Annotated in this window: 47 protein-coding genes, 2 tRNA genes, 1 pseudogene and 2 riboswitches; of the genes and pseudogenes, 25 read left to right on the top strand and 25 right to left on the bottom strand. The window is 63.1% G+C overall.

Features of this window, described 5'->3' with window-relative positions; all coding sequences use genetic code 11:
- Positions 1-29: 29 nt before the first annotated feature.
- Positions 30-1,559, top strand: coding sequence for an NAD(P)H-hydrate dehydratase (locus PYV55_RS09670; protein ID WP_275850503.1), 1,530 nt, complete (start codon positions 30-32; stop codon positions 1,557-1,559).
- Positions 1,560-1,590: 31 nt separating this feature from the next.
- Here PYV55_RS09670 and rnr read toward each other — a convergent pair whose 3' ends face one another.
- The gene (rnr, locus tag PYV55_RS09665; protein ID WP_407066788.1) at positions 1,591-3,936 is read right to left on the bottom strand and encodes a ribonuclease R; all 2,346 of its coding nucleotides are present in this window, start codon (positions 3,934-3,936) and stop codon (positions 1,591-1,593) included.
- 19 nt (positions 3,937-3,955) lie between these two features.
- Between rnr and PYV55_RS09660 the strand changes: the two genes are divergently transcribed.
- Positions 3,956-4,040 (top strand) — tRNA-Leu (locus PYV55_RS09660).
- A gap of 207 nt (positions 4,041-4,247) precedes the next feature.
- Here the strand turns inward: PYV55_RS09660 and PYV55_RS09655 are convergent.
- Both PYV55_RS09655 and infA read right to left on the bottom strand, forming a co-directional pair.
- Positions 4,248-4,324, bottom strand: a tRNA-Pro gene (locus tag PYV55_RS09655).
- Positions 4,325-4,394: 70 nt separating this feature from the next.
- Positions 4,395-4,658: a translation initiation factor IF-1 gene (infA, locus tag PYV55_RS09650; protein WP_275850501.1), complete on the bottom strand. Its 264-nt coding sequence runs from the start codon at positions 4,656-4,658 to the stop codon at positions 4,395-4,397.
- Between the two features lie 329 nt (positions 4,659-4,987).
- Between infA and asd the strand changes: the two genes are divergently transcribed.
- Positions 4,988-5,848 (top strand): archaetidylserine decarboxylase, encoded by an 861-nt coding sequence (gene asd / locus PYV55_RS09645; RefSeq protein WP_275850500.1) that lies wholly within the window; start codon positions 4,988-4,990, stop codon positions 5,846-5,848.
- 40 nt (positions 5,849-5,888) lie between these two features.
- Here asd and PYV55_RS09640 read toward each other — a convergent pair whose 3' ends face one another.
- Both PYV55_RS09640 and PYV55_RS09635 read right to left on the bottom strand, forming a co-directional pair.
- Complete coding sequence (locus PYV55_RS09640) at positions 5,889-6,530, bottom strand: 3-oxoacid CoA-transferase subunit B (RefSeq protein WP_275850499.1); 642 nt, start codon at positions 6,528-6,530, stop codon at positions 5,889-5,891.
- A gap of 11 nt (positions 6,531-6,541) precedes the next feature.
- A complete protein-coding gene (locus PYV55_RS09635; protein WP_275850498.1) occupies positions 6,542-7,243 on the bottom strand; it encodes a CoA transferase subunit A in 702 nt (233 codons plus the stop codon).
- A 74-nt stretch (positions 7,244-7,317) separates the two neighbouring features.
- Between PYV55_RS09635 and PYV55_RS09630 the strand changes: the two genes are divergently transcribed.
- Positions 7,318-7,872: a LuxR C-terminal-related transcriptional regulator gene (locus tag PYV55_RS09630; protein WP_275850497.1), complete on the top strand. Its 555-nt coding sequence runs from the start codon at positions 7,318-7,320 to the stop codon at positions 7,870-7,872.
- Positions 7,873-8,305: 433 nt separating this feature from the next.
- Here the strand turns inward: PYV55_RS09630 and PYV55_RS09625 are convergent, their stop codons facing one another.
- Positions 8,306-9,580: an OmpP1/FadL family transporter gene (locus PYV55_RS09625; RefSeq protein WP_275850495.1), complete on the bottom strand. Its 1,275-nt coding sequence runs from the start codon at positions 9,578-9,580 to the stop codon at positions 8,306-8,308.
- Between the two features lie 701 nt (positions 9,581-10,281).
- Here PYV55_RS09625 and PYV55_RS09620 point away from each other — a divergent pair.
- Complete coding sequence (locus tag PYV55_RS09620) at positions 10,282-10,806, top strand: superoxide dismutase family protein (RefSeq protein ID WP_275850493.1); 525 nt, start codon at positions 10,282-10,284, stop codon at positions 10,804-10,806.
- On the opposite strand, the gene PYV55_RS09615 is transcribed toward PYV55_RS09620, so the two are convergent.
- From PYV55_RS09615 to alaS, 3 genes are read right to left on the bottom strand one after another with little or no spacing between them, the layout of a single operon-like run.
- Positions 10,790-12,109, bottom strand: coding sequence for a GGDEF domain-containing protein (locus PYV55_RS09615; protein WP_275850491.1), 1,320 nt, complete (start codon positions 12,107-12,109; stop codon positions 10,790-10,792). The genes PYV55_RS09620 and PYV55_RS09615 overlap by 17 nt on opposite strands.
- 27 nt (positions 12,110-12,136) lie before the next feature.
- Entirely contained in the window at positions 12,137-13,276 is a 1,140-nt protein-coding gene (locus tag PYV55_RS09610) for an ABC transporter substrate-binding protein (protein WP_275850489.1), read from the bottom strand.
- A gap of 25 nt (positions 13,277-13,301) precedes the next feature.
- On the bottom strand, positions 13,302-15,926 hold the full coding sequence (gene alaS, locus PYV55_RS09605; protein ID WP_275850488.1) for an alanine--tRNA ligase: 2,625 nt from the start codon (positions 15,924-15,926) through the stop codon (positions 13,302-13,304).
- A 273-nt stretch (positions 15,927-16,199) separates the two neighbouring features.
- Between alaS and PYV55_RS09600 the strand changes: the two genes are divergently transcribed.
- The 4 genes from PYV55_RS09600 to PYV55_RS09585 all read left to right on the top strand — a co-directional run bounded on the left by PYV55_RS09600 (position 16,200) and on the right by PYV55_RS09585 (position 20,554).
- On the top strand, positions 16,200-17,672 hold the full coding sequence (locus PYV55_RS09600) for an NAD-dependent succinate-semialdehyde dehydrogenase (RefSeq protein WP_275850486.1): 1,473 nt from the start codon (positions 16,200-16,202) through the stop codon (positions 17,670-17,672).
- 129 nt (positions 17,673-17,801) lie between these two features.
- Complete coding sequence (locus tag PYV55_RS09595; RefSeq protein WP_275850484.1) at positions 17,802-18,806, top strand: Bug family tripartite tricarboxylate transporter substrate binding protein; 1,005 nt, start codon at positions 17,802-17,804, stop codon at positions 18,804-18,806.
- Between the two features lie 101 nt (positions 18,807-18,907).
- Positions 18,908-19,672, top strand: a complete 765-nt coding sequence (locus PYV55_RS09590) for a GGDEF domain-containing protein (RefSeq protein WP_275850482.1) — start codon at positions 18,908-18,910, stop codon at positions 19,670-19,672.
- Between the two features lie 12 nt (positions 19,673-19,684).
- Positions 19,685-20,554, top strand: a complete 870-nt coding sequence (locus PYV55_RS09585) for a MinD/ParA family protein (protein ID WP_275850481.1) — start codon at positions 19,685-19,687, stop codon at positions 20,552-20,554.
- A gap of 57 nt (positions 20,555-20,611) precedes the next feature.
- Here the strand turns inward: PYV55_RS09585 and PYV55_RS09580 are convergent, their stop codons facing one another.
- The gene (locus PYV55_RS09580) at positions 20,612-21,166 is read right to left on the bottom strand and encodes a flavodoxin family protein (RefSeq protein ID WP_275850479.1); all 555 of its coding nucleotides are present in this window, start codon (positions 21,164-21,166) and stop codon (positions 20,612-20,614) included.
- Positions 21,167-21,201: 35 nt separating this feature from the next.
- On the opposite strand from PYV55_RS09580, the gene gluQRS reads away from it, so the two are divergent.
- The 8 genes from gluQRS to PYV55_RS09540 all read left to right on the top strand — a co-directional run bounded on the left by gluQRS (position 21,202) and on the right by PYV55_RS09540 (position 27,809).
- Complete coding sequence (gluQRS, locus tag PYV55_RS09575; RefSeq protein WP_275850477.1) at positions 21,202-22,251, top strand: tRNA glutamyl-Q(34) synthetase GluQRS; 1,050 nt, start codon at positions 21,202-21,204, stop codon at positions 22,249-22,251.
- On the top strand, positions 22,244-22,975 hold the full coding sequence (trmB, locus tag PYV55_RS09570) for a tRNA (guanosine(46)-N7)-methyltransferase TrmB (protein WP_275850608.1): 732 nt from the start codon (positions 22,244-22,246) through the stop codon (positions 22,973-22,975). Before gluQRS ends, trmB begins: the two co-directional genes overlap by 8 nt.
- 15 nt (positions 22,976-22,990) lie before the next feature.
- Complete coding sequence (locus PYV55_RS09565) at positions 22,991-24,037, top strand: GGDEF domain-containing protein (protein ID WP_275850476.1); 1,047 nt, start codon at positions 22,991-22,993, stop codon at positions 24,035-24,037.
- Positions 24,038-24,120: 83 nt separating this feature from the next.
- The gene (locus tag PYV55_RS09560) at positions 24,121-25,647 is read left to right on the top strand and encodes a protein adenylyltransferase SelO (protein WP_275850475.1); all 1,527 of its coding nucleotides are present in this window, start codon (positions 24,121-24,123) and stop codon (positions 25,645-25,647) included.
- Positions 25,644-26,081 carry a peptide-methionine (R)-S-oxide reductase MsrB gene (gene msrB / locus PYV55_RS09555; protein ID WP_275850474.1) on the top strand — a complete coding sequence of 146 codons (438 nt, stop codon included), beginning with the start codon at positions 25,644-25,646 and terminating at the stop codon, positions 26,079-26,081. The genes PYV55_RS09560 and msrB overlap by 4 nt, the downstream gene beginning before the upstream one ends.
- 33 nt (positions 26,082-26,114) lie before the next feature.
- Entirely contained in the window at positions 26,115-26,669 is a 555-nt protein-coding gene (locus PYV55_RS09550; RefSeq protein ID WP_275850472.1) for a septation protein A, read from the top strand.
- A 7-nt stretch (positions 26,670-26,676) separates the two neighbouring features.
- Positions 26,677-26,946, top strand: coding sequence for a BolA family protein (locus PYV55_RS09545; RefSeq protein ID WP_275850471.1), 270 nt, complete (start codon positions 26,677-26,679; stop codon positions 26,944-26,946).
- 77 nt (positions 26,947-27,023) lie between these two features.
- Positions 27,024-27,809 (top strand): foldase protein PrsA, encoded by a 786-nt coding sequence (locus PYV55_RS09540; protein ID WP_275850469.1) that lies wholly within the window; start codon positions 27,024-27,026, stop codon positions 27,807-27,809.
- 120 nt (positions 27,810-27,929) lie between these two features.
- Here PYV55_RS09540 and ompA read toward each other — a convergent pair whose 3' ends face one another.
- Together ompA and PYV55_RS09530 are read right to left on the bottom strand one after the other, a co-directional pair.
- Positions 27,930-28,565 (bottom strand): outer membrane protein OmpA, encoded by a 636-nt coding sequence (gene ompA / locus PYV55_RS09535; RefSeq protein WP_275850467.1) that lies wholly within the window; start codon positions 28,563-28,565, stop codon positions 27,930-27,932.
- A 743-nt stretch (positions 28,566-29,308) separates the two neighbouring features.
- Positions 29,309-29,533 carry a hypothetical protein gene (locus PYV55_RS09530; protein ID WP_275850614.1) on the bottom strand — a complete coding sequence of 75 codons (225 nt, stop codon included), beginning with the start codon at positions 29,531-29,533 and terminating at the stop codon, positions 29,309-29,311.
- On the opposite strand from PYV55_RS09530, the gene rpoD reads away from it, so the two are divergent.
- The 5 genes from rpoD to PYV55_RS09505 all read left to right on the top strand — a co-directional run bounded on the left by rpoD (position 29,445) and on the right by PYV55_RS09505 (position 39,267).
- Positions 29,445-31,829 (top strand): RNA polymerase sigma factor RpoD, encoded by a 2,385-nt coding sequence (rpoD, locus tag PYV55_RS09525; RefSeq protein WP_275850466.1) that lies wholly within the window; start codon positions 29,445-29,447, stop codon positions 31,827-31,829. The genes PYV55_RS09530 and rpoD overlap by 89 nt on opposite strands.
- A 235-nt stretch (positions 31,830-32,064) precedes the next feature.
- Positions 32,065-32,173, top strand: a riboswitch (glycine riboswitch).
- A gap of 13 nt (positions 32,174-32,186) precedes the next feature.
- A riboswitch (glycine riboswitch) is annotated at positions 32,187-32,318 on the top strand.
- A 56-nt stretch (positions 32,319-32,374) separates the two neighbouring features.
- The gene (gene gcvT, locus PYV55_RS09520) at positions 32,375-33,520 is read left to right on the top strand and encodes a glycine cleavage system aminomethyltransferase GcvT (protein WP_275850465.1); all 1,146 of its coding nucleotides are present in this window, start codon (positions 32,375-32,377) and stop codon (positions 33,518-33,520) included.
- Positions 33,521-33,599: 79 nt separating this feature from the next.
- The gene (gene gcvH / locus PYV55_RS09515) at positions 33,600-33,974 is read left to right on the top strand and encodes a glycine cleavage system protein GcvH (RefSeq protein WP_275850463.1); all 375 of its coding nucleotides are present in this window, start codon (positions 33,600-33,602) and stop codon (positions 33,972-33,974) included.
- A 37-nt stretch (positions 33,975-34,011) separates the two neighbouring features.
- Complete coding sequence (gene gcvP, locus PYV55_RS09510; RefSeq protein ID WP_275850462.1) at positions 34,012-36,933, top strand: aminomethyl-transferring glycine dehydrogenase; 2,922 nt, start codon at positions 34,012-34,014, stop codon at positions 36,931-36,933.
- 69 nt (positions 36,934-37,002) lie between these two features.
- Positions 37,003-39,267, top strand: a complete 2,265-nt coding sequence (locus tag PYV55_RS09505; protein ID WP_275850461.1) for a PAS domain-containing hybrid sensor histidine kinase/response regulator — start codon at positions 37,003-37,005, stop codon at positions 39,265-39,267.
- 164 nt (positions 39,268-39,431) lie between these two features.
- Here the strand turns inward: PYV55_RS09505 and PYV55_RS09500 are convergent, their stop codons facing one another.
- From PYV55_RS09500 to amoC, 8 genes are all read right to left on the bottom strand, one after another.
- Positions 39,432-40,211: a methyltransferase family protein gene (locus tag PYV55_RS09500; protein ID WP_275850460.1), complete on the bottom strand. Its 780-nt coding sequence runs from the start codon at positions 40,209-40,211 to the stop codon at positions 39,432-39,434.
- Positions 40,201-42,276 carry a c-type cytochrome gene (locus tag PYV55_RS09495; protein ID WP_275850459.1) on the bottom strand — a complete coding sequence of 692 codons (2,076 nt, stop codon included), beginning with the start codon at positions 42,274-42,276 and terminating at the stop codon, positions 40,201-40,203. Before PYV55_RS09495 ends, PYV55_RS09500 begins: the two co-directional genes overlap by 11 nt.
- Positions 42,277-42,462: 186 nt before the next feature.
- Positions 42,463-42,837, bottom strand: a complete 375-nt coding sequence (locus tag PYV55_RS09490; protein ID WP_275850457.1) for a copper resistance CopC family protein — start codon at positions 42,835-42,837, stop codon at positions 42,463-42,465.
- On the bottom strand, positions 42,834-43,340 hold the full coding sequence (locus PYV55_RS09485; protein ID WP_275850455.1) for a hypothetical protein: 507 nt from the start codon (positions 43,338-43,340) through the stop codon (positions 42,834-42,836). The genes PYV55_RS09490 and PYV55_RS09485 overlap by 4 nt, the downstream gene beginning before the upstream one ends.
- A gap of 791 nt (positions 43,341-44,131) precedes the next feature.
- Positions 44,132-44,908 (bottom strand): CE1 family esterase, encoded by a 777-nt coding sequence (locus tag PYV55_RS09480; RefSeq protein WP_275850454.1) that lies wholly within the window; start codon positions 44,906-44,908, stop codon positions 44,132-44,134.
- A 158-nt stretch (positions 44,909-45,066) separates the two neighbouring features.
- Positions 45,067-46,329 carry a bacterial ammonia monooxygenase, subunit AmoB gene (gene amoB / locus PYV55_RS09475; protein ID WP_275850453.1) on the bottom strand — a complete coding sequence of 421 codons (1,263 nt, stop codon included), beginning with the start codon at positions 46,327-46,329 and terminating at the stop codon, positions 45,067-45,069.
- Positions 46,326-47,138 (bottom strand): methane monooxygenase/ammonia monooxygenase subunit A, encoded by an 813-nt coding sequence (locus PYV55_RS09470; protein ID WP_275850452.1) that lies wholly within the window; start codon positions 47,136-47,138, stop codon positions 46,326-46,328. Before PYV55_RS09470 ends, amoB begins: the two co-directional genes overlap by 4 nt.
- Before the next feature lie 97 nt (positions 47,139-47,235).
- Complete coding sequence (gene amoC, locus PYV55_RS09465; RefSeq protein WP_275850451.1) at positions 47,236-48,030, bottom strand: bacterial ammonia monooxygenase, subunit AmoC; 795 nt, start codon at positions 48,028-48,030, stop codon at positions 47,236-47,238.
- Between the two features lie 491 nt (positions 48,031-48,521).
- Between amoC and PYV55_RS09460 the strand changes: the two are divergent.
- From PYV55_RS09460 to PYV55_RS09450, 3 genes and pseudogenes are all read left to right on the top strand, one after another.
- A pseudogene (locus PYV55_RS09460) lies at positions 48,522-49,217 on the top strand (transposase); the annotation flags it as partial.
- 147 nt (positions 49,218-49,364) lie between these two features.
- Positions 49,365-50,270: an urease accessory protein UreD gene (locus PYV55_RS09455; RefSeq protein WP_275850450.1), complete on the top strand. Its 906-nt coding sequence runs from the start codon at positions 49,365-49,367 to the stop codon at positions 50,268-50,270.
- Between the two features lie 290 nt (positions 50,271-50,560).
- The gene (locus PYV55_RS09450; protein WP_275850449.1) at positions 50,561-51,082 is read left to right on the top strand and encodes a hypothetical protein; all 522 of its coding nucleotides are present in this window, start codon (positions 50,561-50,563) and stop codon (positions 51,080-51,082) included.
- A gap of 174 nt (positions 51,083-51,256) precedes the next feature.
- On the opposite strand, the gene urtE is transcribed toward PYV55_RS09450, so the two are convergent.
- From urtE to urtA, 5 genes are all read right to left on the bottom strand, one after another.
- Positions 51,257-51,961 (bottom strand): urea ABC transporter ATP-binding subunit UrtE, encoded by a 705-nt coding sequence (urtE, locus tag PYV55_RS09445; protein ID WP_275850447.1) that lies wholly within the window; start codon positions 51,959-51,961, stop codon positions 51,257-51,259.
- Between the two features lie 102 nt (positions 51,962-52,063).
- Positions 52,064-52,948: an urea ABC transporter ATP-binding protein UrtD gene (urtD, locus tag PYV55_RS09440; RefSeq protein WP_275850445.1), complete on the bottom strand. Its 885-nt coding sequence runs from the start codon at positions 52,946-52,948 to the stop codon at positions 52,064-52,066.
- Positions 52,945-54,159 carry an urea ABC transporter permease subunit UrtC gene (urtC, locus tag PYV55_RS09435; RefSeq protein ID WP_275850444.1) on the bottom strand — a complete coding sequence of 405 codons (1,215 nt, stop codon included), beginning with the start codon at positions 54,157-54,159 and terminating at the stop codon, positions 52,945-52,947. Before urtC ends, urtD begins: the two co-directional genes overlap by 4 nt.
- Positions 54,156-55,769, bottom strand: coding sequence for an urea ABC transporter permease subunit UrtB (urtB, locus tag PYV55_RS09430; RefSeq protein ID WP_407066786.1), 1,614 nt, complete (start codon positions 55,767-55,769; stop codon positions 54,156-54,158). Before urtB ends, urtC begins: the two co-directional genes overlap by 4 nt.
- A 146-nt stretch (positions 55,770-55,915) precedes the next feature.
- Positions 55,916-57,199: an urea ABC transporter substrate-binding protein gene (gene urtA, locus PYV55_RS09425; protein WP_275850443.1), complete on the bottom strand. Its 1,284-nt coding sequence runs from the start codon at positions 57,197-57,199 to the stop codon at positions 55,916-55,918.
- Positions 57,200-57,671 lie beyond the last annotated feature (472 nt).

Genomic DNA, 57,671 nt, shown 5'->3' with positions numbered 1-57,671 from the left:
GCACTGCACCTACCCAGCTCCTACGCGCCATGCTTCGCATCACACCCTCCGTCCCCTACCCGCTGCATGACACCACCGCCACGCGCCGCATCGAGCAAGCCGCTGCCGCCGCGCTGCCGCCGCACACCCTGATGCAGCGCGCAGGCCTGGCCGTGGCGCGGCTCGCGCTGGCGCTCGCGCCGCACGCGCGCACCGTGTGGATCGCCTGCGGCCCCGGCAACAACGGCGGCGACGGATTCGAAGCCGCGATGCACCTGCGCCAATGGGGGCTCGCACCCGTGGTCACCTGGCTTGGCGACGAGGCCCATGCCCCCGCCGACGCGCGCGCCTCGCTCGCACGCGCCCGCGCCGCCGGCGTGTGCTTTGCCGACGCGCCGCCTGCGCTGCAGACGCAAGACCTCTGCATAGACGCGCTGCTCGGCATCGGCGTCACGCGCGCCCCTGAAGGGCGCATGGCCGCATGGCTCGCGCACATGGCGGCAAGCCCCGCACGCTGCCTGGCCGTCGATCTGCCCACGGGCCTGAACGCCGACACGGGCCGCTGGCTGCGCCCGGATGCTATTTTTTCAGAAGCTGCTAGCGCTTGCTACACGGGCACAAATGCCCATTTTGATACTGAAAACCGCCGCCACACGCTGAGCCTGCTCACGCTCAAACCCGGCCTGTTCACCTGCGAAGGCCGCGACGCCTGCGGCACGCTGTGGTTCGACGATCTGGGCGTGGCACCAGAAACCGACATGCCTGCAAGCGCCTGGCTCAGCGGCCCGCCCGCGCCCGCACCGCGTGCGCACGCAAGCCACAAGGGCAGCTTTGGCGACGTGGCCGTGGTCGGCGGCGAAGGGCTCGCGCGGCGCGGCCTGGGCATGACGGGGGCCGCGCTGCTGGCCGCCTCTGCCGCGCTGCACGGCGGCGCCGGGCGCGTGCTGCTCGCGCTGCTCGACGACGCGGGCCTGGCCGTCGATGTGCAGCAGCCCGAGCTCATGCTGCGCCGCTTCGAGGCGCTGGAACTCGACCAGCTCAGCGTGGTGTGCGGCTGCGGTGGTGGCGAGGCCGTGCGCGCCGTGCTGCCCGCGGTGCTCGAACGCGCCGCGCGGCTCGTGCTCGACGCCGACGCGCTCAACACCATTGCCACGGCACCGCCGCTGCACGCACTGCTGGCCGCACGCGCTGGCCGCGGCCAGCCCACCGTGCTCACGCCGCATCCGCTCGAAGCCGCGCGCCTGCTGGATACCGATGCGGCAAGTGTCCAGGCCGACCGCCTGCGCGCAGCCTGCGCGCTGGCCGAGCGCTTTCAGTGCGTGGCCGTGCTCAAAGGCTCGGGCACCGTCGTCGCCGCGCCCGGCGCCGCGCCCAGCATCAACCCGACGGGCAACGCACGCCTGGCCACCGCCGGCACGGGCGACGTGCTCGCGGGCCTGATCGGTGCGCGCCTTGCCGCCGGACACACGGCCTTGCAAGCGGCGTGCGCCGCCGTGTACCAGCACGGCCAGGCCGCCGACCAATGGCCCGCGGGACGCACGCTCACGGCGGGGGCTTTGGCGCGAAGTTTGTGTGTTTGAGACGTGCCGCCGAAGGCGCCAAAGGGGCGCGTCAACGTCGCGGAGGGCGTTTCCCGGCAGCGTCTTTGCCTGCCTTCTTCATCCCCTTGCGACTGGTGCGCGCTGCGGGGCGTTCGAGCCCGGCCGCTTCAGGCTTTTTCTCGCGTTTGCGCGGCGTCCGCGGGTTTGACTTGGGCGCTGCATCGGGCACGACGTCGGGCACCGGGGCAGACACTTCGCGCGCCGCGGCTTTGTCGGTGTTTTTCTCACCCTTGTCCTTGGCGCTGCGCGCCGGACGATCCTCGCCCTCGCGCACGAGCCGGAAGTCGATGCGGCGGCCGTCCAGATCGACGCGGCTGACCTGCACGCGCAGCCGCGTGCCTATGCCATAGCGAATGCCTGTGCGCTCGCCGCGCAGTTCCTGGCGCGCTTCGTCGAAGCGGAAATACTCGCCGCCGAGCTCGGTGATGTGCACCAGCCCTTCGACATACAAGGCGTCGAGCGTGACGAAGATGCCAAAACCCGTGACCGCACTGACCACGCCGCTGAATTCCTCGCCCAGGTGCTCACGCATGTATTTGCACTTGAGCCAGGCTTCCACGTCACGGCTCGCCTCGTCAGCACGACGCTCGTTGGCGCTGCAATGCAGGCCCGCAGCCTCCCAGGCGAGCAGCTCCGGGTCCACGCGCACCGGCGCCTCGGCCTGCTCGCGTGCGCCAGAGGCCGCACGCCCCGCGAGGCGTTTGGCGAGCTTGAACTGGGCCTCGCCAGGCGTGGGCAAGGCAGGCAGACGGTATTTTTTGCCCGCCAGGATGGCCTTGATGACGCGGTGCACGAGCAAATCGGGATAGCGTCGTATGGGGCTCGTGAAATGCGTGTAGGCCTCGAACGCCAGGCCGAAATGGCCGCTGTTGTAGGGCGTGTAGATCGCTTGCTGCATGGAGCGCAGCAGCATGGTGTGGATCTGCTGCGCATCGGGTCGGGCTTTGGTGGCCTCGGCGATGGCCTGGAATTCCGCAGGGCGCGGGTTCTCGCTGACCGCCATGCCCACGGCCATGGCCTTGAGGTAGTTGCGCAAGACTTCGAGCTTTTCGGGCGTGGGGCCTTCGTGCACGCGGAACAGGCTGGCGTGGCCGCCCTGGGCGATGAAGTCGGCACTGCACTCGTTGGCCGCGAGCATGGCCTCTTCGATCAGGCGGTGCGCCTCGTTGCGCGTGCGCGGCACGATTTTTTCGATGCGACCGTTTTCGTCGCAGACGATCTGCGTCTCGGTGGTTTCGAAGTCCACCGCACCGCGCGCCTGCCGCGCTTGCAGCAGCGCTCGATAGACGTCGTGCAGGTGCAGCAAGTCCTGCACGCGTTCGGCGTATTTCGCGGCCTCGGGCCCGCGCGTGTTGGCCAAGATCGCGGCCACCTCGGTGTAGGTGAAGCGCGCGTGGCTGCGCATCACCGCGGGGTAGAACTGGTAGGCGTGCACCTCGCCCCTGGCGGTGACGAGCATGTCGCAAACCATGCACAGCCGCTCGACCTGCGGGTTGAGCGAGCACAGCCCGTTGCTGAGCTTTTCCGGCAGCATGGGGATCACGCGGCGCGGGAAATACACGCTCGTGGCGCGCTCGTAGGCGTCGGTGTCTATCGCGCTGCCGGTCTTCACGTAGTGGCTCACGTCGGCGATCGCCACGAGCAGGCGCCAACCCTTGCCGCGCCCCACGCGCGCAGGCTCGGCGTAAACGGCGTCGTCGAAGTCGCGCGCATCCTCGCCATCGATGGTGACGAGCGGCACATCGGTCAGGTCTACGCGCGCGCGCTTGTCCTGCGCGCGCACCTTGTCGGGCAAGGCCTTGGTTTCAGCCAGACATTCAGCCGAAAACACATGCGGCACGCCGTACTTGCGCACGGCGATTTCGATTTCCATGCCCGGGTCATCGACCTCACCGAGCACTTCACTCACGCGCCCCACGGGCTGGCCAAACAGGGCCGGCGGCTCGGTCAACTGCACCACCACCACCTGCCCTGGCTTCGCGCTGCCCGTCGCGCCCTTGGGAATCAAGATGTCCTGCCCGTAGCGCTTGTCCTCGGGCGCGACGAGCCACACACCGCTTTCCTGCAGCAGGCGGCCGATGATGGGCTGCGGCGGACGCTCGATGATTTCGACCACATGCCCCTCCGGGCGGCCGCGCCGGTCGTGGCGCGCAATGCGCACGCGCACCCTGTCTTTGTGCAGCACGGCGCGCATTTCATTCGGCGGCAGATAGATGTCAGGCTCGCCATCGTCGCGGATGACAAAGCCATGCCCGTCGCGATGCCCCTGCACCGTGCCCACGATCTCGTCGGAAAGGCGACTTTGTATGGCGCCTGAGCTCGAAGCTCTGGCTGAAGCGGTTTTTTTAGTGTACAATTTCATTCTTTCCTGAAATGCCCAGGTGGCGGAATTGGTAGACGCACTAGTTTCAGGTACTAGCGAGTAACATCGTGGAGGTTCGAGTCCTCTCCTGGGCACCAATTAAAGACCCGTCAGTGGTCCACACACAAGCCTGCAATATCGAACGATTGCAGGCTTTTTTGTTGCCTGCCGCATTGCCAGCGTTTGGTGCATACATGGTGTGGTGCCCCGGAATTTCTGATGCGCCATGTGCGCAAAAATAGCGCAAGCGGCGCGTGGCAAACCAAAAAGGGCTTGCAGCGCACGCCACAAGCCCTTTCAAACAGTGGTCGGAGCGGCGGGATTCGAACTCGCGACCCTCTGCTCCCAAAGCAGATGCGCTACCAGGCTGCGCTACGCTCCGACAAACCGCCATTCTACCGCGAAAAAAAGGCCTTCCGCGCCGAATAAGCGCCGGTAATGCAGCCTTTTGCTCAACGGCCCGAGCCTGATGCTCCCGCAGGTGCCGGGCCACGGCCGGGCAGATGACGGAAGGTGATGCGGCCCTTGGTCAGGTCGTAAGGCGACATTTCGAGCGAAACCCGGTCGCCCGCCAGAATGCGGATATGGTGCTTGCGCATCTTGCCCCCGGTATAGGCAATCAACTGGTGACCGTTGTCGAGCGTCACACGAAAGCGCGAATCCGGCAGCACTTCGGTAACGACGCCCTGCATTTCGATCAATTCTTCTTTGGCCATGGTTTGATTTGTGAGAGATATTTTCGTTCGCTGCGCCAGCGGATCGTGGCATCCACTATTTCAGGTGCGACACTGTAGAAGTGGACGGAGACGACTTGCCACAAGACCTGGGACGTCTTGCACCCAAAGGACATGCCGCTTTGCAGCCCCCTGCACCTCTTTCGGATGAATCGAAAAGGCCACGAGGCAGTGCTTTCGGCGGACGAGCGTCGTACGCTGTGCAAAAGCCAAGCATTGTACCGCGATGTGCCTGTTTGCATTGTATTTTCGGCATGCCGCATCCATCATGAACACTTACAATGCGCGCTTCTTTTTCAAAAGGCGCCTTCTTGCACGACCGTCTGTTCGTCGCCCTGCAATATCTTTTGCCCAAGCAGGCCCTCACGGTGCTGGCCGGTCGCTTTGCCAGTGCCCGATGGGGGGCATTGACGCACTTTGCCATCCGCAGCTTCATCAAGCGCTACCGGGTGGACATGGCCGAGGCGGCCATCCCTGATATTGCAAGCTACGCAAGCTTCAATGATTTTTTCACACGCGCCTTGCGTGCCGATGCGCGCCCCATGGCCAAAGCGGACTGGATCTGTCCGGTCGATGGCGCGATTAGCCAGTTCGGCACGATCGAGGCGGGGCAGATTTTCCAGGCCAAAGGCCATGCGTACAGCGCCACGGCCTTGCTCGGCAGCGACACCGCGCTCGCGGCGCAGTTCGCGCAGGGCCACTTTGCCACGCTGTACCTGAGCCCGCGCGACTACCACCGCATCCACATGCCCTGCGCCGGCGAACTCCGCCACATGGCGCATGTGCCGGGCGAGCTGTTTTCGGTCAACCCGGCCACCGCACGTGGCATTCCCGGGCTTTTTGCGCGCAACGAGCGCGTGGTCTGCGTGTTCGACTCCAGCCACGGCCCCTTCGTGCTTGTGCTTGTGGGCGCAACCATCGTCGGCAGCATGGCTACGGTGTGGCACGGGCAGGTGAATCCGCCGCGCCCCGGCGTGGTGCGCCGCTGGGACTACGGCGCGGGCGAGGTACGGCTGGAGCAAGGGCAAGAGATGGGGCGTTTTCAGCTCGGCTCGACCGTGGTGGTGTTGCTGCCGCGCAAGCCGGGCCAGGTCTTGCAATTCCACTCCCAGTGGCAAGCCGGCCAGGGCGTACGGCTCGGCGAGGCCATGGCTTCGTATTCAGCCGGCTGACCCCACCCCCGTCCGCTGCACGCCGGGTTGCGCCTATCGCTCAGGCAAGCACGGGTACACCCGTCTTGGCGCGCAGCGTGTCCATGGTCACGCCCGGCGCGAGTTCGATGAGCTTGAGCCCCTGCGGCGTGACATCAAGCACTGCCAGGTCGGTGATGATGCGATCGACCACACCCACGCCCGTGAGCGGCAGCGTGCACTGCGGCAGAATTTTCAGGTCTTCGCCGCCATCCTTGCGGCGCGCCACGTGCTCCATGAGCACAATCACGCGCGGCACGCCGGCCACCAGGTCCATGGCCCCGCCCATGCCCTTGACCATCTTGCCGGGGATCATCCAGTTGGCCAGGTCGCCCTTTTCGCTGACCTGCATGGCGCCCAGGATCGACAGATTGATCTTGCCGCCGCGGATCATCGCAAAAGACTGGTCACTGCCGAAGATCGATGAGCCCTTGATCGTCGTCACGGTCTGCTTGCCCGCGTTGATCAGGTCCGGGTCGACCTCGTCTGCATACGGGAAGGGCCCTAAGCCGAGCATGCCGTTTTCGCTCTGCAGCCACACTTCGACGTGGTTGGGCACATGGTTGGCCACCAGCGTGGGAATGCCAATACCGAGGTTGACATAAAAGCCGTCTTGCAATTCCTGCGCTGCGCGCGCAGCCATTTGGTCATGGTTCCAGGGCATGACGATCTCCTTTATTTGCGGTTGCGCGTGGTGAGTTTTTCGATGCGTTTTTCGGGCGTGGGGTTGTGCACGATGCGATGCACGTAAATGCCCGGCAAGTGGATGTCATCCGGGGCCAGCTCGCCCGTGGATACCACGCGCTCGACTTCGACGATGCAGAGTTTCCCGGCCATGGCTGCCGCCGGGTTGAAATTGCGCGCCGTGAGGTGAAAGCGCAGATTGCCCGCACGATCCGCAATGTCGGCCTTGACCAGCGCCACGTCGGGAACGAGCGCGCGCTCCATGACGTAAGTCTCGCCGTCAAACTCGCGCAGCTCCTTGCCCTCGGCCACGAGCGTGCCCACGCCGGTCTTGGTGAAAAACGCCGGGATGCCTGCCCCGCCGGCACGCAGCTTTTCTGCCAGCGTGCCCTGCGGCGTGAATTCGAGTTCGAGCTCACCGGAAAGATACTGGCGCTCGAACTCCTTGTTTTCGCCCACGTAGGACGAGATCATTTTCTTGATCTGGCGCGTCTCGAGCAGTTTGCCCAGGCCGAAGCCATCGACACCGGCGTTGTTCGAAATCACCGTAAGATTCTTCACGCCCGAGTCGCGCAGCGCGTCGATCAAGGCCTCGGGAATGCCGCACAAACCAAAGCCGCCCACAGCGAGCGTCTGGCCATCGGCCACCACGCCACGCAAGGCATCGGCAGCGGAAGGAAATACTTTGTTCACCATTACCTCCTTACATAAGGGAATTCGAAGATACTACGTATTTTCATAAGTAGTATTCCGTAGAGAAAACTCCTATGAGCGACCCAAGCCCCGATTATCGATTGGCCTTCGAGATGGCGCCCGTGGGTCTTGTGCTTTCGCGCAACCGCACCATGGTGGACTGCAACCGCCTGGTGTGCGACATGTTTGGCGCCTCGCGCGAGGTCTTGATCGGCCAGTCTTTTCAGGTGCTCTACCCCAGCGCTGATGAGTATGAGCGCCAAGGTGCGCGCATGGCGCCCATTTTGAACGCCAGGGGCCATTACGCCGACGACCGCATCATGAAGCGTGCCAGCGGTGAATTGTTCTGGTGCCACGTGGCCGGCCGCGCGCTCAACCGCGCCGCACCACACGAATCAGGCATCTGGAGCTTCGAAGACCTGAGCGCGCAGCGCCCCGTGCACGCCCAACTCACGGGCCGCGAGCGCGAAGTGGCGGCACGCCTGCTCGAGGGCCTCACGTCCAAGGAGATCGGCAAGGCGCTTGGCATCAGCCACCGCACTGTAGAAATTTACCGCGCCCGCCTCATGCGCAAATACGGCGCGTCCACGGCCGCTGATCTTGTGCACAAATTGTTGGCGGGAGCTTGAGGCATGCGCTAGCAGCCTGTCGGACTTTGGACGTCGAAAGCGAGAATGTGCCCCAGCGAGGCCAGTTTTTGCCGGATTCGCCGCCCCATAGCGGGACTATGGGGCAAGAAGACGGTAAAAAATGGGCCGCTGCGGCACATTCGCAGCCGACGATTCCAAAGTCCGACAGGCTGCTAGTGCAGTGTTTGATACTTGATGCGACAAATAAAACCGATGGATTTTTGGTCTGGGCAAGGCGCAAACCGCAGCGATACCGGGTGGTATCGCGAGGATTTGCAACGCGGCCCGGGCCGAAAAGACGCGGTTTTATGTCGCAGATAGCGTCGAAAACTGCACTAGCCATCCAGGCGCAGCATCTATTTTCTGGCGCGCAAACGTATCGGCATAGGGGGCCTCCTGAAATGGAGGCCCCCTATGCCGATCTTCAGGGCGCTCAGAACTTCAAGCCGTACGCGACCCCGGCGATGTTCTCGCGCAGGTTGACGTTGGCATTGCCGCCCCCAAAACCCGCCGGCGGCATGCCACCGGGGATCGAGTTGCTGCCGCGCACCGTCTTGCCGAACGCGTGCGCATAGTAGCCACTGAGCTCACCGCCGCCCGGCAGCGCCCACGTCGTGCCCAGCGTCAGGTGGGCCTGGGGCACACCGGGCGCGAGCACGTTGAAGAAGGTTTCCCCTGCCGGCACGGGCTGGTTGTTGAAGCTGACGCCACCGCGCACTGTCAGGTCAGAGCGCACGCGATAGGCAGCGCCAAGTTTGAATACCGTGACGTCGTGCCAGCCGAACCCTGGCCCGTTCGATACACCGAGCGGTTGCCCCGCGAACAGGCTGGCGGCCGAATTGCCAATCGATCTCACCTGGCTGTAACGGATGTGCTGCACATCCGCGGCCACCGTCAGATTCTGCGTGGCCGCATAAGCCAGTCCCACACCATAGTTCTCGGGGATATCGAAGCCGCCATGGTCGGCGAACAGGCCTTTGTACTTGTCGAAGCGGCCGTGGATTTTGGATGCCCAGGTGGCGCCCAGCGTAAGTTCCGGCGTGAGCTTGCCGGTCCAGCCTAGCCGGACACCGACGCCGTTACTGGAGTCCGTCCCCTGGTCGCTGACATTGCCGGGCGCGGCCGAGAAGCCCCCGAACAACCCGATGCCCTTGGCCGAGAACCGCTGGTGCGCCAAGACCACCGATACCCCCACCGCATGCTGCTCGTTCAGCTTGTACGCCACCGAGGGCGCGATGAAAAGTTGCTCCAGATTGATGCCGGCGCTGCCTTTCGCGCCAAAACGTGCGTACGGATTGCTGCCATAGCCTGTGTTCATGCCGCCGTTACCGTAGACCGCGATACCGACCGCGGTTGTCTGGCTCACCCGACGCGCATAGCCCAACTCTGGAAGCAGAAAGGTCTTCCTGTCGCTGCCGCTGTAGCTGGCATCTGCACCGAAGGCGTTGCCCACGATTTCAGAGCCACGGCGTGGCGCGAACACGCTGAGGCCGAGGTCTAGCCGGTCGCCCACCTCGCCCGTGCCGGCAGGGTTCGTGGCAGCGGCCAGAGCATCTTGCGGCAGCGCGATGCCCACACCGGCCATACCGAGCGATTTGGCGCCATAGCCGTGGGCAAAATAGCCATTGGTCGCGCCAGCCAGCGCCGGGCTCAGCAGCGCAACCGCCAGGCACAGGGGACGAAGAGAAAAAGAAATTTGCAGTGCCATGATGGAGAATAAAAAAGTGACAAAAGTCAAGAAACGTTGTCACCGAGATTCTCTTATGCAAATTCATGTCTACGCGAGGCAAAACATAGAATACATTTTCATATACTCATGCAAGGCATCACCATCAGCGCGCGCAGTGACGCGCGACTTTCGTCGCAAAACTGTTGGTGCCGATTCAAAATTGAGCCACCGAGCCGATTGAATTTTGAGCCAGGGCTATTTTTTATCCCTGACGTTTGCATAGATTCCCAACGCTACCCATTGTTCATGGCCCGGGCAGTTCTGCGGGTCCTGATCGAAGACGGCGCGCAGGCTGTCGTAGCGCGCCGTGTCGGCCAGAGGCGCCTGGCTCACTTGCAACGTGGTCTCCACCGTCTGCGGTATCGGCTGACATCTGTCGCTTGCACCTGTCAAACTTTTGATGGAGTTTTGCAGGGTGTCCTTTGCGCTGATAGCGAAATAATCCCAGATTGTTCATTAGGACGCGGGATGATGGCGAGGCGGCTGGCGAGGCAGTTTGGTCGCGGGTGAGAAGTCCATGGCCGGTGCCATGGACGCCGAAGCTGCGGCCAAAATGACCGTCAGCCGTCCGCCAGCGCCCACGTAGGCGCGCAGCGCCGCCTAATGGACAATTTGGGATAATTGCACTCCCTGTACATTCGCTGGCACCCTGTCCTTTTTCTTGCCAAGGAGCCTTCGCCATGAATTTCCGTTTTACCTTGCTCGCCAGCTGCGTTCTTGCGCTGGCTGCTTGCGCGTCCACTTCCCCCGGCCCCAGTGCCTCGGCCTCGCTCGCGCCCACGCGCGGCAATGCGGCAGCGGGGACAGTGCAATTCGTCCAGCAGGGCGATGTGGTCCGTGTTTCGGGCGAGGTGCATGGCCTCAAGCCGAATGCCGAACATGGTTTTCATATCCATGAAAAAGGCGACTGCTCCAGCGGCGACGGCTTGAGCGCTGGGGGGCATTTCAACCCGGGCGGCAAGCCCCATGGGCATGGCGGCATGGATGAGGGTGCACACCATACTGGCGACTTGCCCAATCTCAAGGCGGATGCGCAAGGCGTGGCGCGGTTCAGTTTCGAATCACACACGCTGCGCATAGGCAGCACCGAAAACGACATCGTCGGCCGGGGTCTGATCGTGCACCGCGATCCCGACGACTATGTCTCCCAGCCCGTGGGCAATGCGGGCCCGCGGCTGGCCTGCGGCGTCATTCAGCGCCAGTAAGCCGGCAGGCAGGCACGGTATTCCCGGTGCCGGCAAAGTCGTCCTGACACACCCGATCGCGGCCGGCGGCTTTGGCCCGGTACAGGGCTGCGTCGGCGCGGGCGAGGAGTTGCGCTGCGCTCTCGCCCCGATCGAACTGCGCCACGCCAAAACTGGCCGTCAGATGCAGTTCCCGCCCGGCCACATGCACCGGCGCTGACTGGGTCAAGAGCCGCAGGCGTTGGGCCAGCTGCACGGCAGCTTCCAGGCTGCAATCAGGCAGCACGATGATGAACTCCTCGCCGCCATAGCGCGCAACCCAATCGATCGGGGTGCGCAAATTTGCCAGGTAGCGCTGCGCCATCTCGCGCAGCACCACGTCTCCCGTGGCGTGGCCGAATCCGTCGTTGATGCGCTTGAAGTAATCCAGGTCGGCAAACATGACGCTCAGATCGCGCCCGTAGCGCAGGCTGCGCTGCAGCTCTATGGGCAGGCGCTCGTCCATCGCGCGGCGGTTCAGGCAGCCGGTGAGCGTGTCGGTACGGGAAAGCTCCTGCACCTCCGTCACAAGCTCTTCGAGCTGCTGCGTGCGCTCGAACACAAGCTGGTCCAGGTGCTCAATATGGGTGCGCAACGCCTCCTGCAGGCGCGCAAAGCCTTGCACCAACAAGTCGATCTCGTCCTGGTGCCCGCGCGCGGGCCGCACATACGTCAGCGGGAGCGAAAGATTGTGGGGTTTGAGTTCAGCGGCAAAGCGCGCGATCTGCTGCAGGGGTCGCTGCAGATCGCGCCGCAGCACCCCCGCTGCAGTCAAGCAGATCAGCAAGGTGATGAGCAGATAGCCGCCCACCACCGCAGCGGTCTGGGTCCATATTTGCGTGTGGAAATAGCTCGTATTGGCCCAGATTTCGAGCGTACCGAGAGAGTTTCCGCCACTATGCCTGGGCGAAGGAATCTGCAGCACCACGGCAGGGGCGATGTTGTCGTAGCCACCCTTGCCAGCCTCGAAAACCGGGCCCGTCGCGGCACGCAGGCGCACGTGCCCGACCTCAGGCAGACTCACCAGCCATTGCATCTGGCGCTGCACGGCGCTCGTTTCGATGTCCCACAGGGCCGTGGACAGCAGGCTCACGCCGTTTTCCGCGATCACGTGCACGGCACGCGCGAACTCTTTTTGTCCCCGCTGGTATTCGAAAACCGCCTGCAGGCCGCCGAGCAGCAGCATGCAAAGCAGTGCCAACGCCACGATGCGCCGGATCAGCAGCGAGGCGATGGAGCGAAACGGTGCGGGCGCGGGGTCGGACGCTGGGACAGAACGAGGCATGGGTATCTTGCGGCAATCCACCCGCCGCTACTGCAGCAAGGGCAACAGGCTGAAGTCGTAATGCTGGCGCTGCGGATTCAGTGCCTTGCTATAACGCCTGTAGTCCAGTGGGTGCGCGGGGTCGAGCAGACGCTGCGCCAAACGCTGCGCAAGGCGTGCATCGAACAGCACGAACATGGGCTGTTGCTGCTCCAGGCCCTCTGCCTCGAAGTCCACACCGTGCGCGTAGTCGAACAGCATCACCAACGCCCAGGCACCCGCCATGAAGTGCCCGCCCGCAAGCGCCGAAAGCGCGCCGCTGCGCAGGCTCGCAAAAGCCTCCTCGGAGGTGTTGATGCCGCTGAACCAGGCATCTTTGCCCGGTTCACCGCCGCGCGCCCGCCAGGCATCCATGGCACCAAACGCCATCAAATCGTTGCCGGCCCACACCAAACGCGCTGCCGGATAGCGTTGGAAGAGCCAGGCTGCCTGTTCGGCGGCCTTGTCGCGTCGCCAGTCGCCAAACACCTGCTGCACCAGGACGACATCCTTGGCTTCGGCCACGGCGCGCTCCATACCTGCGTTGCGCGCTATGGATGAAGGAGTCGAACGGTCTCCGGCAATGGCCAGCAACTGCAGCTTGCCATCGGCTGCGCGCACCGCTCCCGCGGCCTTGGCGCGGGCAATGAGCGCGCGCGCCGTGAGGTAGCCGGCCTCTTCGGCCTGCGGCTCCAGGCTGCCGAGCCAAAGACGGTGGCGGGTGCGGGGTGCGCCCGTTTCTTCGCGGCTGCGGCCATGCACCGCGCTGAAGGCCATGAAGCTGCGGATGCCCGAGCCTTCGAGGATGCGCAGGATTTCGGGCCCGGTGCCGTAATCGTTGGTAAAAATCACGTAATCAGGCCTGATGGGTGAGGCAGACAAACCGGGCCGGGCAGGCGAGTCTGCAGGTGCACGCGCCGCGAGCTGCCGCGCCAGGGTCAGGGCCTGCACGTGGTCGCGGTGGGCGTATTGCACTTCCAGCGTCACGCCCAGGCTGCGCGCCGCCTGCGCCATGGCCGCCGATGCACTCGCCCAATACGCTTCATCGGGCTTGCCCGGGTTGATGAAGGCCACCGACATGGCCCAGGCCGGGCCGAGCCAGCAAAGGCCCAACCCCAGCACAAACCAGCGCAAACAGCGCTTTGGCATCTTGACGGCCCGAGCAGATGCTGGATCAAAGCCGCTCGGCCACCCAAGCCTGCACCGAGGCGAGGGCTGCGGGCAGGGCCGCGGCGTCGGTGCCGCCGGCCATGGCGAGGTCGGGCTTGCCGCCGCCCTTGCCGCCGACCTGCTGCGCGACGAAGTTCACGAGCTCGCCGGCCTTGATGCGCGCGGTTTCGGCCTTGGTCACGCCGGCGGCCAGTTGCACCTTGTCGCCATCGACGGCGGCAAGCACGATCACGGCGGACTTGAGCTTGTCCTTGAGCTTGTCCAGGGTGTCGCGCAGCGTTTTTGCGTCGGCGCCTGCCAGGCGCGCGGCGAGCAGCTTGACGCCCTTGACCTCCACGGCCTGCGCAAGCAACTCGTCGCCCTGCGCCGAAGCCAGCCGGCCTTTGAGCGCCGCCAGCTCTTTTTCGAGCGCGCGCTGCTGCTCCAGCGTTTGCGCGATGCGCGTGGGCAGCTCGGGCGCGGGCGCACGCAAGGCCGCAGCGGCCTCGTGCAGCGTGGCTTCAAGCTGCTGCAAGTAGGCCAATGCGCCCATGCCGGTTACGGCTTCGACGCGGCGCACGCCGGCAGCCACGCCGCTTTCATTGACGACCTTGAGCTGACCTATGTCGCCCGTGGCCTTGACATGGGTGCCGCCGCACAGCTCGCGGCTGCTGCCGATGTCGAGCACGCGCACGCTGTCGCCGTATTTTTCGCCGAACAGCATCATGGCGCCGGTTTTCTGCGCGCTTTCGATGTCCATCACGCGCGCCTGGGTGGGCGTGTTGGCAAGGATTTCGGCGTTCACGCGGCGCTCGATCTCGCGGATTTGCGCGGCGGTGAGCGGCGCGTCGTGCGCAAAGTCGAAGCGCGTGCGCTCGGCGTTCACGAGGCTGCCTTTTTGCTGCACGTGGCTGCCCAGCACTTCGCGCAGCGCTTTGTGCAGCAGGTGCGTGGCCGAGTGGTTGCGCATGGTGGCCGCACGCAACTCCAGATCGACGCTGGCCGTGACGTGGTCGCCCACGTTGAGCGTGCCCGCGACGAGCGTGCCGTGGTGGCCGTGCACGTCAGCCTTGATTTTTTGCGTGTCCTGCACCTCGAAACGTGCCGAGCCGCTGGTGATCGTCCCCTGGTCGCCCACCTGCCCGCCGCTTTCGGCGTAAAAAGGCGTGCTGTCGAGCACGAGCACGCCGCTTTGCCCGGCCTTGAGCACAGCCACGGGCGTGCCCTCGACGTAGATCGCGATGATCTTGGCCGGCGCCTCTAGCGCTTCGTAGCCGACGAAGGTGCTCGCCGGGCCGTTGTATTCGAGTGCACGCTCCATCTTGAACTTGCCGGCCGCGCGCGCCTGGGTTTTCTGCTTTTCCATGGCGGCATGAAAGCCCGCCTCATCGACCTGCACGCCACGCTCGCGGCATACGTCCTGCGTCAGGTCGAGCGGAAAACCGTAGGTGTCGTGCAGTTTGAACGCCAGCTCGCCGGGCAGCAGCTTGCTGCCATCGGCCAGCGCCGCGTCGAGGATCTCCATGCCGTGGGCCAGGGTCTCGAAAAAGCGCTCTTCCTCGGTCTGCAGCACGTCCATGATGCGCTGCTGACTCGCCGCCAGATGCGGATACGCCGCGCCCATCTGCGCCACCAGGTCCGGCACCAGCTTGTGGAAGAACGGCGCCTTGCGGCCCAGTTTGTAGCCGTGGCGGATCGCGCGGCGCACGATGCGCCGCTGCACGTAGCCGCGCCCCTCGTTGCTCGGAATCACGCCGTCGGCCACCAGGAAGGCCGTGGCGCGGATGTGGTCGGCGATCACTTTGAGCGAAGGGTTGTGCAGATCGCCCATGCCCGTCTCGCGCGCGGCGGCCTGGATCAGGTGTTGGAACAGGTCGATCTCGTAATTGCTGTGCACGCCTTGCAAAATGGCCGCGATGCGCTCCAGCCCCATGCCGGTATCGACGCAAGGTGCAGGCAGCGGCTTGACCGAGCCGTCTTCGGCCATGTCGAACTGCATGAACACGTTGTTCCAGATTTCGATGTAGCGGTCGCCGTCGGCGTCAGGGCTGCCGGGCGGGCCGCCAGGGATTCCAGGGCCGTGGTCGTAAAAGATTTCCGAGCAAGGGCCGCAGGGGCCGGTGTCGGCCATCATCCAGAAGTTGTCCGACTGGTATCTGCCGCCCTTGTTGTCGCCTATGCGCACCACGCGCTCGGGCGGCAGACCGATCTCCTTGGTCCAGATGTCGTAGGCCTCGTCGTCGTCGACATACACCGTGGCCCAAAGGCGCTCGGACGGCAGAGCCAACACTTCGGTGAGCAGCTCCCAGGCCCACTTCAGCGCCTCGCGTTTGAAGTAGTCGCCAAAGCTCCAGTTGCCCAGCATCTCGAAGAAGGTGTGGTGGCGCGCGGTGTAGCCCACGTTTTCGAGGTCGTTGTGCTTGCCGCCGGCGCGCAGGCAGGCCTGTACCGAGGCCGCACGCACATAGGGGCGCTTGTCGTTGCCGAGGAACACATCCTTGAACTGCACCATGCCCGAGTTGGTGAACATCAGCGTCGGGTCGTTGGCGGGCACGAGCGGGCTGCTGGGCACGATGGTGTGGCCGCGCGCGGCAAAAAAGTCCAGGAAGGTCTTGCGGATGTCCGCGACGGAAAACGGGGGTGTGCGCATGGAGGAGGGTTTTTTCTTGGGGTGCAAAAAGCCAGCGGGCGGGGGAAAAAGGCCCAAAGCTGAGCATTTTGGCGCAACTTCAGCCCGCCACATGGGCTTGCAAAATGTAACCTTTCATTATAGATAGCGCCTTTTTGCGCAGGTTTGGGTTTTGGGTGTTTGGGCGCGCGGGCTTGACATCCGCGTTTGTCGCATGCGCTGCAGCGCGACAGGCTTGCGCTTGCTATCCTGCGCGGTCTCTTTTCCCTGTTTGCTGCCACTGGAGCTTTGCCCATGACCGCCTCTCCCCTCGCCTCTCTCCAAGACCCCAGCCTGCTCAAGACCGACGCGCTCATCGCTGGCCGCTGGGTGGCCGGCAGTGCGCGCTTTGCCGTGCACGACCCAGCCACGGGCCGCCATCTCGCAGACGTGGCCAAGCTCGGCCCGGCGGACGCCGAAGCCGCGATCGCTGCCGCCAACGCCGCCTGGCCCGCCTGGCGCAAGCTCACGGCCAAGGAGCGCAGCATTTTGCTGCGCAAGTGGTATGACCTGCTCATGGCCAACGCCGACGATCTGGGCCGCATCATGACGGCCGAGCAGGGCAAGCCGCTGTCCGAGGCCAAGGGCGAAGTGGCCTACGGCGCGAGCTTCGTCGAGTGGTTTGCCGAGGAGGCCAAGCGCATCAACGGCGAGACGCTGCCGCAGTTCGACAACAACCGCCGTCTGCTGGTGTTGCGCCAGCCCGTGGGCGTGTGCGCCGCGATCACGCCGTGGAATTTTCCGCTCGCCATGATCACGCGCAAGGTGGCGCCGGCGCTCGCCGCGGGCTGCCCCGTGGTCATCAAGCCGGCCGAGCTCACGCCGCTCACGGCGCTCGCCGCGGCCGAACTCGCGGTGCGCGCGGGCATTCCGGCCGGCGTGCTCAACGTCGTCACGAGCGACGGCCCTGGCAGCGTGGAGATCGGCAAGGTGCTGTGCGCAAGCGACGTGGTGCGGCACCTGAGCTTCACGGGCTCGACCGAGGTCGGCCGCATCCTGATGGCGCAGTGCGCGCCCACGGTGAAAAAGCTCTCGCTCGAGCTTGGCGGCAACGCGCCCTTCATCGTCTTCGACGACGCCGACATCGACAGCGCCGTCGAAGGCGCTTTTGCGAGCAAATACCGCAACGCCGGCCAGACTTGCGTGTGCTCCAACCGCATCTACGTGCAAGAAGGCGTGTACGAGGAATTCGTGCAGAAGTTTGCCGCCAAGGTGCGCACGGCCAAGGTGGGCAACGGTTTTGAAGAAGGCGTGAACCAGGGTCCGCTGATCGAGGAGGCTGCCATCGAGAAGGTCGAGCGCCACGTGCAGGACGCCGTCGCCAAGGGTGGCCGCGTGCTCACAGGCGGGCGGCGCCTGAATGGCCTGTTCTTCGAGCCCACCGTGGTCGCCGACGCCTCGCCCGAGATGCTGTGCGCGCGTGAAGAGACGTTTGGGCCGTTCGCGCCCGTGTTCAAGTTCCGCACCGAGCAGGAAGCCGTTGCCGCCGCCAACGCCACCGAATACGGCCTCGCGAGCTACTTCTACAGCCGTGACGTGGGGCGCATCTTCCGCGTTGCCGAGGCGCTCGAGTACGGCATGGTCGGCATCAACGTGGGCATCCTCGCGACCGAGCACGTGCCGTTCGGCGGCGTCAAGCAATCGGGCCTGGGCCGCGAAGGCTCGCACCACGGCATCGACGAGTACGTGGAGCTCAAGTATCTGTGCGTGGGCGACATCCTGAAATGAGCCGCCTGGTAGCTTGTTGGGTAGCCCTTTTGCTTTCACAATGATAGCTTCTAGCGCTTGATACATAAGCGCTAGAGGCCATTTTCATCAAAAAACAAGGCGCACCGCACGCGCCCCGGAGACAACCCCATGCCCGCTTCGAATCCCCTCTTGCGCCGTCGCGCGGCGGCTGCGCTGCTGGCTTCGCTCGCCTTGCAGGCGACGTTGCAAGCGCAAACGGCGCACACCATTGCCGCATCCTCTGGCAACCAACCCATCAAACTGCTCGTCGGCTATGCCGCAGGCGGGCCGGTGGATGCGGCGGCGCGCCTGTTTGCGCCGTATTTCGCGCGGGCGCTGGGCCAGGCGGTGCTGGTGGACAACAAGCCTGGCGCGGGCGGCGTGCTCGCGGGCGATGCGGTCGCCAAGTCCGCGCAGAGCGGTCTCACGATCTTTTTTGCGGGCAGCCCGACGATGACCATCAGCCCGCACATCCTCGGCGCCCTGCCCTTCGATCCGGCCAAAGACCTGGTCGCCATCGCCCCCATCCTGAGCTACGCCAACGTGCTCGTGCTGAACAAAGACCTGCCGTTTCGCACGGTGGCCGAGCTCGTGGCCTATGCCAGGGCGCATCCGGGGCAGCTGTCCTACGGCTCGGCGGGCATAGGCAGCTCGAACCACCTGAGCGGCGAGCTTTTTGCCGCACGCACGGGCACACAGCTCACCCACGTGCCCTACAAAGGCAACGCGCCGGCGATGACGGACGTGATCGGCGGGCAGATCAGCATGATGTTCGACATCATCGGCAGCGCGCGCAACTACATCGCCTCGGGCCGCGTGCGCCCACTCGCCGTGACCTCGCGTGAGCGCAATGCATCCTTGCCGCAAGTGCCCAGCATGCAGGAAGCCGGCATACCGGACTACGACGTGGGCGGCTGGATCGGGCTGTACGGCCCGGCCAAAATGCCGGCCGAACTCGTCGCACGCTATAACGAAGCCGCACGCCGCGCCCTCGCGCAGGACGAACTCAGGCGCAAGCTGGTCGAGCAGGGCTACGACGTCTGGAGCGGCAGCGCGCAGGCGCTGGCCGAGCGCGCGGCGCGCGACTTCAAGCTCTGGGGCAGCGTCGCCAAAGGCATACATATTCAACCGTAAGCATCCATGAGCCATTGGGACTATTTGCCCTGCACCTGCCCCTGCGCGCGCTTTTCCCACTGATACACTCCAAAGATTCTGCTGGCCACACCCTTCGCAACGTGCCATCCTGCGCGACTCCCTCTCCCATCGACGTGCGCGACTTGCGCCTGGACACTGCCCATGCCTTGGCAGTGCAGGCCGGCGCCGATGATGCCGCGCTGCGCTCCCTGCCCCCGGTGCAGTACGTACAAAGCCTGATCGACGGCTTGTGCGAGCTTTCGCTTCAAGACCCATTGACCGGCCTCGCCAACCGCCGCCATTTCGAGACGGTGTTGGCGCAAGAAATGGACCGCGTGTCGCGCTCCGGCGAATCGGCCCTGCTGCTGATGATGGACATAGACCACTTCAAGCGCATCAACGACCTCCACGGCCATGTGGTGGGCGACAAGGTGCTGCAATCCGTGGCGCAAGTCTTGAGAGCCTGCGTGCGCCCCATGGACACCCTGGCGCGCTACGGCGGTGAAGAATTCGTCGTGGTGCTGCCCACCTGCCAGACGGCATTCGGTGCCATGGTGGCCGAGCGCATACGCCGCATGGTGGCCGAGACACCCATCCGCGTGTCGCCGACGCAAGTGCTGCAAGTCACCCTCAGCGTGGGCGGCGCCTTCGCCATGCCCTGGATACGCTCCACGCCCCAACTCTGGATAGAGCGTGCCGACCAGCAGCTCTACCTCGCGAAGTCCGGTGGGCGCAATGGCGTGCGCATAGAAGCGCCACCCGACAGCACCGTAAGCGCCGAGGAAAAAAGCCTGTTGTTCGGCGGCTCCTTTCCGTCTTCCGTCTGGGGGAGCCTCCCCGCCTCGGATGCAGCCAGCAGCGCCTGAAGAAAGCATGAGATGAACGACGCGCTGTCCCCCCAAACCACAGAGACCACAGAGGCCCTTGCTACGCCCGCTGCTGCACCCGCAACCGGGGTGCGCGGCGCGGGCGCCCACATCGTTGCCGTCACCAGCGGCAAAGGCGGTGTGGGCAAGACCTTCGTTTCGGCCAACCTGGCCGCCGCGCTCACGCGCCGCGGTCTGCGCGTGCTCGTGCTCGACGCCGACCTGGGCCTGGCCAACCTCGACGTGGTGCTGAACCTGCACCCCAAGATTACGCTGCACGAGGTTTTCACCGGCAGGGCCACGCTCGACGAGGCCATCGTGCAAGCGCCCGGCGGCTTTTCCGCGCTGCTCGCTGGTTCGGGCATGGTCGAGTATTCGCGCCTCACGCCGGAAGTGCGCAACCAGTTCATCCAGGTCATCGAGACGATCCGCCCGCGCTACGACGTGATCCTGCTCGACACCGGCGCGGGCATTTCCGACGTGGTGCTGTTTTCCGTGTCGCTGGCGCACGAGGTTTTGCTCGTCGCCACGCCCGAGCCGACCTCGCTCACCGACGCCTACGCTGCGATCAAGGTGTTGTGCACACAGCAAAAACGCCAGCACGTGCGCCTGGTCATCAACCAGACTGCGCGCCCCGGTGACGGCCGCGCCATCACGAGCCAGCTGCAGCAGGTGCTCGAGCGCTTCGTCAAGACCGATTCGGGCCGCCCGGTGCGCCTGATCCACATGGGCGACATCCCGGCCGACCCTTCGGTGCGTGAGGCCATCATGCGCCGCCAATTGCTGCTGCAACTGCTGCCCGGCTGTCCGGCCGCGCTGGCCATGCTGCAGCTCGCCGGCAAAATCGAAGCCACGCTGCCTGGCGCTGCAGCGCCACAGTGAGGCCGCTTTGATGCCGCTGGGCACCGCCAGGGCGGTGCATCTGCAATACCTCGCCGCTCAAGCGCCGAGCCGCGCCGCCAGTTGCGCGACGCGCTGACCCAGGATGCGGCCGTTTTCGAGGTCACCCGCAAACATCTCGGCCGCCGAGGCATCGGCGGGCGCCTGCGCCGCCGCGCCGCTGAAAGTGCCTATCCAGTTCGCATCGTTGCGCGCGGCCGCCTTGGTGTTGGAAGGCAAATGCCCGAGCCCCACCCACAAACCGCCGTGCTGCATCGCGAGGTGAAAGAAATAGTCGAGCGTGACCTGCTTGTCGCCGTTGACGCTGGCACTGCAGGTAAAGCCCGCGAACAGCTTGTCCTTCCAGGACTGGCTGAACCAAGGCTTGGACGACGCATCGGCAAACTTCTTGAACTGCCAGCTCGGCCCGCCCATATAGGTAGGCGCGCCGAAAATGATGGCCTGCGCGGCCTGCAGCGCCTCCCAGCCGCCTTCGGGCAGATTGCCGTCGGCATCGATGGCGATCGATTGCGCGCCGGCCCCTTCGGCCACGGCTTGCGCGAGCCGTTGCGTGTGTCCATAACCCGAGTGGTAAACGACGATGGTGTGTGGCATGCAAAACTCTCCCAAAAAAGGATGACAGGGATTTCATGATAGTGCCCCTACCCGACGCACCTGCCCCCGCCCATACCCCACCGCCGTCACCCGGCTATCGCGGCCGTTTCGCGCCCTCACCCACGGGGCCGCTGCACGCGGGCTCGCTCGTGGCCGCGCTCGCGAGCTGGCTGGATGCACGCGCCTGGCACGGTGGCGGTGGCGGGCGCTGGCTCGTGCGCATCGAAGACGTCGATACGCCGCGCTGCATGCCGGGCGCGGTAGAGCACATCCTGCAGCAACTCGCCACCTGCGACCTGCTGCCCGACGAGCCGCCCGTGTGGCAATCGCAGCGCGGCGCGCTGTACCAGGCGGCGCTCGACCAGCTCATCGCACAAGAACAGGCCTACCCCTGCGCCTGCTCGCGCAAAGACATCGCTGCCGCCCTGCGCGCCCAGGGCCACGCACCCGCCCGCCACGCCGCCCTTCCCTACCCCGGAACGTGCCGCACCGGCCTGCATGGGCGGCCCGCGCGGACTTGGCGTTTTCGTGCCGACAATTTCAAGCCAAATCAGGCGCTAGTCAAAGCGCAGCAAGCGCAAGGCGCTCTCTTTTCGATTGCAGGCAGCACGGTGCATTGGCAGGATCGCCGCTTGGGCGCGCAAGTGCAGGACGTGGCCCAGGCGGTCGGCGACTTCGTGCTGCGCCGCGCCGATGGACTGTGGGCCTACCAGCTTGCCGTGGTCGTCGACGACGCGGCGCAAGGCATCACGCACGTGGTGCGTGGCGCCGACCTGGCGGACAACACGCCGCGGCAAATCCTGCTGCAAAACGCCTTGGGCCTGCCCACGCCCCGCTATCTGCACACGCCGCTGGTCTGCGCGGCGAACGGCGAAAAGCTCTCCAAGCAAAACGGCGCCGCGCCGCTCGACCTACGCGACCCTTTGCGCGCGCTCGGCGAGGCTGCGCATGTGCTAGGCTTGCCGGCCCCGCCAAGGCTGCCCCACGGCTCCATTCCCGAGGCATTGGCTTGGTGGGTGCAGGCTTGGTTACACAAAACTACAATGCAAACCCGTGAGCACGCCGTCCTCTCTACCCTTGTCTGAAAATCCGCCGCCTGCTGCCGCACGCCCCACGGGCAGTGCCCCGGCAGACGTGCCGCACCCCAAGGCCATCAAAAGCTTCGTGCGCCGCGCGGGCCGCACCACAACGGGCCAGGCCAAAGCCTTGGCAGAATGGGGGCAGCGCTTTATCGTGCCCTACACGCCTGCGCAGCTGGACGCCGAGGCCGTGTTCAACCGCAAGGCGCCGCTGGTGCTCGAAATCGGCTTCGGCATGGGCGAGGCCACGGCGCACATCGCCCGCCTGCGCCCCGAGGACGACTTCCTGTGCTGCGAGGTGCACGAGCCCGGCGTGGGCGCGCTGCTCAAGCGCATCGGCGAGCAAGGTTTGACCAACATCCGCATCGTGCAGCACGACGCGGTCGAGGTGCTGGAGCACATGCTCGCACCTGCGTCGCTTGCCGGCGTACACATCTTCTTTCCCGACCCCTGGCACAAAAAGCGCCACCACAAGCGCCGCCTGATCCAGCCGCCCCTCGTCGCCAAACTCGCGCAACGCCTCGCGCCCGGCGGCTACCTGCACTGCGCGACCGACTGGCAGCCCTACGCCGAGCAGATGCTGGAAGTGCTCAGCACCGAGCCCTTGCTGCAAAACACCGCGCAAGGCTATGCCGCCAAACCCGCCTACCGCCCCTTGACCAAGTTCGAAAACCGCGGTCTGCGGCTCGGGCACGGCGTGTGGGACCTGGTCTTCGTGCGCCGCCATTGAGAGATTCTTTCCATCATGAAGCCGATTCTGCAAAACCTTGCCGACATGACCACGCACCGCGACCACGTGCGGCTGGAAGTCTCGGTGCTTTCCACCCTGCAGAAGCTCAGCAGCGTCAACGATGTGCGCGCGCTGGAAATTTTCAACGACGCCGGCGTGCCCAGCCTGCGCCCGCGCACCTGGCTGGCAAACGGCAAATTCGTCTCGACCCGCAGCCAAGCCAGCACCGACCCGCGGCGCGAGCCGCTGGCGCACTACCCCGCGCTCAACGACTGCATTGCGAACCACTGCGACAGCGCCATGGCCTCGCTGCGCCGCGGCTCGTACACGCTCTGGCTGCCGGTATGGATGCAGGACAAGGTTGCCACCTGCCTCGAGATTACGCGCTCGCGCCCCTTTTCCGCGCACAGCCTCGACGTCGTCAAAGGCATCTTTCAGGTCTACAAAAATTACCAAAGCCTGCTCGAATACAGCGAGCGCGACGCCCTCACGGGCCTGCTCAATCGCAAGACTTTCGACGAGCAGTTTTCCCAGCTCAACGCGCCGCAGCTGCCGGGCGACTCCGGCCTGACACCCCTGTGTTCTACATTGCCCGACGAGGACGAATCCGAACCCTTGCAGCAATGGCTGGCACTCGTAGACATCGACAACTTCAAGCAGATCAACGACCGTTTCGGCCACCTGTTCGGCGACGAGGTGCTGATCCTCATAGCCAACCTGCTGCGCAAGTCCTTTCGCAGCGAAGACCAGATTTTCCGCTTCGGTGGCGAGGAGTTCGTCGTGCTGCTGCGCTCGGCCACACTCCCCACGGCGCGCAAGGTGCTTGAGCGCTTTCGCGGCGCGGTGCAGGATCACACCTTCCCGCAGGTGGGCCACATCACCGTGAGCATAGGCTTCGTCGGCGCAGACAAAGGCGCGCCCGTCGAGGTGCTGGGCCTGGCCGACCAGGCGCTTTATTACGCCAAGGAACACGGGCGCAACCAGGTTCACTACTACGATGATCTCGTCGCACAGGGGCTGCTGCAAGCCAAGGTCGCGCACGACGACGTCGAATTGTTCTGATAGCCTTTCAAAGACCCCGGGCCTTTTGTCTCGACCGTCCCAACATGAAGCAGGGACATGGCGGCTGCGCCACAATCTGCGCCATGTCTGCCATCCAAGCCTTCGCCCACGCTGACGCAGCAGCCGACCCGCTCGCGCTGCGCGCACCTGGTTTTGCCGCGCTCGGCCCGGGCTTTTATGCCGCACAGGCGCCCACACCGCTGCCCGCGCCCTACTGGGTAGCCTCCAGCGCCCAAGTCGCGCGCCTGCTGGGGCTGGACGCCGAAACCTGGCGCGACGACACCACGCTGCAGATGTTGAGCGGCAACCGGGCTCCTACGGAAATGCCCACGCTCGCCACGGCATACAGCGGACACCAGTTCGGCGTCTGGGCCGGCCAGCTCGGCGACGGGCGCGCGCTGCTGCTCGGCGAAAGCGCACAAGGGCTCGAAGTGCAGCTCAAGGGCGCGGGGCGCACGCCGTACTCGCGCATGGGCGACGGCCGCGCCGTGCTGCGCTCGAGCATCCGCGAATTCTTGTGCAGCGAAGCCATGCACGGCCTGGGCATTCCGACCACACGGGCGCTGTGCCTCACGGGCTCGCCCGCACCCGTGCGCCGCGAGACGGTGGAAACCGCCGCCGTGCTCACGCGCGTGGCGCCGAGCTTCGTGCGCTTCGGGCACTTCGAGCACTTCTGTGCCCAAGGACTGCAGCAAGCGCGTTACGAACCCTTGCGCGCCCTCGCCGACCACGTGATCGCGCGCCATTACCCGGAGTGCCGCGCGCCCGCGCACACATCCGCACAGACTTACGCGGCGTTGCTGCGCGCCGTGAGCGAGCGCACGGCGGCGCTGCTTGCGCACTGGCAGGCCGTGGGCTTTTGCCATGGCGTGATGAATACCGACAACATGAGCATCCTGGGCCTGACGCTGGACTACGGCCCGTTCCAGTTTCTCGACCACTTCGACCCCGGCCACGTCTGCAACCACAGCGACACCGCAGGCCGCTATGCCTTTCACCGCCAGCCCGCCATCGCCCATTGGAATTTAGGCTGCCTCGCACAGGCCCTGCTGCCATTGCTTGCAGACGAGGGCCAAGCCGTCGCGGCGCTGCAGAACTTTCAGCCCACGTTCACGCGCGAATTCCTGCGTCGCATGGAAGACAAGCTGGGGCTGAGCGCAGATGCGGGTGCGGGTGCGCCTGACGGCAATCCGGATCTGGCTGCGCTCGTCGGCCAGTTGCTGCAGCTGCTCGCGGCCCAGCGCGTCGATTACCCGATTTTCTGGCGGCGTCTGTCGCACGCTGTCGCCAGCGGCGACTTCGCACCCGTAGGCGCCTTGTTTGCCGAGCGCAGCGGCTGGGAGCGCTGGCTGCTCTCATACCAAGAGCTGCTAGCGCAGGTAGATCAAGCACAAGCAGCCGATTTGATGCTCAATACCAACCCCAAGTTCGTGCTGCGCAACCACCTGGCGGAGCAGGTCATCCGCGCCGCCCAGCAAGGCGACTTCACCCCTTTGCACACCCTGCAGACGCTGCTCGAAAATCCCTTCGCCGAGCACCCAGGCCACGAAGCCTGGGCCGACTTCCCGCCCGACTGGGCCGCATCCATCACCATCAGTTGTTCCTCATGAGCTTCCCGATCCAGAAAACCGAGGCCGAGTGGCGCGCGCTGCTCGCGCAAAAAGGCGCCGAGCCGCTCGCCTTCGAAGTCACGCGCCATGCGGCCACCGAGCGCCCGTTCACAGGCAAGTACGAGGCGCATTGGGCCGATGGCAGCTACCACTGCATCTGCTGCGGGACCAAGTTGTTCGATTCCGCCACCAAATTCGACGCCGGCTGCGGCTGGCCGAGCTTTTGGCAAGCCGTGCCCGGCGCCATCGTCGAGCGCACCGACCGCAGCCACGGCATGGTACGCGCCGAGACCTTGTGTGCACAATGCGGTGCTCATTTGGGGCATGTATTCGAAGACGGCCCTGCGCCAACCGGTCTGCGCTACTGCATGAACTCGGCCGCGCTCGACTTCGACGCCGATAATGCCTCCCGGAAGGAATCCGACAATAACTGAGCGAAACTTGCACGGCCAAACGCTGTGGACACCATGAAACTTTTGATCGACTTCTTTCCTATCTTCCTGTTTTTCGGCGCTTTCAAGCTCTGGGGCATTTTCACGGCCACGGCCGTCGCCATCGCTGCGACCGTGCTGCAAATCGCCTACCTGCGCTGGCGCCACGGCAAAATCGAGCCCATGCAATGGGTCAACCTGGGCATCATCGTGCTGTTCGGCGGCGCGACGCTGCTCGCACACAACGAGGCCTTCATCAAGTGGAAACCCACTGCGCTCTACTGGTTCATGGGTGGTGCGCTGCTGCTCGGCCAGATTCTTTTTCGCAAAAACCTGCTGCAGTGGCTGCTGGGCAGTCAGCTCGAGTTGCCCACCCCGGTCTGGCGCACCATGAACTGGGCCTGGGCCGCATTTTTCGGCTGCATGGGGGCATTGAACCTCTGGGTCGCCTACCACTTCGACACCAGCATCTGGGTCAACTTCAAGCTCTTTGGTGGGCTGGGGCTGATGTTTTTGTTTGCACTCGGCCAGGCTTTCTATCTGAGCCGTTTTGTCAAAGAACCCACGGGCACCGATAGCCCCAAGGCATGAGCCCACGATGCAAACCATAGTCCCCACGGCACAAGCCTTGGCCGAGTGCCTACGCAGCAAACTTGATCCGACCCACCTCGAAGTGATCGACGAGAGCGCCGCGCACGCGGGCCATGCCGGCGCAAATGCCAGCGGCACAGGTACGCACTTTCGCGTGCGCATTGCGGCGCCCGTGTTCGCCGGGAAAAGCCGCGTGACGCAGCACCGGCTTGTGTATGATGCTCTGCAGAATTTCATGACACAGGGTCTGCACGCCCTGGCCATAGAGATTCTTTGATCTTTCGCTTTTTTGGACGCTTTTGGCGTTTTTTTGCTGGCATATTGCCAGCGTTCCCATCATTATTTGGACCTCCCATGAAGAAAAATCTCCTGTCTGGCCTCGTGGCCGCTGTCGTGCTCAGCACCGCGGCGCTGCCTGTTACTGCGCAAAACATCGCCATCGTCAATGGCAAGCCCGTGCCCAAGGAGCGCGTGGAGGTATTCAAGCAACAATTCGAGCGCGCAGGCCGCCCCATCACCCCCGAGCTCGAAAACCAGATCAAAGAAGAAGTCATCGCGCGCGAGATCTTCATGCAGGAAGCGCAAAAACGCGGCCTCGACGCCTCACAGGACTTCAAGACGCAAATGGACTTGGCGCGCCAATCCATCTTGATTCGTGAATTGTTTGCTGATTACCAGAAGAAGAATCCGGTAACCGACGCCGAAATCAAGGCCGAATACGACAAATTTGTGGCAGCGAACACCGGCAAGGAATACAAGGCCAGCCACATCCTCGTGGAAAAGGAAACGGACGCCAAGGCCATCATCGCCGCGATCAAAAAAGGGGCCAAGTTCGAAGACATCGCCAAAAAGCAGTCCAAAGACCCCGGCTCGGCCGCTCGCGGTGGCAGTCTGGACTGGGCCAATCCGTCGAGCTATGTGGGTGAATTCACCGAAGCACTGGTCAAGCTGAACAAGGGCAAGATGACCGAAACCCCAGTGAAGACGCAGTTTGGCTGGCATGTGATCCGCCTCGACGACGTGCGCGAAGCCCAGTTGCCCAAGCTCGAAGACATCAAGCCCCAAATTGCACAGCAGCTACAGCAACAAAAACTGGGCAAATTCCAAGAGGAATTGCGCACCAAAGCCAAGGTCGAATAAAAATCTCATACCCAGGGGACGAGCTCCACTTCGTCCCCTGAGCCAAAAAGCCCGATAGCTTTTTAGAGGCATAAAAAAAGCCCCTTTTCAGGGGCTTTTTTCGAGGCTATCGAAAAACGCTCACTGAGCGGCGCGGGTACCCACGACTTCGATTTCCACGCGACGGTTCTTGGCGCGGCCTTCCTTGGTGCGGTTGTCGGCGATAGGCTGCTTCTCACCCTTGCCTTCGGTGTAGATGCGGCTCTTGTCAACACCCTTGGAAACCAGATAAGCCTTCACAGCCTCGGCACGACGCACCGAGAGCTTTTGGTTGTAGGCGTCCGGACCCGTCCAGTCGGTATGTCCAACGGCGATGACCACCTCGAGGTTGATGTCCTTGATCTTGGAAACCAGATCGTCGAGCTTGGCCTTGCCTGCGGGCTTCAGAACGGCCTTGTCGAAGTCAAAGAACGCATCAGCTGCGTACGTGACCTTGGAAGCAGCCACCGGAGCAGGCGTGGGAGCGGGTGCCGGGGTGGCGGCAGGCGCTGCGGCAGGCGCTGCTGCCACAGCCTCCTTGGGCTTCAGAGCACCATCGCACCGCGCGTCTGCCGTGGCAGGCGTCCAGTTGGCATCACGCCAGCACAACTCGTTCGTGCCGTTCTTCCACACCAACTCGCCCGTGCCGTTCTTCCAGTTGTCCGAGGATTGAGCGCTCACGGCGGTCGCCAACGCTGCAGAGGCAAACAATATTGCTACTTTGTTCAGTTTCTTCATGATTCTCCTCTTTAGGGAAAAAACCGCAGCCATGCTGCGAGATATAGGAAATAGGAACTATGGGACGTCCTTGATGAGCACCACCAAAACGCTGCGTTCATTGTGCCATACGTCACCACCCTGGTGCTGTCATGAAAGCCCTGGCAACAGGCACAAAAGCAGCTTCGGCCCGATATGTTGCGCTATCGCTACAACAAGGAACGATGGGTGCATGGCAATGATGAGCATTTTCTTCCTCCCCTGTTTCTTCAGGCGTCCCGCGAAGCGCAGGGAAACAAAGGCATCATCTTCGGAGGTCCCGCACGAACCAAATCTCAGAAATCGAGCTTGAAAAATCCGCGTCAGCTATAATGTATGGTTACGTCGGCAAGAGCGACAGCAGCACCTCCGAGCCAGGCCAGCGCGCACCATCCTGTCATCCCACGCAAGGATACAAAGCGCGACATGCTCAGCACAGCCACTGGCGGCCCACTTATCGCAAGGACTGCACACCAAATGTTCGCCCTGACATCTTGCCCTCACCCGTGGCCTGGAGCCCTGCCGCTGTAGCAGCGTGCTCCGCTTTGAAAGCGTTTGTCGCAAGTGCGGCGCGGCGGTATTTTTTGCCGACTTCGCTGGGATTCATTGTGCTGGCTGCATCGAAAGCGCGCGTTGCTGCGCACACGGGTGGTGACTTCCGCAAAAAAGCAGCGATTGCTGCGCCGAGCTTGTTGGGGTGTGTGCTTTGTTGGGACTCGTGCAAGTCAACCTGAATTGCCTGCGGCGCATCGGTTTCGATGCGGCAGGCTTTCGCGACCTCTGATGATCTCCTTGTTTGTGCCGCACGCGCCTTCACCTTTGACTCCATCCTGATTGTTTTTCGACTCCGAGGTCTTTTTCATGCCCGCCACAAAGTCCACGAAGCCAGCCATGCCTGCCACCGCCACTTTGCCTGCCAAGAAAAAAGGGAGGCTCGCAACGGAGGCCATGACTGAGCTCACCGCGTCCTCTGCTGCCATAACAGACTTGAACCCAACGCCCAAAAAGACGACGCGCGCCAAAGTGGCCAAAACAGCCACAGAGGGCGTGCCGCCCGATGATCAGGTGCAACCCAGGCCCGCAAAAAGCTCAGCCAAGGCACCCAGCCGTGCGGCCAAAACAAGCAAGGCGGCTGACGCGGCCGAAGCCAAGGCGCCGGCCAAACGTGGCCGCAAGCCCAAGGCCGCGGCCGAAGCCCCTGCGCTGGACGATGCCGACCTCGGCGAAGGAGACTTGGACCTCACGCTCGAACTTGACGCTGAAGTCGAGGCAGAAGCCACCATCGAGGTGCAGGCTGAGGCTGAGGCCGCACCGGTCGAAAAAGCCAAACCACTGCGCATGAAGCTCAGCAAGGCCAAGGAACGTGCCTTGATGAAGGAGTTTGGCCTCGACGAAACGGTGCTGTCAGAGGAAGACCTGGCCAAGCGCCGCGCGCGCCTCAAGACGCTGATCAAGCTGGGCAAGACGCGCGGCTATCTCACGCACGTCGAAATCTCCGACCACCTGCCCGACAAGCTCGTCGATGCCGAGACGCTCGAGGCCGTGATCGCCACGCTCAACGACTTGGGCGTGGCCGTGTACGAGCAGACTCCCGATGCCGAGGCGCTGATCATCACCGACAACGCCCCCACGGGCGCGAGCGAAGAAGAAGCCGAGGAGGCCGCCGAAGCCGCGCTCTCTACGGTGGACAGTGAATTTGGCCGCACCACCGACCCGGTGCGCATGTACATGCGCGAAATGGGCACGGTGGAACTGCTCACGCGCGAGGGCGAAATCGAAATCGCCAAGCGCATCGAGGGCGGCCTCATGGCCATGATGGAAGCGATCAGCGCTTCGCCCGCGACGATCGCCGAAATCCTCAACATGGCGGAGGAAATCCGCGCGGGCAAGGTCAGCATCTCCACCGTGGTCGATGGCTTTTCCAACCCCAACGAAGCCGACGACTACGTGGCCGAGGAGGACTTCGACGAATTCGACGAAGCCGACGACGATGACGGCAAAGGCGGCTCCAAGGCCCTGACCAAGAAGCTCGAAGAGCTCAAGCGCCAGGCGCTGGAGCGCTTCGACAAGCTGCGTGCGCTGTTCGAGCAGATGCATGCCATCTATGAAAAAGAAGGTTATGGCACGCCCGCCTACCTGGAAGTGCAACGCGCGCTTTCGGCCGAGCTCATGACCATTCGCTTCACGGCCAAGACCATCGAAAAGCTGTGCGACATGGTGCGCGAGCAGGTCGACGGTATCCGCAAGAAGGAGCGCGAACTGCGCCGCATCATCGTGGACAAGTGCGGCATGCCGCAGGATGTGTTCATCAAGGAGTTCCCGCCCAACCTGCTGAACCTGCAGTGGGTGGAAAAGCAGGCTGCCGCAGGCAAACCCTGGAGCGCCGTGTTCGCGCGCAACATTCCGCCGGTGCAGGATTTGCAGCAAAAGCTTATCGATCTGCAGCAGCGCGTCGTGGTGCCGCTGACCGAGCTCAAAGACATCCACAAGCGCATGAACGAGGGCGAGAGGGCCAGCCGCGACGCGAAGAAGGAGATGATCGAGGCCAACCTACGTCTCGTGATTTCGATCGCCAAGAAATACACCAACCGCGGCCTGCAGTTCCTGGATCTGATCCAGGAAGGCAACATCGGCCTCATGAAGGCGGTCGACAAGTTCGAATACCGGCGCGGCTACAAGTTCTCGACCTATGCGACCTGGTGGATCCGCCAGGCGATCACGCGCTCGATCGCCGACCAGGCGCGCACCATCCGCATCCCGGTGCACATGATCGAGACCATCAACAAGATGAATCGGCTCTCGCGCCAACACCTGCAGGAGTTCGGTTTCGAGCCCGACGCCTCGCTGCTGGCCGAGAAGATGGAAATGCCCGAGGACAAGATCCGCAAGATCATGAAAATCGCCAAGGAGCCGATTTCCATGGAAACGCCGATCGGCGACGACGAGGACAGCCACCTGGGCGACTTCATCGAGGACAGCAGCAACACCGCACCTGTCGATGCCGCGATGCAGGCCGGCTTGCGCGACGTGGTCAAGGACATCCTCGACAGCCTCACACCGCGCGAAGCCAAGGTGCTGCGCATGCGTTTTGGCATCGAAATGTCCACCGACCACACGCTCGAGGAAGTCGGCAAGCAGTTCGACGTGACGCGCGAGCGCATCCGCCAGATCGAGGCCAAGGCGCTGCGCAAGCTCAAGCACCCGAGCCGCTCGGAAAAACTGCGCAGCTTCATGGACTCGCTGTAAGAGCGAAAAGTTTCGTAGCGTGCGCAGCGCGCCACGGAGGGCAGAGGGAAACGGGCGCGGCTGCTAACAGCCTGTCGGACTTTAGGCGTCGATAGCGAGAATGGGCCCCAGCGAGGTCAGTTTTTGCCGGATTCGCCGCCCCATAGTGGGACTATGGGGCAAGAAGACGGTAAAAAAATGGGCCGCTGCGGTGCATTCGCAGCCGACGATTCCAAAGTCCGGCAGGCTGCTAGAATCCTTGGCGTCAGGAGAGCGCATCCGCCGCCTTGCGCATGCAAGCCGCAGATGCCGCCGAAGGCGCAGGAACCCTCCGAACGCTCAGGCAAAAGGACTGGCAAGCGCCCGCAGCGATGCGGGCGTTTCCTTGCTGGAGAGAGATTGCCCGCCCGCAGGCGGCGGCCATCCACCGAAGGAGCAAACCGCTCGACGCCGCGCCCCCAGCCGGCGCAGGCGGTGAATCTCTCAGGTAAAGCGGACAGCAGGCAAACGCCGTGGCCCCTCTTTGCGAGGCCGGCCACGGTTCACTTTGCTTCTGGAGAATTTCCGTGCCCGCTACCCCTGCCCCCACCGAAACCGCCGCCTTGCGCACCACACCGCTGCACGCCCTGCACCTCGAGCTCGGCGCACGCATGGTGCCTTTTGCGGGCTACTCCATGCCCGTGCAGTATCCGGCTGGACTGCTCGCCGAACACAAACACACGCGCAGCGCCGTGGGGCTGTTCGACGTCTCGCACATGGGCCAGCTGCGCCTCGTGGGCGCCGATGCGGCCGCAGCCTTCGAGAGCCTGATGCCTGTCGATGTCATCGACCTGCCCGTGGGCCGGCAGCGCTACGGGCTACTGCTCAACGAGGCCGGCGGCATCATCGACGACCTGATGTTCGTGCGCCGCGAAAGTGACATCTTCGTCATCGTCAACGGCGCGTGCAAAGAAGGCGACATCGCGCACATCCAGACACGGATCGGCCAGCGCTGCGCAGTGCAGCCGCTGCCCGAACAAGCCCTATTGGCGCTACAGGGGCCGCAGGCCGCGGCCGCGCTCGCGCGGCTCGCGCCCGAGGTGCAAAAGCTCGTGTTCATGACGGGCATGGACGTGCGCATCGCGGGCTGCGACTGCTTCGTCACGCGCAGCGGCTACACGGGTGAGGACGGCTTCGAGATTTCGCTGCCGGCAGCGCAGGCCGAAACCTTGGCGCGCGCGCTGCTCGCGCAGCCCGAAGTGCAGCCGATTGGCCTTGGCGCCCGCAACTCGCTGCGGCTCGAAGCGGGCCTGTGCCTTTACGGCAACGACATCGACACGCACACCACGCCCGTCGAGGCGGGCCTGCAGTGGGCAATCCAGAAGGTACGGCGCACGGGCGGCGCGCGAGCCGGCAGCTTTCCGGGCGCCGAGCGCGTGCTCGCGCAGCTCGACGGCCGCGTGCCGCTCACACGCCAGCGCGTGGGCCTGGTTGCGACCGAGCGCGTGCCCGTGCGCGAGCATGCACCGCTCGAAAACATGGATGGCCAGGCGATCGGCGAAGTCACGAGCGGCCTGCTCAGCCCCACGCTGAACCAACCCATCGCGATGGGCTACGTGCAACCCGACTATGCCGCTTTGGGCACTGAAGTCTTCGCCATGGTGCGCGGCAAGCCGGTGCCCATGCGCGTGAGCGCCATGCCCTTCGTGCCCACGCGCTACTACCGCGGCTGAAGGCCCGGGTCGGCGTGGAGTTTGGTCGCACGCACGGTTTACATTCACCCTCCCTTTTCCCTTTTCAGGAGCCATTGCCATGAGCATCAAGTTTTCGCGCGAACACGAGTGGATCGACGCCAGCAACCCGCAGGCCGCCGTGGTCGGCATCACCGCGCACGCGCAGGACGCGCTGGGCGACGTGGTGTTCGTCGATCTGCCCGAGGTGGGCAAGACCTACAACCAAGGCGAAGTGGCTGGCGTGGTCGAATCAGTGAAGGCCGCGGCCGACGTGTATATGCCCGTCACGGGCGAGATCGTCGAGGTCAACGAAGCGCTGCGCGCCGACCCCGCGCTCGCGAACTCCGACCCGCTGGGCTCGGGCTGGTTTTTCAAGGTCAAGCTCAGCAAGGCGGCCGAACTCGATGCGCTGATGGACGAAGCCTCATACGCAGAATTCTGCAAAAACGCTTGAAGGTCTTGCGCTTTTAACTTCTTTTTTGAGAGCATCCATGCCTGTTACTCCGCCGCTTGGCGTGCTTGAAGACGCCGCCGAATTCCTGCCCCGCCACATCGGCATAGACGCCGCTGACGAAGCGCACATGCTCTCTGTGATCGGCGCTGCCTCGCGCCGCGCACTGGTCGATGCCATCGTGCCGCACGCGATCGCGCGCAGCCAGTCCATGGACTTGCCCCCACCCGTGGGCGAGGCCGCGGCGCTGGCCGAGCTCAAGGCCATCGCGGCGCAGAACAAGGTGCTCAAGAGCTTCATCGGCCAGGGGTATTACGGCACGCACATGCCCGCCGTGATCCTGCGCAACGTGCTCGAAAACCCCGCCTGGTACACCGCCTACACGCCCTACCAGGCGGAAATCTCGCAAGGCCGCATGGAAGCGCTGATCAACTTCCAGACCATGGTCTGCGACCTCACGGCCATGCCCATCGCCAATGCTTCGATGCTCGACGAGGCCACGGCCGCGGCCGAGGCCATGACGCTCGCGCGGCGCAGCGCCAAGAACCCGAGCCAGCGCTTCATCGTCTCGGCCGATGCACACCCGCAGACCATCGAGGTGATCCAGACGCGCGCCGCGCCGCTGGGCATTGAAGTCGTGCCCGTGCCGCAGGCCGAGTGGGGCGCGGCGCTTGCAGGCGAGTATTTCGGCGTGCTCGCGCAGTATCCGGCGACGCACGGGCGCATCGACGACCTGCGCGCCGACGTGGCGCTCGTGCACGCCAGGCAGGCGCTGTGCGTCGTGGCGGCAGACCTGCTCGCGCTCACGCTGCTCGCGCCGCCCGGCGAATGGGGCGCGGACATCGTCGTCGGCAGCACGCAGCGCTTTGGCATGCCCATGGGCGCCGGCGGCCCGCACGCGGCGTACATGGCCTGCCGCGACGAGCTCAAGCGCTCGCTGCCCGGGCGCCTGGTGGGCGTGAGCGTGGACGCGCACGGCAACCCGGCCTACCGCCTTGCGCTGCAAACGCGCGAGCAGCATATCCGGCGTGAAAAAGCCACCTCCAACATCTGCACCGCACAGGTGCTGCCCGCCGTGATCGCGAGCATGTACGCGGTCTATCACGGCCCCACGGGCCTCGCGCGCATCGCCGAGCGCGTGGCCGCCTACACCGCGATCCTCGCGCAGGGCCTGCGCCAGCTCGGCGCCCCACTGCGCGCGCAAAGCGCTTTCGACACTCTCGTGATCGACACCGCAGAAGCTACCGAGAAAATAGCTGCCCATGCAGTATCCGCGGGCGCAAACCTCAGAATTTATGCCAAAAGCGCGGTGGGCATCTCGCTCGACGAGACCACCACGCGCGCCGACATCGAGCTGCTCTGGCGCCTGTTTGCGCAGCACTTCGCCAGCGCAAGCCAAGCGCTGCCGCGCTGGGATGCGTTCGAAAACGGCGTCGCCACGCTGCTGCCTGAGGCGCTGCGCCGCAGCAGCGCCTTCCTCACGCACCCGGTGTTCAACACCCACCACAGCGAGACGGCCATGCTGCGCTACCTGCGCCAGCTCGCCGACAAGGATCTGGCGCTCGACCGCTGCATGATCCCGCTGGGCAGCTGCACCATGAAGCTCAACGCGACGAGCGAGATGATCCCCATCACCTGGCCCGAATTCGCCCAGGTGCATCCGTTCGCGCCCACCGATCAGCTGCAGGGCTATCGGCTGCTTGACAAGCAATTGCGCGCCTGGCTCTGCCAGGCCACGGGCTACGCGGACATCAGCCTGCAGCCGAACGCAGGCAGTCAGGGCGAATACGCGGGGCTGCTCGCGATCCGCGCCTACCACGCGGCGCAGGGCCAAAGCCAGCGCACCATCTGCCTGATCCCAAGCAGCGCGCACGGCACGAACCCCGCGAGCGCACAGATGGCCGGCATGCAGGTCGTCGTGGTCGCCTGCGACGTGCAGGGCAACGTCGATATGGCTGACCTGCGCGCCAAATGCGCACAGTACGCCGACCGCCTCGCGTGCGTGATGATCACCTACCCGAGCACCCACGGCGTGTTCGAGACGCAGGTCAAAGAGCTCTGCGACATCGTGCACCAGCACGGCGGGCGCGTATATATCGACGGCGCGAACATGAACGCGCTCGTCGGCGTGGCGGCGCCCGGCGCATTCGGCGGCGACGTGAGCCACCTGAATCTGCACAAGACGTTTTGCATTCCGCACGGCGGCGGCGGCCCCGGCGTCGGGCCGGTGTGCGTGGTGGCCGACCTCGTGCCCTATCTGCCGGGCCACGCCACGGCGGGCATCCCTGGCGGCGTCGGCGCGGTGAGCGCTGCGCCGCTGGGCAATGCGAGCGTGCTGCCGATCAGCTGGATGTATGTCCGCATGATGGGCGCCGAAGGGCTGCGCCGCGCCACCGAGACCGCGATCCTCAGTGCCAACTACATCAGCGTGCGCCTGCGCGAACACTACCCCACGCTCTACACCAGCGCAGGCCAGGGCACCGGCCCCGGTGAACCCGGGCGCGTGGCGCACGAGTGCATTCTCGACTTGCGCGGTCTCAAGGAAAGCAGCGGTGTGGTCGCCGAAGACGTGGCCAAACGCCTGATCGACTACGGCTTTCACGCGCCCACGCTGAGCTTTCCCGTGCCCGGCACCTTGATGGTCGAGCCCACCGAGAGCGAGCCTCTGGCCGAACTCGACCGCTTCATCGAAGCCATGATCGCGATCCGCGACGAGATCCGCGCCATCGAGGCCGGCCGCTGGCCGCAGGACGACAACCCGCTCAAGAACGCGCCGCACACCGCGGCGAGCCTGCTGCAGACCGATTGGCCGCATCCCTACCCGCGCGAAGTGGCGGCCTACCCGGTGCCCAGTTTGCGCCAGAACAAATATTGGTCGCCCGTGGGCCGCGTGGACAACGTTTATGGCGACCGGCATCTGTTTTGCAGCTGCCTGCCGGTGGAAGAACTCGCCGAGGCCTGAAGCGCAGGCTTACACTGGCAATCCTGCGCTGCGCGCCGGCCTGCGGGCCACGCAGCGAGGTTTGCCACCATGACACGCCCTGACCTTTCCCTGCTTTTTGCCGCTGCCCTGGCGGAGGATGCGCATCGTTCGTCCGCCGGTCCGCCCCCGCCGGCGACCGCGGCCCCGCTGGCTCCTGCCACGGAGGAACGTCGTGGCACGGATAGGCCGCACGGCGCCGTCGCGGCGCTGATCGCCGAGCTACGCGCCTCGCAGACCGAGCTCGAGAGCCAAAACGCGATGCTGCGCTACAGCCAGGCGATGGCAGAGCGCGCGTCGGAGCGCTTCGAGACGCTGTTTGCGAGCGTGCCGCTCGCGCTCATGGTGGTCGATGCGCACGACATCGTGGTGCAGGCCAACGCCATGGCGCACCGCTCGTTCCAGCCGAGCGAGCGCGACCGGCCGCTCACCATGCTGCAACCCTTCGTGCACCCGGGTGACCTGGAGCGCGTGCGGCAGGGGTTCGCGCAGGCCAGCGAACGGGGACACAGCGAGATCACGGAAGTGGTGTTCACGATCGAAGGCCACCCCGCCATCACGGGCGACCTGCACATCGCGCGCATCGAAGCGGCACAGGAAGATGAAGACACCCCGGCGCCGGTGCAATTCTTGTGCGCCGTGATCGACCAGGGGCCGCTCCTTGCCGAGCGCCGCGCGCTGCAGGAGCGTAATGCGCAACTGCGCGCGAGCGAAAAGCGCCTGGCTGCGGTGATCGATTCGGCGCTCGACGCCATCCTTTGCGTCGATCAAGAGCAGCGCATCACCGTATTCAACCCCACGGCGGCGGCGCTGTTCCAGTGCAACGCCGACGACGCGCTGGGCAGCCCGCTCGAGCGCTTCTTGCCCGGTGCAGCGCAGGCGCTGGCGTTCTCGCAGCTCACGACACAGGCCATGCTCGGCGAGATGACAGCGCGCACCGCCGGCGGCAAAGAGCTTGCGGTCGAAGTGAGCATCTCGTTCGAGCGCCATGCCACGGGCGAGACTGCCACCGTGTTCGCGCGCGACCTCACGGGCCGCAAAAAGGCCGAGGCGCAGCGCAACGAGCTCGAAGCACAGTTGCGCGAGTCGCACAAGATGCAGGCCGTGGGCACCATGGCCGGCGGCATCGCGCACGACTTCAACAACATTCTGGGCGCAATCCTGGGCAACGTCGAACTCGCCAAGGCCGATTGCACCTCGGCCTCGCCTGGAACGCAGGGCAGCGCCCTGCTCGAGAGCCTGAACGAAATCGACAAGGCTGCGCGGCGTGCGCGCGATCTGGTGCGCCAGATCCTCACCTTCAGCCGCAACGAGCCGCCGCAGCGCGCTGCCGTGCAGCTTGCCGGAGTCGCGCACGACACCGAACGCCTGCTGCGCGTCACGCTGCCGCCCAGCATCGCCCTGCACGTGCAGGTGCCCGAAAACCTGCCCCCCGTGCTCGGCGACGCCACGCAGGTTGGTCAGGCCGTGCTCAACCTCTGCACCAATGCCGTGCAGGCGCTGGGCGGCCGTCGCGGCCACGTCCACGTCGAAGCGCTGCGCGTACAGCCCGAGCAGCGCCTGCGCGAACGCCTGGGCCTCGCCGCCCACACCGACTACATCGCCTTGACGGTGCGCGACGATGGCCCCGGCATGGACGCGGCCACGCTGGGGCGCATCTTCGAGCCTTTTTTCACCACCAAGCCGGTGGGCCAGGGCACGGGCCTGGGGCTCGCCGTGGTGCACGGCATCATGCGCACGCATGGTGGCGGGGTCGATGTGCAAAGCAGCCCTGGCAAGGGCAGCCGCTTCACGCTGTATTTTCCGACCACCCATGGCGCCGCCTCCCACATGGAGCCGGTTGCGCCGCAAGGCGCTGCACAGGAGACCGCACCGCCGCCCTCCCCTTCTGTGGCCGCTCTGCCTGTGCCAGCGTCCACGCCCAAGGACAGCGCAGCGGCACGCCCGCACCACGTGATGTACGTCGACGACGACCAGGCGCTGGTCTTCGTGGTGCAACGCCTGCTGCGCCGACGCGGCTACGAAGTCAGCACCTTTACCGATCCGCAGGCGGCGCTGCAAGCCCTGCACACCCACCCCAAAACCTACGATCTGCTCGTGACCGACTACAACATGCCGGGCTTTTCGGGTGTGGACTTGCTGCGCGCAGCGCGCCAGATCCACCCCCAGCTGCCCGTGGCGCTGGCCTCGGGCTACATCAGCAGCGAGATCGAGCAAGCCGCGCTGACCGAGGGCGCGCGCGCCCTGATCCACAAACCCAACGACATGCAGGAGTTCTGCGCCACCGTCGAGCGCCTGCTCGAAACACGGGACTGAGCCTGACGGTCATGACACCAATAGCGGGCTCTTCGTAGATTAGCCAGGGTTGGAAGGCATCAGGTGCCCCATCCCTACCGATGCGTCGCCACCGCCTCCCATGGCTCGAGCCATCTTGCGCGATTTGCTTGAGATTCTGCTTCAGCCATCGCTGACGACTCGCGTCAACTTGCCCCGTTTGGGGCAACCGGCCACAGCCGAGGAATCAGCATGGGTGTGGAACGCCGGTAGCTCTCATACTCGGGCCCGAGTTCACGGCGTAGATCCCGCTCCTCAAAATACACCCCGATCAGCACGTACAGCGTGAAACCCAGGGCGAGCACTAGATGACCCTGGGTCATGCGCGGGGTGACCCACAGCAGGATCAACATGCCGAGCATCATCGGATGGCGCACGAAGTTGTAAAGCGCTGCCTTCTTGAAAGGTACCGGCGTCCAAGCGATGCCTCGGTCGTGGAGATAAGCCTGGCGAAGGCCGAAGAGTTCAAAATGATCTGTCAAAAATGTTGACCACAGGACAATAACGACCCCCATCACACCCGCCGCAATACTCAGCCACCACATCACTACAGACCCAGCCTCCCAAACGAGCATCGGAATTGGGTGCCAATACACCATCATCACGATCAATGCGACACTCGATGCGATCACGTAAGCGGTCCGCTCCAAATGCTGCGGCACGATACGGGTCCATCGCTGCTTGAAAGACCGACGCGCCATGATGCTGTGCTGCAACCCGAACAAGACTATCAATGCGCTGTCGACGCCGATGTGGTTGAGTAGGTCATGGCTGCAGACGTCGACGCCAGCACCCCACGACGGCGAAAAATAATCATGCATGAACAGCAAGAGTGCTGCGAAGGTACCGGCGAAAAGCCCATATGCGGCAACGGCAATGGCCAATGAAAGATATCTCATGTCAAGTTTTTCCCAATCAATGAACATGGTCGTCTGGCGACGGCATCAGACGTGGCTCCTCGTTCAACAGTTCAATCTGCCGCAGCAAAAAACCCTCGTCGCGCCACTCTTGTGACTTCGGCACATCCACCCAGCGGGCCCGCACGTAACCGAAGCGGTCAATGAGAAACTCCATATGCGCAGGCACCTCATCGGCCACTGTTCTTCCAGCGTCGTCCTTGGTTCGACGAAGGAGAAGGTAAGCCCTTGCGATTTCTGCAGCACCATCAACCGGCAATATGAACGGCAAAGAAGCTGCATCAGCTGCCTGTGAACCTGGCAGCGGTACAGCGACTATTTCCACGCCCCGCTCCCGCATACGCGCTTGCAGCGCGACCAGTTGCGCGAACCTCTTTTGCGAAGTCGGGAGCGTGTAAAAGACAAGGAGTACGACGTGACCACGCAGCTCCTTGAGCGAGCCCGATATGCTTTGCGCGTCGACATAGTCGAAGTTTGGCGCTCCGAGCCATGGCTGACCCTGAACCACTCTAGGTGTCAAAATGCGGGCCTGATGGCCTGAAGAGAACAGACGCAGAAAGTTGACAAGGTCCCAACGGTCGTCGTCCGTGGTAATGCCACGAAATCCCGGCATCGGGGAATTCGCTATGCCATACGTGATCCAGTGGAAGATGTCGCCAGCTGTATGCAGCGCCGTGTGCGGCTGCGACAGATCAGCTGGCCGCTTGGCAAGCTTCGTTGCCAGCGGTCCGTCCCCGTGCGCTCCGACTCCGTGACACTGCGCGCAATGACGCGGATATAGGCCCGTTCCTCGCGCAATCGACACTGCGTCATAGGCTACGTCACTTTTCAAGTAGGTCTCCGGATAGGCTGGAACAGCCAGGAGCCATAACATCGTACCCGTCGCCGCCAGCATGGAACCTGCACCCAAGATGGCTCTCCAAACATCTTTCTTTTCGAGCTGTTTTCGCGTCAGGAGACGTACCCAGGGTCGCGCACCGATTACCAAAGCAATCACGAGGCCGAAACTCGCCAGCGCGAACCACATTGGTACATTCGGCTGGCTCCAAGTCGCAGCCATCGATACTCGGAACGGCAGCGGCCATACCATGGTGTCGTGGGCCGCGGGTATTGAAGAGGCGGCTATCGCCGCCGCACACAGCAACGCTGCGACGACCAAGGCCTCGAGCAACACGCTACGACGTGCTCCCGCCCACGATTGGGCATTGCCGGATGCAATGCGCGGCAGGTCACGCCAACGCACACCGGAGGCCAGCCACAAAATGATCAGAAACAAGCCGATCTTGATCAGAACCCAGGTTCCAAAACGGGTGGAAAGCAACGGCGCGACGACCCTCTCGAGCACGGTCGATGCACCGGCCAGCCAGTCACCTGCACGCGCAGGCCATTCTTTGGGCGCCTCGACCAACAAATAGGTCATCACGGTGCCGGAGGCCAAAATGACCAAGACACCGACAGTGGCCAGCGCTGAAAATCGCACCAAAACGGATCGCATCCATTGTTTGTACTCAGAGGAAGCGTTGGCATGTGCGGCCTGACCGAAGCCCAGCACCAACCAAGGCAATGCTCCGGCCCAAATCCCTGCGCACAATAGGTGAGCCGCCACAGCACCTAGCCCAATCACAGCAGGCTCAAGCGCAGCACCATGTCCTGACCAAGCGGCAGCACACTGGACTATCACTGCCAACACCCACGCCGCAATCAGGCCTTCCCGTCGAACCATCCGCCTTCTGCGTTGCCACAGCAGCAAAACCAGAAGGCTCACCCCGACCAGCAGCCGGAGCATCCAGATTGCACCGAAACGCGTGTTCTCCAGCACATGACGCCACTCGCGCCACGTCCATGCCGCCTCCGTGTGACCGGTAACGGCCGCCGCCTGCACACCCAATGCCACGAAGGAGAACGCGATCCACCCTGCGATCAGCACTGCACCGATGTTTTGAAGCTTGCCCCTCCATTGGTCGGCAGCCGCACCTCCACCTTTGCCGGACAGGAGCATCAGTGTCAGCGCCCCAAGCAGTGCACTAGCGCTGACCAGCATGATCCAGCGTATCGCTATCGAAAACTCCAGCACTAAACACCCTGCCTGCTAATAGTCTAGGCGCCCGTCGGACTTGAATCGACGGCTGCAACTGTGCCACAGCGGTCCATTTTTTACCGTCTTCTTACCCCATAGCACCACTATGGGGCGGCGAATCCGGAAAAAACTGGCCTCGCTGGGGCACATTCTCGCTTTCGACGCCCAAAGTCCGACAGGCTCCTAGGGCTTTATTGTGAAAACGTAACCGTAGTCAACCGTGTGCCCATCAACCGACAGCACACGGTACTTCACTGTGTACTGGCCCGGCGGCAGAGGCGGCAACTCCATCTCTAACAACTTGGGATCCATGGCGTCGACCACGGCCTTAGGCGTCTCTATTAGCTTCTCGCCATCTTCTCCGTAGAGCTTTACCGAGGCGTAATCAGGCTCGAGACGTTCGTTAAACCACAGCCGGATTTTCTTAGGCGCCTTGCTCAGTGTCGCGCGTCGTGCAGGTTCGGACTTTTCGAGTCCCGCATGAGCACGTGCAAATGGTGCCAGCAGCACCAAGCAGGATGCGCCCAGCATTGCCTTGAGCGCGCTGCGTCGACTCACTGCTTATCTCCAGATTGCCCTTCTACCACCGTGAAGCGGACCGTCTGAACTGATTCTTCTATTGTCTTATGCATGCTATCAGACCAATAGATCTTTACGACGTGTGTTCCGGGCTTCACTGGCAGATCGAAGGTGTAACGGTAACGGTCCTTGGCAGTACGGGTCAGTTCGGAGCTGGTTGGCATCATGACCGCTCCATCCAAGTCCAAATGAAGATGGACACCCACCACCCCACCCCCCATTGTCATTTTCGTCAAGTCCGCAGGTGTCTCGAACTCAACGGTGATAACACGACCAATTTTGTCGTTAGACTTCGGCGAGAGGAATCGCAAGGACGGGAAATCCCCTTTCTCCACTGGCTTGGAAACCGCTTTATCGTTGGCATGACCCGCGTGATCATGCATGCCAGCATTGACAGCACTTATCGGCAAGAACGTCGCGCACACCATTGCACAAATAACGCCAGCTCGACTGGCCATGCTTTGATTCATATTGATATTCATGATTAGGTTATTCTCAATCTATTTTACAAACTTGAACATTTCGAGCGCCTATCTATATCAAATCCAAATAAATTATTCCACGCCCAGAATTAAACCAGCACACACATAGAAACCCCGATATTCTCGGTCAGATGACTCATCACACACCATTCTTATATAACTCCAATGCCGGACTTAATTGACCGACTTGGATGATATCCGCCGCCTTCCTGTGTACGCCAACAACAGTAACGCCAGCGTACCCAGGCCCACATATGGCATCATGCTACTCCAAACACTTTGTGTGCGACCGACACTGAATGGAAACCTGGACACATGCTGACCATTGTCACCTGCCTGTACATAGCCAACAAATTTCCCCGGACCATCGAATTTATATTCAAACGACACGCTGCCTGCTGGATACAACTTGGGAGGTATATACAGCACTGTGTCTGCCTCGCGTGGCGGCTCCGCGGGTGGAGCTCCGGTGTCTCGAACTATTCTTACTTGTAGCGGCATAGATCGTAGCGCGTCGTCGATCGCGTCGATCGTCACTACCGTCTGGCCGGCCGCTGGAATATCCTCACAAAACTCCGTAGCCCCACTACTGCTGGGCTGGTAGCCAGCGAAATGCATAAAATAAGGACCGACCCTGAGCACACACTTGTCCTGATCCATGCTGAGGCCACCGTGCGCCATTGCCATCGGCGCTGCCATGCTGCAGCACAGCGCTAAAAAAGGCCACACAGCTCGACGTACAGTGCCATCGCCAAAGATGGCCGTTCGAGCAATTTTTGACCAAAACCTCATTATTGTCCCCTTGGGTTGTCCAGTTGTTTCGACAGAAAAAAATTCAACATTTCACTCTGCATAGCGGGCCATTTTGTGTGTCCACCAGACCCTTCGCAAAACTTCAGCTCGCTTGATTCGCACCCAATATAATTCCTACATCCCTTTGCATCCGGCTTTGCCTCTACACCAGTACAGCGAAAACACTGCGACCACCATTGCGCCATTTTGCGACCATATCCTGGGAAGTGTGTGTCGTCTTCCGCATGCATTAGCAACACCTTCAGCGGCTTTGAGGGGCAGCCCATCGGCTGTGTATCTAAGGGCAATACGCCTGCAGCGCTGACTGCAATTCCGCTTGCGACTCCACGCGACTCAGGCAACAGAGCCAATATTGTTGATACTGTCCCCCCATCCGAATGTCCAGCAAAAAAGACTTGTTTCGGATCTATGCACCAGCCCGCCATCAGTGTCCCAATCACTTTTGCTTGAGCTTTTACGCTAGCAAGGCTCATCGGCCTACTTGCTATATAAGCTACCACGAATCCTTTTTCGGTGGCAACGGGCGTCAGACGCGTGAATCGCTCGTTGTCTTCAGCGCTTGCTCCAGCTGGAGAAAAAACCACCAGCAATGGGTGCATACGGCTTTCTTCGTAATTGACAGGGACCTTGACGAGATATCGACTTCCTCCATCTTGAAACTTCCATCCGCCGAACTGCTCCTTTTCCCCTTGCGGCGGCACCCGCCGCTCGCAACGGTTTTCTCCAATGGCATCCTCTCCGTAATCATGCACCATTGGCGTGCGAAGAATCTTCGTCTGAGGACCTTCGCACGCACTCAGTAATAGCAAAGCTATCAGGCATGCAATAAATGACCAAGGGCTCCGCAGATGATGGCGTATTGACGGCAGCTGTGGAGCACCCTCAGCACGCCATCCATCCGCAGGCCCCTTGATCAAATCCTGGCTCCTTTGAAGACAGGCAAGATAGGTCCGGAGACTTCACTGATCGAGCGATTTCCCTTCTCGTCATAGAAGAAGATCAACCCGCCAGTCCGGCTATCGACGTTCGTCAGGAAGCTCACGAGCCGCTCAACTTCCCAAGCCGCGTCTGTGGCGTTCAGAACCACCGTTCTTTTCTCGCCTGGCTGCAGCGGCTCCTGCTTGTCCAATACCAAGCCATGTGCAGGTAACAATTCTTTGGGATATTTCGGATCCACCGCCTTCAGAGCGACTGGAGAAGCCTTGTTGACGAAGCGGAGATTTGCTGTATCAAACTCACCAATGGTCACTGCCCGGTCAGATAGATTTTCAAACTCAGCCACGATTCGCATGCTCCGACCTGGCACGTCGTATTCTGCGCGTTTGTACTTCACCGTCACCCACTGAGGCCCTGCCGGAAGTGGCTCCGGCTTTTCCACACCCGCCTGCAACGGAACGAGTTGTGGATAGTTTTTCTTGACCTGGGTGAACCCAATAATGACAACCGCTAGCACTACGACAAAAAACACCACCGCCATGCGATCATCGGTTCGCGTGACAAGCAGATCGTCCCGCCCTTGCTCCTTGGCTCTCCAGCGAGGAATTATCAGCGGGCGACGAAGCCACCATAGCAACCAAACAATCGCCAGCAGCACGTGCCCGGCCTGCCAAATTTGTGCGTTCTTGACCCCATAAGTCTCGAGATCGTCGATTTTCAAGCCATGCATGGTCGTTAACGACTGCTTGAAGTCCGCACGATTGCCCACGACCTCAATCCAGTCTCCTGGCCCGATGATCGGACCTGCGCCTGAAACGTTGAGCATTGGGTGAAAGTGCCACTTCCCTGGAACCCGCCCACGCAACACTATTTTGAAGTCATAGTCCCTACCAAGCACCAGATCCTTATGCGATTGGCGCGCAGGAATTCCGTTGATGTAGGTCTCCTCTCGCACCAGCATTGCTGACGGCGCTCCGTTTCCAAGATAGGTCAAATTAGGGAGACTCACCGCCTCGGGCCAGTCGCCGAAAAGCCTGAATTTCCCCGTAACGACAACTTGGTCGTTCACGTTGACCTTTTCTGTAGACCACTTGACGTCATACCAATGAACGGTACGCGTTCTGATGTATGGCTCCGTTGCACGCTCTCCATGCGCCATCGCCACGCCAGGCATCAGCCCAACCATCAGGGCCGATACCGCCATCAGCAGCATCGTGATTCTTTTCAGGAGGAAAATCATTGAGTCACCTCCGCGCCTTTATTGCCCTTGAAACCGAACAGCATCATAAAGCGCTGACCCACTGCAATCGACTTAGTGCTGCAGGCCACAACACCGACTGTCCAAAAAATCCAATAGATAAATATGCAGAGAAAACCGCCGAAGGCAGCTGATACCCAGCTTGCCGAATCCTCGAAGGTCCTGAGGTTTCCACGTTCAATGATGCGAATATATTCGGGCGTCGCCGTACGCGGGAATGTATAACCAATAATATCGGCGATTGGAGCCACCTCACCCATGTGCTCCACAGGAAGGAAATAAGGCGCCAAATAAGTCCAGTTGCTGGGAAAAAAGAGCACCGAAAACAGCACCCCTCCAAAGACCCCTGTAAGGACCCAACTGCGCGTAATGACCAAGATAGTGTCCATCACAATTGCCCCCATCACGCACGATGCCGGCACAACCAGACTGAGAGGGAAACCCGCCCAGGTATGCCAGCCGTGATAACGCACGATCCATACGCTGATCAGCAACAGCATCATGCTGGCGGTGGCTCCGATGGGAAGCCTAAATAGGTTCCAGAATATCGACTGAAAGGCCGCTGCAGTGATGATCGTCGAAATCGGCATGATCAGAACCCAATACTGCCGATCTTTCCAGTCAATAAAAAAGTCCCAATCACCCGCAAGCAACAGAAAGTTGATGTGACTCACCGCCCACACCAAGAACGCGGCGATCACGATGATTAACATGTCAAAAGTTCGTGACCATCGCAAAGTTTGCGGTGAGAGCCCCGAGATAGCCAGGATGGCTTGGTCGTTGCTATTCATTTGATATATCCCCTTGTTTCAGAGAGTCCTAAACCGGAATTTTGGAAGCAATTCTTCCTTTTCAAACTGGTTTAGGAACTCTCCCATTTTCTAAGTCTCAGGCAGCCGTGGCGTCCGTTACGGGCGACCCATCGATTTGCCTAAACAATTGGTACATGCGATTCAGCACTTGCAACAAAACTCCGCCCAGAGCAAAACCTGTCCAGCCAAGAATCGGAAAACCCCAATGCAGTGGATGGCTAAAGATTTCTTCAGTCAACCAGAAAGCGTGCCCCCATTCATTGAAGCCAAGATTGGGCAAAATCAGGCCCGGCCCCAGAACGACCATGATCAACGGCACCGAATACCTTTTGGCAAAAAGGGGCAGACGCGTCGTTGCGTACAGCAGTGCGCTTACACCAAACACGATATAGGTTGGCACGCACGCATAGAACACAACGATGTGACTGGGCGTAAAGGAGGTATCCCGCACAACCGTTTGATGCCAGACGGCATCACCTTCGCCGAAAAAGCCGGCAATCCACAGGAAGGCGAAGGTATAAAGCAAGAACCAACTGACGAGCGAAAAATACCGACGCAACTCCTCCTTGGGAGTCAGTGCATCCATGTTGCGGTCACGGGTAAACCACAAGTAAGCCCATATTATCGCCCCCGAGCCAAATATCACAGGTAACTCGAATTTCAGCAACGCCATCCAGTGCGTGGCGAATTCGGGCGCAGTCGAATCCAGACCAACGCTAAATGCGAACTCTTGCTGGTAGACCCGCAACCCAAGGTAAATGGCAAGCAAAATACCCCAGACGATTGCCACCGGGGCAACTTTGAACATCTTATCGTCAGTGCTTGAGACTTTTTGAGAGTCCCTCCCGACAGAGTTGATTACTGCTGACATGACAACCTCCTACAGTTGAAAAAAAACTACCGCCTCCATTGTGTGCTCTGCCATAGAATCCACTGAAAGCATGCTCAGAACGAAAAGCCGAAGCCAACCTGAACTCCAGACCCGCGCCTTCCTTTGAAAGGTTGCACCATGACCGACCATGGCTGTGGCAGCAGGTCCATCTCTTCGCTCGAAGCTGCCGCAGAACACATAAATCCCGAGCGCATTGCATCCTTCATGCGACGTGGAACCGGACGTCCTCTGCGAGCGCGACTTTCTACAGCCAGCACCCTTTAAGTTTAACGAGAGTTTGCGTCTTGCGATATGGGGCCTAGGGTTTATACCGAGGCACTGTTCCAATTCGGAACAACATATCAGGGGATCTTCAGTTTTAACTTGGTTATGCCACCCTAAAATATTGTTCCAATTCGGAACAAATAGCCTATTCATAGAGAATATTTACACTCTGAAATTTGGCGAACCGAGACATTGAAATTGCCTCCTCCACGCACATCGCCACCGCACCGCGCCAGGTGTGGTGCTGGGACATGACCTATCTGCCGGCTGCTGTGCTGGGGCGCTGGTTTCACCTGTACCTGATCCTGGACTTGTACAGCCGCAAGATCGTGGGCTGGGAGGTGCACGCAACCGATGATTCGCAGCATGCCGCCCACCTGGTGCGCCGCACGGCGCTGGCCGAGGGCATTGCCGCGCTGGATGCCAAGCCGGTGCTGCATGGCGACAATGGCTCCACGCTCAAGGCCACCACGGTGCTGGCGATGCTCGATTGGCTGGGGGTCAAGCCCTCGTACTCGCGTCCGCGCGTGAGCGACGACAACGCCTATGCCGAGTCCTTGTTCCGCACGGCCAAGTACCGCCCGCAGTTCCCCGCCAAGGGCTTTGCCGACCTGGAGGCCGCGCGCGCCTGGGCGGCTGGCTTCGTGCATTGGTACAACCACGAGCATCGGCACAGCGGCATCCGCTACGTGAGCCCCGCGCAGCGCCATGCGGGCGAGGATCGTGCGATCCTGGCGGCGCGACATGAACTGTATGCACGGGCTCGCCAGGCCCATCCGGCTCGCTGGTCGGGCAAGACACGCAACTGGTCGCCCATCGGCCCAGTCACCCTCAACCCCGAACGCGACTCGATCGTCCAGACGCATTCAGGCGACTCCGATAGACAGCCGGTGGCTGCATGAATGAGGCGACAACTACCTTGACACGCGCCGCAAGCCCATCCGACCCGGACACCCCCTTGACCTCACGGCTAAAATATTCAAGCGAAAACGACCACAAGCGCCTATTTATCAAGCGTTGGAAGCTCCATATTTCATAGTAAACGCCGCATGACCTGGCACGCGCACCTGCACCTGGCCTACACCCTGCAAGCGCAGCGCACCGTGGCGCGCTACACCCACCAGGGCCCGCTGCGCATCCTGCAAAGTCTGTACCCCGAAGGTGCAGACATTTGCCACAACGTGCTCGTGCACCCGCCGGGTGGGCTCGTGGGCGGCGACACGCTGCAAGTCACCGTCGATGCAGCCAGCGGCACGCACGCCCTGCTCACCACCCCCGGCGCCACGCGCTTTTACCGCAGCGCAGGCGCGACTGCGCGCCAGATCACGCAACTGCGGCTGCAAGCCGACGCACGCCTCGAATGGCTGCCGCTCGAAACCCTGTGCTACCGCGCCAGCGAAGCCGAAAACCACCTCAGCCTCACCCTCGAACCCGGCGCGCAATGTCTGGGCTGGGACGTGACGGCGTTGGGCTGGATGCCCGATCCCGCGCACGTCGCACAGGCCACACCATCCGCGAATACCGTCCACGCTGCCCATGCCCCCGACCCGACCGACGCCGCGCCGCCTGCCGCATCGGGGCGCCTGCTGCAGCATCTCGAAATACCCGGCGTCTGGCTGGAGCGCGGCACCATCGCCGCGGCCGACCAGCACCTGCTGCACAGCCCGCTGGGCCTGGCTGGGCACGGCTGCCTCGCAAGCGTGTTTTTTGCCAGCGGCACGGCGCTGACCCCCGCCCAGCGCGAAACAGCGCTGGACGCCGCGCGTGCGGTGATCGCCCCGCACCCGCTCGCCCTCACTGCCGGCGCCACCAGCCCGCACCCGCAACTGCTGCTCGCGCGCATGCTCGCGCCCCAGGTCGAACCCGCCATGGCCCTCGCCCGCGCGCTGCGCGCCGCCTGGCGGACGCATTTCTGGCAACGACCGGCGACTGCGCCACGGGTGTGGGCGTTGTAGGAGCATGGGGAAATTGGGTTAGATTCAAATTATTTGGGGAGGTGATGGGGCAGGTGGCTGATGCCGGGATATGCGCCCGGCGGGGTCGCGCGAAACTCGCTGCGCTCGAACAATCGCGCGCCTTTCTCCCGCCGGGCGCTGTGCTCCTCGGCGCAGGCAGAAGGGCTTGGAATACCATATGGGCCATCGCTACGCTCGGCCTTTGGAGTGTTGGCCTTGGCGGCAAATCATTGGAATCCGGCCCAAGTTTTCACCGATTTATGCGATTTTTCATTAGGTAGACTGCAAAGATGACCGCAGACGACTACAAAACACTCGCAACCATTGCCGCCTTGGCTATTTCGTTAATTTCCATATGGCTAACACGACGCAATTGGCTAGAGGGAAATCGGCCGATCGTATGCGCCTTTGTTGAAGAGGATTCAATCGGAGCGGGTATTGCGCTCTTCAATTTCTGCATCTCAAATACAGGCAGCAGGCCAGCAGTGAGAATAAGCATAAGAATAAAGCCCAGTGAACTAGAAAAATTGATTGATCCAAACGCCAGCCAACATGAACGCAAGTTGCTGCATGACTGCTTCAAGGAAGAAACCACGATTCCAATAATCCGTAACGGCGAAACACTCAAGGCAGGTCTTGGAAGCGCCAGTGAGTCGGGCGCAGGAAAGCCCCAACTTCAATACGGGGCCAGTGCCGAAGTCAAGATTTATTACCGGGATTTAGAAGGCAGAAAATATGTCGCAACACATCCCATCACGATATTCCCTCGCGACGGATTTAACGGGGTAGGAACCTGGGAAAAGGCTGTCTAATATGCCATTGCACCCGAGGCTCATCGGATCTCCATGTTTGAGATTCCATTCCCACCAAAAGCCTCAACCCATTATCTTCGACGGAATCAGCGATTAGCAGCCCACCTTCCACAACATTGAGCTCACGCCCCGCAATTTCAAAACCCACCAAGTCCAAAATCTCCCGCCAGCAAATCAAATCGCCACCAACCCCCGAACCCCCTTCTCCCGCATTTCCCCTCCCAACCCGCGCGCGATGATTTCGCCGCGTTCCATCACGAGGTAGTGGTCGGCCAGCGATTCGGCGAAGTCGTAATACTGCTCGCACAGCAAAATGCCCATGGGCTGGCCGTCGAGACCGTGCGCGGCCAGGGTGCGGATGACGCGGCCTATGTCTTTGATGATGGAGGGCTGGATGCCCTCGGTCGGCTCGTCGAGGATCAGCAGGCGCGGGCCGGGGGCGAGGGCGCGGGCGATGGCCAGTTGCTGCTGCTGGCCACCCGAGAGGTCGCCACCGCGCCGCTGCAGCATGTCCTTGAGCACGGGGAAGAGCTCGAACAGCTGCGGCGGGATGGGCGTGGCTGCGCTTTTGTAGGCCAGCCCCATGCGCAGGTTTTCCTCCACCGTCAGGCGCGCAAAAATCTCGCGGCCCTGCGGCACGTAGCCTATGCCGGCGCGGGCGCGCTGGTAGGGCGTGGCCTGGTGGATGGGCTGACCGGCGAAGTGGATGCTGCCGGTTTTGATAGCCACCAGACCCATGAGGCTCTTGAGCAGCGTGGTCTTGCCCACGCCGTTGCGCCCCAGCAGCACGGTGACCTGGCCGGGGGCGACGCTCAGGCTCACGTCGCGCAGGATGTGCGAGCCGCCGTAATACTGGTGGAGGTGCTGGACTTCGAGCATGGCTTTATGGATGAAAAGTGGCTTTTGCGCAGATATATCAAGCGCTGGCAGCTATCACGATGATTGCATTCGGCGCCCTGCCCTGGGTGCGTCGCACGGCGCTCAGCGCCCCAGATAGACCTCGATCACGCGCTCGTCGGCCTGCACGGCGTCGAGCGTGCCTTGCGCCAGCACGCTGCCTTCGGCCAGCACGGTGACGATGCCGTGCGTGCCTGCAATGGCGCGGATGAAGTGCATGTCGTGCTCCACCACCATCAGCGAGTGTTTGCCGCGCAGCGACAAAAACAGCTCGGCGGTGCGCGCGGTTTCCTCGTCTGTCATGCCGGCCACGGGCTCGTCGAGCAGCAGCAGCCGCGGCTCTTGCACGAGCAGCATGCCGATTTCGAGCCACTGCTTTTGCCCGTGGCTCAACAGGCCCGCCTGGCGCGTGCATTGCTCGGCCAGCTGGATGGTGTGCAGCACTTCGGCGAGCCGGTCGGCCTGCGCCGCGTCGAGCCGAAAGCGCAGCGACGCGGGCACGCGCTTGTCGGTCTTGAGCGCGAGCTCGAGGTTTTCGAACACGCTGAGTTCCTCGAACACCGTGGGCTTTTGGAACTTGCGGCCTATGCCCAGAGCGGCGATCTCGGGCTCGGTGTGGCGCAGCAGGTCGATGGTGCTGCCGAAAAACACGCTGCCGCTGTCGGGGCGGGTCTTGCCGGTGATGATGTCCATCATCGTCGTCTTGCCCGCGCCGTTGGGGCCGATGATGCAGCGCAACTCGCCGGGGGCGATGTCCAGGTTCAGGTGCTTGATGGCCTGAAAGCCGTCGAAGCTCACGCACACGTCTTCGAGGTACAAGATGCGCCCGTGCGTCACGTCCACCTCGCCAGCCTGCGCCGGCCGCCCGTAGCTGGCGCTGCGCCCGCCCGATGCGGTCTTGCCCTGCGCGCTGGCACGCTGGTGCGCTTGCAGGCGCGCCGCGCCTTCGTCCAAGAGGTCTGGCGTCATGGCCTGGCCCTCCAGAAGGCGATGCGCCGCAGGGCCGGGCCCGGCGCGCGCAGCAGGCCCAGCACGCCCTGCGGCAGGAACAAGGTCACGGCAATGAAGAGCGCACCCAGAAAATACAGCCAGACTTCAGGCGCGGTGACGGTGAGCCAGCTCTTGGCACCGTTGACCAGAAACGCGCCCACGATGGGGCCCACGAGCGTGGCGCGTCCGCCCACGGCCGTCCAGACGGCGATCTCGATCGAGCTCGCAGGGCTCATCTCGCCGGGGTTGATGATGCCCACCTGCGGCACGTACAGCGCGCCGGCCACGCCGCACATCATGGCGCTGAGCACCCACACGCTGAGCTTGTAGGGCAGCGGCGCGTAGCCGCAGAACATGACGCGGCTTTCGGCGTCGCGCAGGGCTTGCAGCACGCGCCCGTACTTGCTGCGCACCAGCGCGCGCGCCAGCAGGTAAAAGCCCAGCAGCGCGAGCCCCGTGAGCACGAACAGCGCCATGCGCATCTGCGGCGTGGCCAGCGGCAGGCCCAGAATGCGCTTGAAGTCGGTAAAGCCGTTGTTGCCGCCAAAGCCGGTTTCGTTGCGGAAGAAAAGCAGCATGGCCGCGTAGGTCATGGCCTGCGTGATGATGGAGAAATACACACCCTTGATGCGCGAGCGGAACGCAAACCAGCCGAACACCAGCGCGAGCAGCCCCGGCACCGCCACTACCAGCACCAGCGTGGCAATGAAGCTGTCCGACAGCGCCCAGTGCCAGGGCAGCGTCTTCCAGTCGAGGAAGACCATGAAGTCGGGCAGGTCGCTGTGGTAGTTGCCGTCGCGGCCGATCTGGCGCATCAGGTACATGCCCATCACGTAGCCGCCGAGCGCAAAAAAGAGGCCGTGCCCCAGGCTCAGGATGCCGGTGTAGCCCCAGATCAGGTCCATGGCCAGCGCGCAGATGGCGTAGCACATGATCTTGCCCAAAAGCCCGAGCAGGTAGTCCGACAGGTGCCAGACGCTATCCGCGGGCACGAGCAGATTGAGCACTGGCGCCACGGCGCACACGAGGATGAGCGCCGCAAAAAACGCCGCCCAGCCCGCGCGCGAGAGCAGCGGCGCGCGCGCCGGCAGGGTGACGGGCGTCGTGGCTGGGCGGGCCGGCGGACGTGCGGGGGGCGCGGCGGGATTGGCCGACGCAGCGGCTGGCAAAGAGCTGGCGTCGCGCGTCATGCCTCGCGTCCTTTCAGGGCAAACAGGCCTTGCGGGCGTTTCTGGATGAAGACGATGATGAACACCAGCACGGCGATCTTGGCCAGCACCGCGCCGGCCCAGCCTTCGAGCAGCTTGTTCGCCAGCCCCAGGCCCAGCGCAGCCACCACCGTGCCCGCCAGCTGCCCCACGCCGCCCAGCACCACCACCATGAACGAATCGACGATGTAGCTCTGCCCCAGGTCAGGCCCCACGTTGCCCACCTGGCTGAGCGCGCAGCCCGCCAGCCCGGCGATGCCCGAGCCGAGCGCGAAGGCGTAGGTGTCTGTGCGCGCGGTGTTCACGCCCATGCAGGCGGCCATGGCGCGGTTTTGCGTCACGCCGCGCACGAACAGCCCGAGCCGCGTGCGGGCGATCAAAAAGGCCACGCCCGCGAGCACCGCCGCCGCAAACGCGATGATGACCAGCCGGTTGTAGGGCAGCATCAGGTTGGGCAGCGCCTGCCAGCCGCCGCTCATCCACGCGGGGTTTTCCACGCCCACGTTCTGCGCGCCGAAAAGCGAGCGCACGGCCTGGATCAGCATCAGGCTGATGCCCCAGGTGGCGAGCAAGGTTTCGAGCGGGCGGCCGTACAAAAAGCGGATCACGCCGCGTTCGAGCACCGCGCCCACGAGCGCCGCCGCGCCAAACGCGATGGGTACGGCGGCCACCAGATACCAGTCAAAGGCGCCCGCGGGCAGGTAGCGCTGAAACAACGCCTGCACCACGTAGGTGGCGTAGGCGCCCACCATGATGAGCTCGCCGTGCGCCATGTTGATCACGCCCATCAACCCGTAGGTGATGGCCAGCCCGAGCGCCGCGAGCAGCAGGATGGAGCCCAGGCTGAGCCCGGTGAACAGCACGCCCAGGCGCTCGCCCCAGGCCAGGCCCGCGTCGATGTGGGCGATGGCGGCGGCGATGGCGGCCTTGACCTTGGGGTCGTCCTCGCGCCCGAGTTGTTCATTGAGCAGCAGCTTGATGTCGGGGTCGCGCGCCTGCTGCAGCAGTTGCGCGGCCTGCAGGCGGTGCGCCGCGTCCGGGCTTGCGAGCAAGGTGGTGGCACGCGCCAGCTCCAGTCGGGCACGCACGCGGCTGCTCTGCTCTTGCGCCAGGGCTTGCTCGATCAGCGGCAGGCGCGCCTCGGCTGGGTCTTTCATGAGTGCGTCGGCCGCCGCGGCGCGCGCGGCCTCGTCGCTGCTGCGCAATTGCAGGGCCGCGCGCGCGGTGTCGAGCACGGCGCGCAGCGCGTTGTTGTTGATCACGTCCTCTGCGTCGACGGGCAGCGCCACGGGCGCGCCGGTGACGGGGTCGTGCGCCTGCGCGCCGTCCCCGTCCATCACGTAGGCGGCATGCTCCGTGGCCTTGACGGCGTCGTTGGCCAGCGCGTCGAGGAAGGCGCGGGTGCGCTCGTCGGCGTCGGGCAGGGCCGCATTGATCGCCGCGATGCGCGCTTCGGTGTCGCCCGTGGCCATCTGCAGCGCCTGCGTGGCCGTGAGCGCCCAGGCCGGCACGGCGCCCAGCAGGCTCAGCAGCACGGCGCAGGCCAGGCGGGCGCCACGCCAGCGGCGAACGAAGTCGGGCAGGATGGACATACAATTTTCAGCAAAATTGGCCGTTTGCGCAGATGGAGACTGCGCTAGCAGCTATTGTTTCAAAAGCATTGGTGCGGCGCCGCGGGCCACCGCGCGCCACGCGCAGAGTCGCAGCGTGTGCGGCGCCGGCCTGCGCCAGCCATCGCTCAGCTGCCGGTTTTGGTCTTGCCGTCAGGCTCGTCCTTTTTCTTGTCGTTGCCCTCGATGTAAGGGCTCCAGGGCTGGGCCTTGATCGGGCCCTTGGTCTTCCAGACCACGTTGAACTGGCCGTCGGCGCGGATCTCGCCCACCATCACCGGCTTGTGCAGGTGGTGGTTCTTCTCATCCATCTTCACAAGGAAGCCGTCGGGCGCCTGGAAGGTCTGCCCGGCCATCGCGGCAATGACCTTGTCGACATCGGTGCTCTTGGCCTTTTCCACGGCCTGCTTCCACATGTGGATGCCGATCCAGGTGGCCTCCATCGGGTCGTTGGTCAGCGGTTTGTCCTTGTGGCCGGGAATGCTCTTGGCCTTGGCGTATGCGCTCCACTGCTTGATGAAGGCCGCATTGGTCGGGTTCTTCACGCTCATGAAGTAGTTCCACGCCGCCAGGTGCCCGACGAGCGGCTTGGCATCCACGCCGCGCAGCTCTTCCTCACCCACGCTGAAGGCCACCACCGGCACGTCCTTGGCCTTCAGACCCGCGTTGCCCAGCTCCTTGTAGAACGGCACGTTCGAGTCGCCGTTGATGGTCGAGACCACCGCCGTCTTGCCACCCTGGCTGAACTTCTTGATGTCGGCCACGATGGTCTGGTAGTCGCTGTGGCCAAAGGGTGTATAGGTTTCCATGATGTCGGCATCCTTCACGCCCTTGGTCTTGAGGAAGGCGCGCAGGATTTTGTTCGTGGTGCGCGGATAGACGTAGTCCGTGCCCAGCAGCACAAAGCGCTTGGCCCCACCGCCCTCCTTGCTCATCAAATACTCCACCGCCGGAATGGCCTGCTGGTTGGGCGCGGCGCCGGTGTAGAACACGTTTTTGGACAGCTCCTCGCCCTCGTACTGCACAGGGTAGAACAGCAGGCCGTTGTTTTCCTCGAACACGGGCAGCACCGACTTGCGGCTCACCGAAGTCCAGCAGCCAAACACCACGGCCACTTTGTCCTGCGTGAGCAACTGCTTGGCCTTTTCGGCAAACAGCGGCCAGTTGGAAGCCGGATCGACCACCACCGGCTCGAGCTTTTTGCCGAGCACGCCGCCCTTGGCGTTGATGTCGTCTATGGCCATGAGCACCGTGTCCTTGAGCACGGTTTCCGAAATCGCCATGGTGCCCGAGAGGCTGTGCAACACGCCGACCTTGATCGTGCCGCCGGACTGGGCCAGCGCAGGAGTGGCGAAACCGCTTGCAAGGACCGAGGCCAGGGCCAGGGCATGGAGAGTGGAACGACGCTTCATGGGTGCAGACTCCAGAAAATGGGGTGGATCAGAGGTGCGAAGCCAGAATCGGCTTGCACCTGCGCCCACGCAAAGCACGTGCCAGCTCCGCGCGCCGTCGGCTGGCGCAGGGCATGGCTGCGGCGCCCGAGGGTTGCCGTGCACTGCTTCGCGTGCATCGATCGAGAGTCTGAATGACGCTCACCCCGTCGCGCTGCATCGTGGCGGGGCACGGCCTTTTGCGTCATCTTGGTGCATGGCGGGCCGAGTGGCCAAGGTGAACACACAGCCATGCGCAAGGCCGGTGGGCCATGAGGACGTCAGTGCCCTGTCCCATCCTGCCCGTTCAAGAGCAGTTTCATATCGATGGGGAGGCGCTTACATCGAGGTGTTGATTCCAGAAACAAAGTGAGCCGGCTTCCGAACCAAAATTGAGCCACTGAATTGACGGTCAAATGGCTGTCTGGATTGTGGATAAGTCTACATCTTCGGC

This window comes from Extensimonas soli (assembly GCF_029211265.1).
Classification (GTDB): domain Bacteria; phylum Pseudomonadota; class Gammaproteobacteria; order Burkholderiales; family Burkholderiaceae_C; genus Extensimonas; species Extensimonas soli.
This window is presented reverse-complemented; position numbering and strand designations above follow the sequence as displayed.

Excerpts from the sequence above, each read along its gene's own strand:
- PYV55_RS09620 (WP_275850493.1), top strand. The coding sequence starts at position 10,282 with ATGAATTTCCGTTTTACCTTGCTCGCCAGCTGCGTTCTTGCGCTGGCT.
- PYV55_RS09615 (WP_275850491.1), bottom strand. The coding sequence starts at position 12,109 with ATGCCTCGTTCTGTCCCAGCGTCCGACCCCGCGCCCGCACCGTTTCGC.
- PYV55_RS09550 (WP_275850472.1), top strand. The coding sequence starts at position 26,115 with ATGAAACTTTTGATCGACTTCTTTCCTATCTTCCTGTTTTTCGGCGCT.
- PYV55_RS09585 (WP_275850481.1), top strand. The coding sequence starts at position 19,685 with ATGAACGACGCGCTGTCCCCCCAAACCACAGAGACCACAGAGGCCCTT.
- ompA (WP_275850467.1), bottom strand. The coding sequence starts at position 28,565 with ATGAAGAAACTGAACAAAGTAGCAATATTGTTTGCCTCTGCAGCGTTG.
- PYV55_RS09640 (WP_275850499.1), bottom strand. The coding sequence starts at position 6,530 with ATGCCCTGGAACCATGACCAAATGGCTGCGCGCGCAGCGCAGGAATTG.
- urtA (WP_275850443.1), bottom strand. The coding sequence starts at position 57,199 with ATGAAGCGTCGTTCCACTCTCCATGCCCTGGCCCTGGCCTCGGTCCTT.
- urtD (WP_275850445.1), bottom strand. The coding sequence starts at position 52,948 with ATGACGCCAGACCTCTTGGACGAAGGCGCGGCGCGCCTGCAAGCGCAC.
- urtC (WP_275850444.1), bottom strand. The coding sequence starts at position 54,159 with ATGACGCGCGACGCCAGCTCTTTGCCAGCCGCTGCGTCGGCCAATCCC.
- PYV55_RS09500 (WP_275850460.1), bottom strand. The coding sequence starts at position 40,211 with ATGTTCATTGATTGGGAAAAACTTGACATGAGATATCTTTCATTGGCC.
- gcvH (WP_275850463.1), top strand. The coding sequence starts at position 33,600 with ATGAGCATCAAGTTTTCGCGCGAACACGAGTGGATCGACGCCAGCAAC.
- urtE (WP_275850447.1), bottom strand. The coding sequence starts at position 51,961 with ATGCTCGAAGTCCAGCACCTCCACCAGTATTACGGCGGCTCGCACATC.
- gcvP (WP_275850462.1), top strand. The coding sequence starts at position 34,012 with ATGCCTGTTACTCCGCCGCTTGGCGTGCTTGAAGACGCCGCCGAATTC.
- alaS (WP_275850488.1), bottom strand. The coding sequence starts at position 15,926 with ATGCGCACACCCCCGTTTTCCGTCGCGGACATCCGCAAGACCTTCCTG.
- PYV55_RS09595 (WP_275850484.1), top strand. The coding sequence starts at position 17,802 with ATGCCCGCTTCGAATCCCCTCTTGCGCCGTCGCGCGGCGGCTGCGCTG.
- gluQRS (WP_275850477.1), top strand. The coding sequence starts at position 21,202 with ATGATAGTGCCCCTACCCGACGCACCTGCCCCCGCCCATACCCCACCG.
- PYV55_RS09600 (WP_275850486.1), top strand. The coding sequence starts at position 16,200 with ATGACCGCCTCTCCCCTCGCCTCTCTCCAAGACCCCAGCCTGCTCAAG.
- PYV55_RS09470 (WP_275850452.1), bottom strand. The coding sequence starts at position 47,138 with ATGAATAGCAACGACCAAGCCATCCTGGCTATCTCGGGGCTCTCACCG.
- PYV55_RS09450 (WP_275850449.1), top strand. The coding sequence starts at position 50,561 with ATGACCGCAGACGACTACAAAACACTCGCAACCATTGCCGCCTTGGCT.
- PYV55_RS09560 (WP_275850475.1), top strand. The coding sequence starts at position 24,121 with ATGTCTGCCATCCAAGCCTTCGCCCACGCTGACGCAGCAGCCGACCCG.
- PYV55_RS09610 (WP_275850489.1), bottom strand. The coding sequence starts at position 13,276 with ATGCCAAAGCGCTGTTTGCGCTGGTTTGTGCTGGGGTTGGGCCTTTGC.
- urtB (WP_407066786.1), bottom strand. The coding sequence starts at position 55,769 with ATGTCCATCCTGCCCGACTTCGTTCGCCGCTGGCGTGGCGCCCGCCTG.
- rpoD (WP_275850466.1), top strand. The coding sequence starts at position 29,445 with ATGCCCGCCACAAAGTCCACGAAGCCAGCCATGCCTGCCACCGCCACT.
- PYV55_RS09485 (WP_275850455.1), bottom strand. The coding sequence starts at position 43,340 with ATGAATATCAATATGAATCAAAGCATGGCCAGTCGAGCTGGCGTTATT.
- PYV55_RS09545 (WP_275850471.1), top strand. The coding sequence starts at position 26,677 with ATGCAAACCATAGTCCCCACGGCACAAGCCTTGGCCGAGTGCCTACGC.
- PYV55_RS09540 (WP_275850469.1), top strand. The coding sequence starts at position 27,024 with ATGAAGAAAAATCTCCTGTCTGGCCTCGTGGCCGCTGTCGTGCTCAGC.
- msrB (WP_275850474.1), top strand. The coding sequence starts at position 25,644 with ATGAGCTTCCCGATCCAGAAAACCGAGGCCGAGTGGCGCGCGCTGCTC.
- PYV55_RS09625 (WP_275850495.1), bottom strand. The coding sequence starts at position 9,580 with ATGGCACTGCAAATTTCTTTTTCTCTTCGTCCCCTGTGCCTGGCGGTT.
- PYV55_RS09670 (WP_275850503.1), top strand. The coding sequence starts at position 30 with ATGCTTCGCATCACACCCTCCGTCCCCTACCCGCTGCATGACACCACC.
- amoB (WP_275850453.1), bottom strand. The coding sequence starts at position 46,329 with ATGATTTTCCTCCTGAAAAGAATCACGATGCTGCTGATGGCGGTATCG.
- infA (WP_275850501.1), bottom strand. The coding sequence starts at position 4,658 with ATGGCCAAAGAAGAATTGATCGAAATGCAGGGCGTCGTTACCGAAGTG.
- PYV55_RS09630 (WP_275850497.1), top strand. The coding sequence starts at position 7,318 with ATGAGCGACCCAAGCCCCGATTATCGATTGGCCTTCGAGATGGCGCCC.
- PYV55_RS09580 (WP_275850479.1), bottom strand. The coding sequence starts at position 21,166 with ATGCCACACACCATCGTCGTTTACCACTCGGGTTATGGACACACGCAA.
- PYV55_RS09455 (WP_275850450.1), top strand. The coding sequence starts at position 49,365 with ATGACCTGGCACGCGCACCTGCACCTGGCCTACACCCTGCAAGCGCAG.
- PYV55_RS09505 (WP_275850461.1), top strand. The coding sequence starts at position 37,003 with ATGACACGCCCTGACCTTTCCCTGCTTTTTGCCGCTGCCCTGGCGGAG.
- PYV55_RS09530 (WP_275850614.1), bottom strand. The coding sequence starts at position 29,533 with ATGGCCTCCGTTGCGAGCCTCCCTTTTTTCTTGGCAGGCAAAGTGGCG.
- amoC (WP_275850451.1), bottom strand. The coding sequence starts at position 48,030 with ATGTCAGCAGTAATCAACTCTGTCGGGAGGGACTCTCAAAAAGTCTCA.
- PYV55_RS09480 (WP_275850454.1), bottom strand. The coding sequence starts at position 44,908 with ATGGTGCATGATTACGGAGAGGATGCCATTGGAGAAAACCGTTGCGAG.
- PYV55_RS09565 (WP_275850476.1), top strand. The coding sequence starts at position 22,991 with ATGAAGCCGATTCTGCAAAACCTTGCCGACATGACCACGCACCGCGAC.